This is a genomic window from Paractinoplanes ferrugineus (genome assembly GCF_016862195.1).
Classification (GTDB): domain Bacteria; phylum Actinomycetota; class Actinomycetes; order Mycobacteriales; family Micromonosporaceae; genus Actinoplanes; species Actinoplanes ferrugineus.
Genome location: NZ_BOMM01000008.1, coordinates 226106 through 274573, shown reverse-complemented (window position 1 = coordinate 274573; position 48468 = coordinate 226106). Strand labels below are relative to the sequence as shown.

The following is a 48468-nucleotide window of genomic DNA, read 5'->3' as shown; positions in this document are numbered from 1 at the left end:
GATTGAGAACAACCCGCCAGCCCGAACGAATTGCAGCGTGAGATAGCACAAATACTTCGCGTCATAATGTGGCTCTGACTCACTATGGGCAAGGATGCTTCAAGCTTTTTCCTGCTGCTGCGAGTAGCCCCGATCACGGTTGAGCGCCTCGCATTCCGTGAGTCGGGAACTAGCAATCGAATGCCCGCGGGAGGGCTTTACCGAACGGCTTCCGCTGGGCCACAGCTCGGGCTTCAAGCAAATATACGACGCTGCATCACTGAAGAGAGGTAATTCCGACACCAGGAACTCTTAGCGCGAGTAGCCACTTGAATATAGCGGGACCGTCAGCGACGTCGATATCATATCTCCTTGATTCGATGGTTCGCTGCGCTCCTGGCTCAAGGGAGGATGTAGTAGCGAGCACCCCTCTCTGCGCGCGCTCTTCCTGCATATCAGCCCACAATGCCTTGACCACAACCTTTGGAACCTTTGCCCTCTGCCTCTTGCATTGGACGATTATCAATGGAGGTACGTTCCTATTCCCCTCCTCGGGCCAGGCCCGTATATCAACCCCGTCATCATTGCTTCCAGGACCCAACTCTACTTGGTATCCAGTCCGGTCGAAATATTCAGCGACTAGTCGCTCGAACTGCCTCCAGTGAATTCTCTCTGCGTCATGCCAGTTAGCTGCCAAATAGTTAATGAATCTTTGATCGAAAAACTTCTGAACCTGCGTGGTCGCCTCTCCGCGTTGAAACAAGTGGGCAAGCGACACAGCTTCCGGCCCTTCGGCCCGCCCAACTCTCGACCACGGATCGAGCCGTTGGCTGGCTTTAAGAGCGCGAAGTAGTATCTGGCATATTTCTACCCCTCTGTTTCCCAGGTTGACATTCACGCGACTCAGCAATGAATTCAGATCAAGCGCATCGAGGTTGGCTGAGTCAACGAATGTGTCAGTTGACGCCCAGAAGAATTCATCGTCCCCAATCGTGCAGCCATCCTGCGGACGATGCAGCCAAGAGTATGTCTCGTCAATATGAACTTGCCGATGTATCTCGTCGAGGACCGGCCGGGCGAAATGCAACTCTCCTAGACTTCGCAACTGCAATCAGGCCACAACCAAAGGTTTATAACCGAACTCAGTCCAGGGATCTCCGAAACGCCTTAGCGTCATAAATGCCAGTCCAGCAAATTCGGATGCGGACATCCTCCTACCGAGCTGAAAGTTTGGCATATGTTCGTCTACTATAGGATCAATATCCGCTCTCAGAACCGCGAGTCCAACTCGTACGCCTACGAGGTTACCGAGCTCTTCCAGGAGGGAGGACCTTGTGATACCGAAGCTACCCATGAACCACTCCCTCGTCCGAGGCTTGGCGATGCGCGCCCAGGTACTATATCGCGCTTCCTTGAACAGCGGAGTCGCAAGCCAGTGACGGGGGAGCTCTACAGCCAGAGCGTTCCGTTTGGGTTTTCCCCGCCTCGTAAGGCTTCATAGCCAGCTGGGTGAAGTACGCTATCGAACCGGAGTTATAACGCCTTCGGTTGAAGAAATACTAGTAACCGTTTCTGTCGGGAAGCGGGGGTCAGACTTTGACCATGACAGCGCCAACTCCTTTGCCTAATCAGGACCTGGTCGACGATATATTGCACGCACGAGCGGGCCAGCCAGCAGAGATCCGATTCATTCGCGCCATCGCGCATGGCGCTCCCGAATGGGTTCCAACGGTCACGATCGAGAACCAGCTCGGGATCACGAGTCGTCAGGTGGCAAATGCCCACTCGCAGATACGTAGATGGGTCAACTCAAACCGCGACCGGGACATCCCGTTGCCATGGGGCCACTTTCGGAGCCGGGGCAGCGACCGTCCAGCTTCGTATCTCATGACTACTGAGCTAAGTGTCTTCGTGCTAGAACACCCAGTTGTCACAGCTCTTCCATGAGACTGACTCACACCAGCGGCCCGCTTGCAGATCACGATAGGAGCCGGAATATCGGTCATAGCCAGCAAACGGCGCCCTCTTCCTGAATCCGACAAAGGACCCGGGGGCTGAGCGGTCCTAACTAACGCCGTCGCGCGCAAGAGGATTCGCCAGGGCCCGCGCCCTCAGGACTCGGGCCGCCGGCGCGGAGGCTTAGTCACCCAGATAGTCACTCAGCAACCAGAAGAGGCCATGTCCGTCGATCGGACATGGCCTCTGAACTGGTGGGCGATACTGGGATCGAACCAGTGACCTCTTCCGTGTCAAGGAAGCGCGCTCCCGCTGCGCCAATCGCCCTTGGCTTTCGCCGAGGTGGAGACGGGATTTGAACCCGTGTACACGGCTTTGCAGGCCGTTGCCTCGCCTCTCGGCCACTCCACCGAGTCGGCCCCGCACGTGAACCTGTGAAGGCCTCTCCGAGCGGACGACGGGATTCGAACCCGCGACCCTCACCTTGGCAAGGTGATGCGCTACCAGCTGCGCTACGTCCGCTTGTCCCTCCAGGGCGCTTGCGCTCCCTGGTGACGGATGAAACCTTAGCCTGTTGCCCGGGGCCTTGCCAAACCGGGGGGCCCGGCGCGTCGCGGGACGTACGCGAGCTGGGGTTTCGAAGTTATCCACAGCTCGGAAAACCGGGGCGCGAACCGGGTGTCCTCCGGTGTTGGATGGGTTCATGGAGTTCCGGCAGATCGGCGCGGCGGAGCGCACGACGACGATGTTTCCCCTGGTGGCCTATGCGTTCAAGCCGTCGCCGTGGGCGCCGGAGGATGAGGCCGCCTATGCCGAGCGGATGCGGTTCTACGAGACGACGGTCAGCCTGATCGCCGAGGAGGACGGGCAGACGCTGGCCGGGGTGGCCGCCCTGCGCATGCGGCAGAACGTTCGCGGGGTGGTGCATGACATGGCCGGCGTGGCTTCGGTGGCGACTCATCCGGCGGCGCGGCGGCGGGGGCTGGTTCGGGAGTTGTTGCCGCGGCTGCTTCGGCAGATGCGTGCCGAGGGGTGTGCGGTCAGCGCGCTTTATCCGTTCCGGCCGAGCTTCTACGCCAGGTTCGGGTTCGTGGGCATCCCCGCCCACCGCACGGCGGTTTTCGCCCCGCAGGGGCTGTCTCACCTGGTTCGGGCGGATCTTCCGGGTGAGGTCGAGCGGCTGCCGTTGAGCGAGGGGTGGGCGGCCTACGATTCGGCGATTCAGCGGCGGCTGGCCGGGCGGCATGGTTTCTCGGTGTTCGACGAGGTGCGGGCGGCCGAGTTCCGGGAGCTGAAGTCCTGGGTGGCGGTCGCGAGGGCGGGCGGCGAGGTGGTGGGGGCGGTTCGCTACCGGATCGACGCGCACGGTGGTGAGCTGGTCGCCCAGGATCTGCACTGCTCCGGGCCGTTGGGGCGGGCGCTGCTGTTGCAGTTCTTCGCGCGGCATGTCGACCAGGTGGCTCGGGTGTCGGTTCGGCACGACCCGGCGGACGTGCCGGAGTTGTGGGGCACCGACTTGGAGGTGACCTCGAAGACACGGGTCGACAACCCGACGCACAACGCTCCGATGGTTCGGGTGCTCGACGTGGCGGCGCTGTCCGGGATGCCGGCCGGGCCGGGTGAGGTGACGGTTGAGATCGTCGACGACGAGCTGATCGGCGGTGTCTGGCATCTGGCGTCCGACGGCGGCACCCTGACGGTCACCAAGGGCACCAAGGGCACCAAGAGCACCAGCCCGTCGGTGCGGCTGACGGCGGCGGGTTTCAGCGCTCTGGTTTACGGCGTTCTCGACCCGGTGGAGGTCTTCACCCGCGGCCTGGGCGAGCTCACGGAGGTCGACACGCTGGCGGCGATGTTCCCGCGCGAAATGCCCTACCTGTTCGCGGATTTCTAGGGGAGGCGAGCGGCCTGGGGAGGAGGAGCAGCCAGGGAGACGCGCGCTGCCAGGAGACGCGCGCAGCCAGGAAAGGCGAGCGGCCAGGAAAGGCGCGCAGCCAGGAAAGGAGGCGGGCGGCCTAGACGGCGGCGGGGAGGTTGGCGGAGCTGAAGGCTCGGCCGTCGTCGGTGACGACGGCTGACTCGTAGCCGTCGGTGGACAGCTTGGCCAGCCAGTTCAGGCCGGGCTCGCCCATGGCCAGGGCGGCGGTGGCGTAGGCGTCGGCGAGGGCCAGGCTGGGGCCGACGACGGTGACGGAGCGCAGGCCGCGGGCCGGTTGGCCGGTTCGGGGGTTCAGGACGTGGTCGCCTCGTTCGTAGGTGCCGGAGGTTGCCACGGCGCCGTCGGAGACGGCCAGGACCCAGCTGACCTTGTCGGCCTCCCACGGGTGGCGGATGCCGACCCGCCAGGGGCCGCCCTCGGGGTGCAGACCGCGCATGCGGATGTCGCCGCCCGCGTTGATGTAGTGGTTGGCGCAGCCGGCGGCCAGTAGACGGTCCGAGGCGACCTCGACCGACCAGCCCTTCACGTAACCGGACGGATCCAGCGCACCACCGGCGTACGCGTCGAAGTAGCCGTCGGTGTCCCGCCACAGGTCGGCGCAGGCGGACAGCACGTGGCGCAGGTCGTCGGAGCAGTCGGCGACCGTGAGTAAGCCCCGGCGCATCCGGCTGACCTCGCTGTCCTGTCGGTAGGTGGAGAACCGCGCATCCACCTCGTGCAGCCAGGCGCAGACGTCCTCGACCAGTGCGCCCAGTTCGGGGGCAGGGCGGTCGTCGGCCAGCTCGATGCTCACGGCCGTACCCATCACCTGCTCGACGTGGCGCACGGGAAGTGACCCTACGCCTTGGCCGAGTCCAAGGCCGCCTGCAGCGACTCCTGGTACGACTGGCTGGTGTAGGTCGCCCCGGACACGGCGGCCACGTCGGCGCTCTGCTTACGCAGCGTCTCCTGCTTGAGTTTGGCTACCGCGTTCGGGTTGATCGTGGCGCTGTTGCCGGTGGTCGGATAGGTGGCGTCCGCGGCCGTGATCTTGCCGTCCTGAATCTTGATGGAGACCTGGACGGTGCCATAGGGGTTGGTCGCGCCCTTGCCCTTGAAGACGCCGGTCTTGAGGCCGTTCTGGGCCTCTTCGTCAGCTTTGTCCTTGGACGACGAGTCCTTGGACGAGGGCGGTTTGGCCGACGAGGCGGCGCCCGGTTTCTTCGACGCGGACGCGGACGGGGTGCTGTCCACCAAGTCGACGGCCGGCGGTGCGGCGATCGGCGCCTGCGGCGTCACGCTCAGCCGCACTCCCACGATCAGGGCTGCGCCGGTGAGGGTGCCGATTGCGGCGGCGGTACTGCGTCGCATCGCGAAATCCCTTCAGGAAGAGAACAGGGAGAGAACTAGAACTCGAACGGGTCCAGGTGCAGCTGGCTGTCCGGCACGTCGAGGTCCCGCAGCGTCGTCACCGCGGCTCCGACGAGCCCGGGCGGCCCGCATAGATAGACGTCCCGGCGGCTGACGTCCGGCACCAGCCCGATCAGGCCCTCCGGGGTGAACAGCCGGCGCGGCCCGGGATCGTTGCGCGACCCGACGATGTAGCGGACCCAGGCGTCCCGGCGCTCGGCGAGCTCCTCCAGTTCGCCCCGGAAGACGAGCTCGTCGGGGCGGGAGGCCCGGTAGATCACGATGGTGTCCGGCGGCATGTCCTCGAGCAGGGCGCGGATCGGGGCGATGCCGCTGCCGCCGGCGATCAGCAAGGCCCGACGACGCGTACGGCGTTGCGCGGTGAAGGTCCCGAACGGCCCTTCCGCCCACACCGGCGTGCCCGGCTGCATGTTGCCGAGTCGTGCGGTGTGCCCGCCGACGGCGGTGACCGTGAGGCGCAGCCACTGCGAGTTGGGGGCGGCGGACAGCGAGAACGGGTGCGACTGCCACCAGCCGTTGCGGGTGAGGAACCGCCACCGCATGAACTGGCCGGCCTGGGCGGGCAGCTTGTCGAGGTTCTTGCCGTCGATGTAGATGGAGAACGAGTTGGCGCCCTCCACGACGACCTCGGCGACCTCGAAGCGGTGCCGGACGTTGAGCCACAGCGGTTCGACGAGGCGGCCCCACACCAGGGCGGAGATGGTCAGGGCGGTCAGGCCCGGCCAGAAGATCGAGGCGAACTTGCCGCTGAGGTCGGCACCGGTCGCGACCTGGTGGCCGTACCCGAGGAGAAGCACCAGGTAGGACGTCAGGTGGATGAGGTGCCACAGCTCGTACGGCAGTTTCGACCGGGCGGCGCGGATCGAGATCAACGCGATCACGACGAGGATCGTGGTGGCGGCGACCGCCTTGAGCATGTCGGGGAACGTCGTGACGATCGTCCAGGTCTGGTCGACGACGCCGGTGTCGGCGGTCATCGCGTATCCGTAGACGATGAGGACAATGTGCGCGAGCACGAACATGACCAGCGACGTGCCGAGCCAGCGGTGCCAGCGCAGCAGGTCGCGGGCGCCCACCCACTCCTCGAGCCAGGAGACGCGGCTCATCATGAGCAGCTGGATGAACAGGACGTACCCGGCGATCAGGCCGGTGATCCGCCCGGCCGCCAGCATCAGCGTGGCGGTGTCGTTGATCGCGCCGGCCTGCGTGTCGAACAGCCACAGCGAGACGCTGGTGGCGAGGCCGGCGAAGAAGAGGAGCACGACCAGGAGCCGGTTTCCGCTGACGGCTTCGGCCGGGGGCCGGTCGTCGGGGATGGGCGGCCGGGCCGGGCCGGTGGCTTTCCAGCCGGTCGGGTCGGTGTTCGACTCGACGACGAGGTCGCTGCGGCGGTACGGGTCGTCGACCTCACGGTCGGCGAGGTAGGTGTCCCAGTTCTGCGGGGTCCGCCGGTCGTCGATCTCCGGCACGGCCCGGTGGTCCGAGACGTAGTCGTCCTGGTCGGCGCCGGCCCACGGGTCGGCGGCGGGAGCGCGGTCGACCGGCAGGCGCGGATCCGACATCCGCGTACCGGTCACGTAGGGAGATTTCGGTGCCACGCCCCACGAGTCGTCCTCGTCGGGAGCGGAGCGCAGGTCGGCGAAGAACTGCGCGTCCTCTTCGCCCGAAGCGGGCGTGTAGCGCTGCTCGCGCTGTTCTCGAGAGGTACGGAACACCGGCGGTACTTGCGCCATAGTCCTCACCTGTTCGGCGGTCGTCTTGGTCGCCTCCCCCCTGCGGGCGGCGTGACGACCCGGTCTCGGGGAGCCGTCTGGTTGAAATACGCACTGAGCTCCGGCATCGCTCAACCGGAGGCGGAAATTCTCGGCGCCGCGCCGGGCGCTAACGTCACGCTATGCGCGACGACACCCCCGGCCCGGTCACCGTGGTCGGCATCGGCGCCGGCGGGTGGTCCGATCTGGCGGGTACGGGACGGAGCGCGCTCGAGGCGGCCGAGGTGATCTTCGGTTCGCCGCGACAGCTCGACCTGGTGCCGCCGGAGCTGACCGCGGAGCGGGTTCGGTGGCCGTCCCCCCTGCTGCCGGCACTTCCCGGGCTCTTCGAAGATCGGCGCGACCTGCGGATATGCGTGCTGGCCAGCGGCGACCCGATGTTCCACGGGATCGGGGCGACACTGGTGCGGCTGTTGGGCCCGGCTCGCGTACGCGTGGAACCGCACCCCTCCTCGGCCTCGCTCGCCGCCGCCCGGATGGGCTGGCCGCTGGCCGACACCGAGGTGCTCAGCCTGGTCACCGCCGATCCGGCGGCGTTGCGCAGAGTCATCAACCCGGGCCGGCGGATTCTGCTCCTGTCCCGCGATGCGGGAACCCCGGTCCAGGTGGCGGACACCCTGGTGGCGGCCGGGTTCGGCGCGGCCCGGCTGACCGTGCTGGAGCGGTTGGGCGGCCCCGGCGAACGGCTGGTCTCGGGCACCGCCGACGGGTGGGCGCACGAGGTCGACCCGCTCCACGTGATCGCCGTCGAGTGCGGTGCCGGTCCCGCCCGCTCCGTCGTGCCGGGACTGCCTGATGACGCGTACGAGTCTGATGGCCAACTGACCAAGCGTGAGGTTCGCGCGGTGACCCTGGCGCTGCTCGCGCCGGTGCCCGGCGCCCTGCTCTGGGACGTCGGCGGCGGGTCGGGCAGCATCGGCATCGAGTGGATGCGCAGCCATCCCGCGTGCCGGGCCATCACCGTCGAGTCCGACCCGCGACGCTGTGCGACCATCCGCGCGAACGCCGTCACGCTCGGTGTTCCCGCACTTCAGGTGGTCGAGGGTCGCGCTCCGGAGGCGCTGGCCGAACTGCCCACGCCCGACACGGTGTTCATCGGTGGCGGACTGACCCGCGACGGCGTGCTCGACGCCTGCCTGACCGCCCTGCGCCCGGGCGGCCGGCTGGTCGCCAACGCGGTGACGGTCGAGTCTGAGGCGGTGGTCGCGGCCGCGCACACCAAGCTGGGCGGCGAGCTGACCCGGCTGTCGGTGAGCCGGGGTGCGCCGGTGGGCGGTTTCACGGGATGGCGAACGATGATGCCGGTGACGATCTGGTCGGTGACGCGATGACGGTGCACTTCATCGGAGCCGGCCCCGGCGCCGCCGACCTGATCACCGTGCGCGGCCAGCGGTTGATCGCCGCGTCCCCGGTCTGTCTGTACGCGGGCAGCCTGGTGCCGCCGGAGCTGCTGGAGTTCGGCCCACCCGGGGCCCGCCGGATCGACACCTCGGCGCTGACCCTGGACGAGATCATCGCCGAGCTGGTGTCGGCCACCGCGGCCGGCCAGGACGTGGCCCGCCTGCATTCGGGCGACCCGTCGGTCTTCAGCGCGATCGCCGAGCAGATGCGCCGCCTGGACGCCGCCGGCGTGCCCTACGACGTCACCCCCGGCGTGCCCGCGTTCGCCGCCGCGGCCGCCTCGCTGGGCCGGGAGTTGACCGTCCCGGGCGTCGCCCAGACCGTGATCCTCACCCGCACGGCCGAGCGGGCGACCGCGATGCCCGCCGGCGAGGACCTGGCGACGCTGGCGGCGAGCCGCTCGACGATGGTGCTGCACCTGGCGGTCCAGCGGATCGAGGCGGTGGTGGCCGAACTGCTGCCGGCCTACGGACCCGACTGCCCGGTGGCGGTGGTGGCCAAGGCGAGCCGCCCCGACGAGCAGATCCTGCGGGCCCCGCTGGCCGAGATCGCCGCCGCGGTCAAGGAGGCCGGCATCCGCCGCACCGCGGTGATCGTGGTGGGGCCGGCGCTGACCGCCGCCCACTTCCCGGACAGCCATCTCTATTCGGCCGACCGCTGCCGGGAGCCGGGCCGCTCGTGAGACCCGGCGACCGGCGCGGCGGATGATCAGCCGTAATCCTCCATCACCTGGGCCGCGGGCCCGCCGTTCCAGTAGGCGGTGATCACCGAGGTGTGGCCGAAGGTGGCCAGCCGCACCACCACGATCGTCTCGCTGCGCCGGGTGGCGCCGGCCACGTAACCGGGATCGGGGTCGGCGCTGATCACGTCGACCCGGGTCGACGAGTAGGCCACCACGATGCTGCCGCCGTCGGCCGGCACCCGGTAGCGGGGGCGGCGGTCCGCCGTCGGCGAGGGAGACGGCGTGGCGGAGGCGGGTGGCGCGGCGGCGCTCGTGGCCGGGCGTGCCGCCGGCGTCTTGGTTCGCGTCGGGCTGGGCTTGGCCCTGGAGGCCGAGACCGCCGGGGTCGGTGACGTGGTCGTGCCGGCGACGGTCGGCTCGGCGGCGCCGAAGCGCAGTTCGGTGTACCGGCGGTTGGCGTCGATCGCCACCGGCGGGTCGCCGGTCAGGGTGGGGGCGACCCCGAGGCGCACCCCGAACCAGGTGACAGTGACGGCGGTGATTGTCACGCTGAGCCACGCGGCGATATATTTCCAGCTCCGGCCCATGATTACATTCTGCCTCAGCGATACCGTGGATCGATGTCGCGAGTGCTGGTGATCGAAGATGACGCTGATGTACGGGAAGCTCTCGGACGACTACTGAACGCCACCGGGCATCTGGTCCGGTTGTGCGAGCGGGCCCTCGACGGCCTGCGTGACGCCGCGCAGTGGGATCCCGACGTGGTCGTGCTCGATCTCGGTCTGCCGGATCTGGACGGCACCACCGTGCTGCGCAACATCCGGCTCGTCTCGCAGGTGCCGATCGTGGTGGCGACGGCACGCGAGGGCGAGGCCGAGATGATCCGCCTGCTGCGGGCGGGCGCGGACGACTACGTGGTCAAGCCGTACTCAGCGGAGCAGATCGAGGCGCGGATCGCGGCCGTGCTGCGGCGCGGCACCGCCCCGGCGTCCCGGATTCTCACCGTGGGCGGCCTGACCCTCGATCCCGACGCCCGGTCGGCGTCGCTGGACGGCGAGACGCTGCACCTGTCCCGGCTGGAGTTCGACCTGCTGGCCTATCTGATGCAGCGGCCCGGCAAGGTCGTCGACCGCCGTCAGTTGCTCGCCGACGTGTGGCCGGCGGAGAGCCGGTCGATCGAGACGGTCGACGTGCACGTCACGTGGCTGCGCCGCAAGCTGGGCGAACGCGCGGCGAACCCGCGTTACCTGCACACCGTCCGCGGGGTCGGCATCCAGTTGTCCGCGCCGAAACAGGCCTAGGGCAGCGGGCGGCCGAGGGTCAGGGAGACCCGGGCGCCACCCAGGTCACCGCGGTCGATCCGCAGCTCCCCACCGGTCTCCGCGGCCAGCCGCCGGGCGATGTCCAGGCCGATTCCGGTCGAGTCGGCGCCGCTGACCCCGCGGGTCAGGGCGGCCGCCGGATCGGCGAAACCCGGCCCGGCGTCCTGCACGATCACCTCCGCCGTGGTGTCCGTCGAACGCACCGAGACCCGGCACGCGGCGTCGTCGGGGGTGTGGTGGAAGACGTTGCCGAGCAGCACGTCGAGCGCCTCCCCCACGACCGAGAAGGCGGCCGGCACGGTGATCCCGGCCGGCGGCGGGTCGGCCTGCCAGGGCCGGCCCTGATCCTCGGCCAGCGCGCCCCAGAACGCGGTGCGGTCGGCCACCACCTCGCCGAGGTCGCACTCCAGCCGGGGGCGGGCGACGAGGGGGCGGCTCGCCTCGGTGATCACGGCGTTGATCTCCTGCTCCAGGCGGCCGACCACGCGCAGCTGACGGTCGCGGTCGTCGCCGGCCGGCATCGCCTCGGCGTTCAGGCGCAGGGCGGTCAACGGCACGCGCAGCCGGTGGGACAGGTTGCCGGCCAGCGCGCGTTCGGCCGCCAGCAGCTCGACGAACCGATCGGCCAGCACATTGAGCGCGGTGCCGACCTCCTCGATCTCGCTCGGCCCGCTCGGGCGGGTGCGCGCGTGCAGCCGGCCGGCGCCGAGGTTGGTGGCGGTGCGGGCGACGTCGCGGGTGGCCCGCACGACCTGGGCGGCCAACCGGTCGGCCAGGAAGGCGCACAGGGCGATCAGGACAAAGGCCACCAGCACGAGTACGCCCAGTGCGGTGCCGACGCCGGCGCGCGAGGTGGCCGTCGGCACGTACACCTCGATCACCGCGATCAGGCCGCGGGGCAGGGCCACCGGGCGCAGGTAGACGCGCCCGCCGGGAACGTCGGCGGTGCCGGGGACCTGCGTTGCGCGTACCCCGTCGATCTCGGAATTTCCCGCTCGTGAATTTCCGATCGTGCCCAGTCCGGGGATGTGCGCGGCGACCCGGCCCTCGTGCCCGGCCTCGGTGCTCAGGATGGAGCTGTTGACCAGCTCACGGTCGGTGGCCACGACCACGACCGGGGAGAGACCGAGCGCCTGCCGCTCCGCCTCGCGCAACGCGCGGTCCTGCGCCGCGGTGATGACGAGCATGCCGAGCGGGATGCAGAACGCCAGCGCCACCAGCGTGGTGACGGCGAGGGCGACCAGGACGTAGCTGCGTCTCATAGGGGTTGAGACGATAGCCGCCCGCGGTGCACAGGCGCCATGGTCAGCGCCCGCGCACCGCGGGTTCCGGGGAGGCGGGTCAGAACGTCAGGCCCCACGCGTTGAGCGTGCCGGTGTCGCCCGAGTAGAGGTCACGGACGCGCAGCCGCCAGGTTCCGGTGGACTGCCCGGCCGAGGCGTCGACGGTCGCGGTCAGCTTCACGTCGTCGCCGCCGTCGAAACGGCTCGCCTTCTTGATCGGGAATTCGGTGCCGTCTGGCGCCAGCAGACGAATCTCCAGGTCGCCGCGGTAGCCGTGCTTGATGTCCACGTCCACCTGGAGCTTGCTGGGCGCCGCGCCGGCCCGGTCCACCGTGATCGGTGACTCGATCGCCGACCTGTCGCGGATCAGGAAGTCGGCGGCGTTCTCCACCCGGGTCGAGGCGGCCGGCGTCGCCTTGACCCCGGTCAGGGTCCACGCCGCGTACGCCGCGACGTCGCTGTGCCGGTCGAGCGCGGTGGCGTTGACGTTGGTCCGCACGTCGCACGCCTGGTGGTAGCAGGGGTCGTACGGCTGCCCGGCGGTCCCGCCCCACTTGGCGGCCTGGGCGGCACTCATCGCCGAGGCCAGGCTCAGCGTCGCGGTGCCGCCGGTCGGGATGCCGGCCGCCTTGAACGAGGCGTGGTCGGATCGGTTCTGCACGTCGACGTTCTCGGTGGCGATCTTCTCGGCGGCGAAGCCGGCCTTGAGCGCGGCGCTGATCGCCGAGCCCTTGGCGTCGTCGTTGTAGACGAAGTAACCGGCGTTCGGCGAACCGATCATGTCGAAGTTGAGGTACGCGGTCACCTTCGCCCGCTCGGCGGTGGACAACGAGGCGACGTACGCCTTGGAGCCGACCAGCCCGAGTTCCTCCGCGCCCCACCAGCCGAAGCGGATCCCCTTGTCACCGGCGGCGCCGCTCCTGGCATAGGTCAGGGCCACCTCGAGGATGCCGGCCGAGCCGGTGCCGTTGTCGTCGATGCCGGGGCCGGCCGCGACGCTGTCCAGGTGGGCGCCGAGCATGACGACCTTGGTGGGGTCGCCGCGGCCCGGCAGGTCGGCGATCAGGTTGTAACCGGTCGCGCCGTTGCTGGTGAACTGCTGGATGCGGGTGGTGTAGCCGGCCGCGTCGAGCTTGGCCTTCACATAGTCGAGCGAGGCCTGGTAGCCGGGCTTGCCGTGCGCCCGGTTACCGCCGTTGGCCGTGGCGATCCGGTTGAGCTCGTCGAGGTGCGCCGCCACCTTGGCGCCGTCGATGTCCGGGACCCCGGCCGGCGGCGTGGCGGGCGGGGTGCTGGTGCCTGTCGAGACCGACGGCGAGGGGGCCGACTGCGACGCGGATGCGGATGCGGACGGGGCCGGGGTGGCCGAGGCCGTGCAGCTGGGGTCGCCGGAGGCGGGCACGCTCACCGCGTCCCAGGCCGCCTTGACCGCGTTGAACTCGGTGCAGCTGCCGGCGTGCAGTTCCTTGGTCGCCTCGAGGGTGGCCTTGCGCACCTTGGTGTAGGTCCAGCCGGACGTCTTGCGCAGCAGCGCGTGGTAGAAGACCTCGCCGGCGGCCCACACCCCGATCCCGGTGACCTTGCTGTCGTCGCAGGTCGGACTGGCCGGTCCGGTGGCCGGCGCGGAACCCTGGGCGGCCAGGTAGAACCAGTGGTTCAGCGGGCCCGCCGCGGAGTGCACCTCGGTGCCGGGAATGGCCGAGGAGAAGCAGTTGGGGTCGCCCGCCTTGGACGGGTCGGCCATGTTGCGGATCGGTCCGCGCCCGACCAGGTCGACCTGCTCGCCGACGGTGAAGTCGGTCGGGTCCTTCGGGTTGGCGGCGAAGTGCTCGGCCAGGGTGCCGAAGATGTCACCGGTCGCCTCGTTCAGGCCGCCGGTCTCGTTCGAGGTGCCACCGCTGCCGCCCGGGGTGTGGCAGAAGACGCCGTGGCCGAGTTCGTGCGCCACCACGTCGATCGCGTTGACCTGGCGGGCGCCGTCCTGGGTCTTGCCGTACTTCGACTGGTCCCGGCTCGCGTCGGCGGTGCCCGCGCAGCTGTAGAACGCGTTGACGTCGTTCAGGCCGACGAACATCTGGGCCATACCGCCCTGACCGTCGATGCCGTTGCGGTTGAACTTGGCCTTCAGCATGTCGAACATGACGCTGCCGGCGTACTGCGTGTCGACCGCGCCGGTCGGCAGGTCACTGCCGGAGCCACCGCCCCACTTGTCGTCGGCGTCGGTGAAGACCTGCCCGGTCCGGTCGTTGAAGGTGCGCATGTTGCCGCGCGCCGTGTCCCGCATCTGGAACGATCCGCCGCTGCTCGCGGTGCCGATCGGCACGGTGCCGTTGTAGAAGCCGGTGCCGGTGCCGGCCGTGATCTCGTCCCAGGAGCCGGCGTTCGCCCCGGTCAGCGCGTCCACATAGACGTGCGCCCGGCTCGGCGCGGCACCCGGGCGCGACTCGGTGACGACCTCCCACACCAGCTTGCTGCCGGCGGCGGCGACCACCCCGAGTGACGGTTTGCCCGCGACGGCGCCCGGCCGTCCCTTCAGGGCCAGCGTCCTGGCCCTGGCCTCGCTGATCTTCGGGTCGGTCGGCGCGCTGATCGGCACCAGCCCCGAGGTGCTGCTGCGCACCTTGCCGGCCCGGTCGGTCACGACGACGACGTCGCCACCGACGAACACCGGAAGATTACGGTACGTGCGGGAATAGCTCACGTAGTTCAGGCCCTGGTCGGTCGTCACGACCTTCTGCCGGGTCAGCGTCTCGTCCGGCGACGTGGCGAAGCCGGTGGACTTGCCGGTCACGTACTGGTCGGCGGAGGCCGCGGCACTGGCCGCCCCTCCGTCGGAACTGTCCGGCTCCGGCGCCGCTCCGGTGGCGGTGTACCCCGCCGTGACGGCCGCCCCCGCGAGAAGCGAGACGAGCGTGACGCTGCTGAGCGCGACCACCCGTACGGCGGATCTCCTGGAACGCCTCAAAGGTTCCTCCCCAAGGCCGATGTCGATCTCATGTGTGTGCCGAGGAGTCTCGCCGCGACTTCCTTAAGGGCACCGGAAGCCCTGCTATCGGACCGGTAACAAGCACGACCGGCGTCGATGTCGCGGGGTGGTACGGACCGTGGCCGGGCCGATACCCGGGGTCGATGTCGGGTTCCACACGCGAACGTCTCGCGGCCGGCGCCTCGACGCTGCCGGCGGTCGTCGCCGGCGTGCTGATCAGCTCCGCGCAGCCGGCGGCGCGACCGGGGCGGAAACGTCTGGTTCATATGACCGTAATCCGGGCAGATTCTTGCGAAGACATTGACAGGTTCCTATTCTCACTGAGGAAAGCGCTTTCCTGTGCGCGACCGGACGCGCCATCCCCGACTAGGAGAGTGGGACGAAGATGAAACGATCAGTCGCTGCGCGGCTGTTGGTTGCGGGTGGCACCGCAGCTGTCGCCGGTGCGGTCGCCCTCGCCGCACCGTCGCTGCAGGCCTCCGCGGCCGCGGTCGGCAGTGCCACCGGCTACGCCGGCCAGAACGGCGGGACCACCGGCGGCAACGGCGGGACCACGGTGCGGGCCACCACCGGCACCGCGATTCACCAGGCGTTGTGCGGCCGCGCCAGCAGCAGCACCCCGATCACCATCGAGGTGCAGGGCACGATCAACCACGGGAACACGACGAAGGTCTCCGGCGGCAGCTGCAACACGGCGGCCGACAAGATCGAGCTCAAGGAGATCAGCAACGTCACGATCATCGGAGTGGGCAGCGGCGCGGTCTTCGACCAGCTCGGCATCCACATCCGGGACTCCAGCAACATCATCATCCAGAACGTGACCGTACGGAATGTGAAGAAGTCCGGTTCTCCGACGTCGAACGGCGGGGACGCCATCGGGATGGAGAGCACGGTCCGTAACGTCTGGGTCGATCACGTCAACCTGGAAGCGTCAGGTGGCGAGAGCGCGGGCTACGACGGCCTGTTCGACATGAAGGACAACACCCAGTACGTGACGTTGTCCTACAGCAAGCTGAGCAACTCAGGTCGCGGCGGCCTGATCGGGTCGAGCGAGACCGACACGGGCAACGGTTACGTGACTTTCCATCACAACCTCTACACCAACATCGATTCGCGTACGCCGTTGCTGCGCGGCGGGATCGCGCACATCTACAACAATTCGTACGTGAGCCTCAACGAGTCGGGCATCAACTCGCGGGCCGGCGCGCGGGCGAAGGTCGAGAACAACTACTTCAAGAACTCGATGAACGTGCTCGGCACGTTCTACACCGACGCGGCCGGTTACTGGCAGGCCAGCGGCAACATCCTCGACAACGTGACCTGGTCGGCCAAGAGCAGCGACACCAACCCGGCCGGCCCGAGCATGCCGTCCAACACCACGGTCAGCATCCCGTACGCGTATCAGCTGGACAACGCGGCCTGCGTCCCCGCGCTGGTGGCCGCGACGGCCGGGGCCAACACCGGCAGCAAAACGTCGAACGGCAGCTGCTCCTCGCCGAACCCGACGACGAGCCCGACCACCGGCACCCCGACGACGCCACCCACCACGCCCCCGACCACCGGCCCGACCTCGGCCCCGAGCGGCACCAACTTGAGCATCGGCGCGGGCGCCGACGGTTCGAGCAAGGCCGGCGGTACGAGCTACGGCAACGTGGTCGACGGCAGCACGTCGACGTACTGGTCGCCGAGCAGTTCGACCGGTTACGTCTCGGTCAAGTGGAGTGCCGCCAAGACGGTCGCTAAGGCCACCATCCGCGAGGCGTCCGGCAGCAGCATCGGCAACTGGCAGATCAAGAACGGCGACACCGGCGCGGTCCTCAAGTCCGGCAGCGGCGCGCCGGGCACGCAGACCTTCACCGGTACGGCGCTGAAGAAGCTCACCTTCGAGATCACGTCCTCGTCCGGCACCCCGAGAATCGCCGAGTTCGAGACGTACGCGTCCTGAGCGCCGGCGGGGCCACCGACCGTGGCGGCCCCGCCGGTTCACCGCCCCGCCTTTTCACCGCCCGCCCTTGCCCCGCCCCGCCCTTGCCCCGCCCCGCCCTTGCCCCGCCCCGCCCGCGACCGCCCCGGGCGAGGATCATGTGCACGTGCTCGTGCTGATTCTGGGTGGGACCTCGGAAGCCAGGGCCCTGGCCGGCGTGCTCGACGAGGGGCACACCGTGCTCAGTTCGCTGGCCGGGCGTACCTCGAAACCGCTGCTACCCCCGGGTGAGGTGCGGATCGGCGGATTCGGCGGGGCCGACGGGCTCGCCGCCTTCCTGAGCGAACGCCGCGTGGACGCGGTCGTCGACGCCACCCACCCGTTCGCGGCACGGATCAGTGCCAATGCCGCGCGGGCGGCGGCCACCACCGGGGTTCCGCTGCTTCACCTCCGGCGGCCCGGCTGGGTCGAGCGGCCCGGGGACATCTGGCATCGCGTACGCGATCTGGCGGAAGCCGCAGCCCTCCTCCCGCGGCTGGGGCGGCGGGTTTTCCTGACTACCGGGCGGCAGGAGATCGCGGCGTTCGCCGGTAACGACCAGTGGTTCCTGGCGCGGTCGGTGGAGCCGCCCGAACCGCCGATGCCGACCCGGCTGGCGACCGTTCTCGATCGGGGACCGTTCACTCTCGACGGCGAACGCCGATTGCTCGCCGAGCACGCCATCGACGTCCTGATCAGCAAGGACAGCGGTGGGGTCGCGCCCAAACTGACGGCCGCGCGCGAGCGAGGGATTCCCGTCGTACTCGTCGACCGGCCGCCCCTGCCGCTCGGCGAGGTGGTGCCGAGCGTGGCCGACGCGGTCGATTGGGTCACCCGAAAGCGGTACGGAACGTGATCACGCTGTTGCGCACCGGTGGCACTCTCGGGTCATGTCGCGGCGTCAGCTGTGTGGAGACCTCAACGGCGTTCGAGGGCTGGTAGCGCACGGGCTCGCCCGGTTCGAGAAGATCGGGGCCGGGTCGGCGGACTTCTGGGTGGTGTCGGCCCTGATCCGGGTTCGTGGCCTGGACAGCATGCTGGTCGCGGCGGCCGGCGGTCTCTCCTCCTGGAGCCGCACACTGATCAGCGCGGCGATCGCGTTCCCGCTGCTGTGGTCGGTCGCGTGGACCGCGCACGCCCTCGGGTTCGCCCCGGCCTGGGTGATCGTGACAACCGTACTGGCACTCGGCGTAGCCATGCCGGGTCTACTGTGGGTGACCGGAAGCGCCTCCCGGGCGTTTGACCGCTACCGGATGGGCGCACCGCCGGGCCGCAGGGTGGCGTTCGGCGCGGGCGAGCTGAACGGCGAGGGGGCGGTTTCGCCCGGCGACGGCCCGGCGCCCGGTGACACGGTTGTCGAGGGCGACCTCGACGAGGTGGCGGCGGCGCTGACCCGGGCTCGGGTGCGCCTCGTGTCGGCGGCCCTGCGCCAGGTCGACCCGGAGCGCTGGAACGCGGCACATCTGGCCCGGCTCGCTCGACAGGACCGGGTGCTCAGCCGGATCGCCGACGCGGATCTGCTGCTCTGCCAGGCCATCGATTTCCTCGAGTTGCACGCCGCGGAGCAGGCCGCCCTCCGCCGAAACGGCTCGGAGCAGCGCGAGCCGGCGCGAAGCGGCATGGCGCCTCTCCGATCGCGACCCGGCCGGCCGCCGCAGGTCAGCCCGGAGCGGGTCGGACCGGCCCAGAACGGCCCAACCCAAAACGGCGCGGACCGGAACGGCCCAACCCAAAACGGCGCGGACCGGAACGGCGCGGACCGGAACGGCGCGGACCGGAACGGCGCGGACCGGAACGGCGCGGACCGGAGCGGGACTGAGCGGAGGTCGGTGTGAGTGACGAGGGCGGGCGGGACGAGGACATTTTCGCCGGGGACGTGGAGAGTCGGCTGGAGAGGGCCGACCGGCGGGTGATGGCGGCCGTGCTCGATGCGCAGTGTCGTGACTGGATTGCGGAGCGGCCCGATCGGGTGAGTTTTGCCCGGCTTGGGCAGGCGCACCACGAGTTACGGGCGGCGATCCACCGTTACAACCCGATGCGGAAGCCCGATGACTGGCTGTGGCCAGTGCTGAGCACCGCCACGTGGCTGGTGACCTCGCTGATCATCCTGCTGGTCGTCGACGAGCCGGCGGATCCGCTGACGCTCGCGTTCGCCCTGGTGGCCGGTCTGATCGTGGCACAGGTGGCGCTCTTTCTCCCCGGCCGCCGGAGAAAGCACGAAATCCTCGAGATCGAGGACCCGCTCCTGTACGCCGACCTCACCAACCGCATCGAGGCATGCGCGGCAACGGCGCGGTCGGACCCGAGGGCCGAGCTCCGCGCCGCCGCCGACGATCTCGGGCGGGCCCTGGACTGGGTGTCGGCGACCCGCGACGAGATCAGCCGTGGGTCTTCGCCAGCAGCTCGATGATCTCGGCGGTGGTGCCGGTTTCGCCGAGCCGCGGAAAGATCTTCTCGATGCTGTTGCGGTGGGTGAGCTCGTCCAGGTCACTCATAGCGTCGGTGGCCAGCGTGACGTGATAGTTGTGCTCGTGCGCGGCGCGTGCCGTCGACTCGACCCCGATGCTGGTCGCGATGCCGGTCAGGACGATCTGGGTGACTCCCCGACGGCGGAGCTGGGTGTCGAGGTCAGTGCCGTGGAAGGCACCCCAGTTGCGCTTGGTGATCACGATGTCGTCCGGCCCGGTGATCTCCTCGACGAGCACGTCCCATCCCTCGGGTCGGGGCCGCGACGGGCGCGGACCACCGTCGATGCGCCCGGCAACCGCGTCGGAGCCGTCGGGCCGGCCGCTGACCCGCACCAGCACCACCGGCAGGCCGTGCGCCCGGAAAGCGCCGGCGAGCTCAGCGGTGCGGGCGACCACGTCGGTGGCCGGATAGGGAACAGTGCTCGCGGCGACGATCCCGGCCTGCAGATCGATGACTACGAGGGCGGTCTTGGGGTCGAGCGTGGTGACCGGCATGAGTCAGGGCCTTTCGCAAAAGTGAGGTTTCCGGCGGGGGCGGTGCCCAGGCGGCGTAGCGAGCGGTCGGCCAGGACGACGAGCAGGAGCAGGGAAGCGACGACGATCAGGAAGACGGCAAGGTGGTGCAGGCCGGGGGTGTCGGCACCGTGATCGAAGAAGGCCCCGGTGGCCGCCGACGAGACCATCGCGCCGAGGTAGGCGAAGGTGCGCAGCAGGCCGGCGGCGGCACCCATCCGGTCGGGGTCGGCCTGGAAATAGACGGCGTTCTGGTTGGCGAGGCTGTTCAGGCCCTGGGGCACGCCGCAGATCAGCGAGATCAGCACCGGGATCCAGATGGCGCTCGTCGAGTCGAGCAGCAGGATCAGGGCGCACGCGAGAAGTTGGCCGACCGCGCCGACAAGCAGTTTGCCGCGGAACTCGGCACGGCGGCCGGTGATCGAGGAGACCGCGATGGCGACCAGCGACATCGGCAGGAGGATCAGGCCGGCGTGGGACGGGCTCAGGCCGCGGCCGGCTTCCAGCCATTGGGTGAAGCCGTAGAGGTACGCGTACGAGATGGTCATCGCCAGCAGGGTGCGCAGGTAGGTCACGATCAGCGGGCCGTTGCCGCCGAACACGCGCAGGTCGAGGAAGGGGTCGGCGAGGCGGAGTTCACGCCTGGCGAAACCGGCGGCCAGCACCACGCAGAGCGCGAGCAGCCAGAGGTGGCCGACGGTCGGGCCCAGCAGGAAGAGCATGAGCGTGGTGAGGGTGCCAGCGAAGAGGCCGATGCCCAGGTAGTCGAGGCGCCCGAGGTTTTCGGCCGGGGCCGATCGGGGCAGGATCAGCCCGCCCAGGACGAGGCAGAGCAGCGCCAGCGGGATGTTCACCGCGAACAGCGTCCGCCAGCCCGCCGCCCCGATGAGCAGGCCGCCGACGGTCGGGCCGATGACGACGACGGTCTGCGCCGAGACCGACAGGGCGGTGAGGACGCCGCCCGGTTTCGCCACCCCGGAGCGGCGGATCAGGTACATCGCCGCCGGGTAGCCCGCGCAGGTGCCGAAGCCGAGCAGCACCCGGGCCGCGACGAGCATCCCGAGGGAGGACGCGAACGTGCCGATGAGCCCGGCGATGCCGACCAGGGCGGCCCCGGCCAGGTAGAGCGTGCGGGCGCCGTAACGGTCGACCAGCCGGCCGGCGACCGGTTGGCCGGTGGCGGTGGCCAGGTAGAGGCCGGAGACGAGCCACGCGGTCTCGGCCGGCCGGGCGTGGAAGGTGGCGGCGATCGGGACGAGCGCGACCGCGAGCATCGACGAGTTGACCGGGTTGAGGATCGCGCCGAGGACCAGCGGGGTGATCAGCTTGCGATCGAACGAGCGCGCCGGGGCGGGGGAAAGTGCGGCCGCGGCGGACATCAGGCCAGCCGATCGAGCAGCGCCATGGCCGCGATGATGGTCTGCCGGTCGTCCTCGGTGAAGTTGTGGGCGAGCTCGGTGGCCAGCCATTCCTCGCGTTCGCGGCGGTAGCCCTCGATCAGCTCCTGACCGGCCTCGGTGAGCGAGATCCGCTGTCGGCGGCCGTCGGCCGGGTCGGGGGTGCGGGCGATCAGGCCGCGGCCCGCGATGGCCGCGACAAGCGCGGCCATCGACTGCGGGCGGATGCGTTCGAGGGCGGCCAGGGTGCTTGCGGTGGCCGGACCGTCCTTGGCCAGCCGGCTCAGCACCGAGGTCTGGGAGGGGGTCAGATCGCCCAGGTTGGCGACCTCGCGCAGGCGTCGGCGCAGCCGGCCGAAGACCGTGCGCACCTGATGGGCCGCGATGATCGCCGAGGCCGGGGGCTCTGTCATGCCTCCAAGCTAGAACTAGTCAGTCCAGACTGACAAGTTTTAGCTGCCTTTTGTCACTGACCGAGGAGCCAGCGATGCGGGGCGGCCAGCTTGCGGGCCTTGGCCGGCCCCCAGGAACCCGTCGCATAGGTGACCGGGCGGGGTGGCGAGTCGAGCAGCGGCCGGACCGCCTTCCAGGCGGCGGCCAGGCCGTCCGGGCGGGTGAAGAGCGCGCGGTCCCCCTCGAGCACGTCGTGGATCAAGCGGGAGTACGGCGGGAGCGGGTCGGCGTCCGGCACGGCGGTCAACGGCAGCGCGACCTTGGCCGGCTCCAGCTCGTCGGCGATGCCCGGCCGCTTGGCGAGCAGCGACAGGTCCACCTCACCGGAACCGGCGAGCGAGAACGACAGCACGTTCGACTGCGGCGGCAGCTTGCGGAACGGGCCCGCCGGGGTCCGCAGCACCAGACTCACGCGCTGCTCGCCGGCCGCCATCTTCTTGCCCGTACGCAGCAGGAACGGGACGCCTTTCCAGCGCGGGCCGTCGATCCAGAGCTTGGCCGCCACGTACGTATCGGTGCGAGATTTGGGGTTGATGCCTTTGATGTCCTTGTAACCGGCATATTGCCCGAGCACCGCCTCAGCGGGATCGATCGGCCGGAACTTGGCGATCACCTTCTCCCGGGCCGCCTGCAGGGAGTCCGCGGTCAGCGCCGCCGGCGGTTCCATCGCGACCTCGGCCGCCACCTGGAACAGGTGCGTGACCAGCATGTCGAGCGTGGCGCCGGTGGCGTCGTAGAACTCCGCGCGATTCTCCACGCCGAGCGTCTCCGGCACGTCGATCTGCACGCTCTCGACGTGCTCGCGGTTCCAGAGCGCGGCCAGCGCGGTGTTGGCGAACCGCATCGCGTGCAGCTGCTGGGTGGCCTCCTTGCCCAGGAAGTGGTCGATCCGGTAGACCTGCGACTCGTCGAGCACGCCGTGGACCTGACGGTTGAGCTTGCGGAAGCCTTCGGCCGAGGTGCCGAACGGCTTCTCGTAGACGACCCGCGAGCCGGCGGCGAGCCCGTGCGCACCGAGCGCCTTGGTGAGCTCGGGGAAGGCCACCGGCGGCACCGCCAGATAGTGCACGAGCTGCGCGTCCGTTCCGAGTTCCGCGCGCGCGTCGGCGATCACGTCGAGCAGGCTGCCGGGCGAGTCGGTGTTGAAGCCGCCGCCCGCGAACCGCAGCCGCTTCGCGAACTCACGCCACGGACCCTTGCCGGGGGCCGGGCCGAATTCCTCGAGGGCCTCGCGTACGCGCTCGCGGAAGTTCTCGTGCGAGACGTCGCCGCGGCCGTTGCCGACCAGGATCCACTTCTCCGGCAGCAGACCCTCGATCGCGAGGGTGTAGAACGCCGGGAGAACCATCCGCCGGGCCAGGTCACCGGTGGCTCCGAACAGCACGAAAACCGTCATGACCGGCTGCTTTCCCGCAGCCGGGGCGGCTCACACCGGCTGTGACCGGAACGTCCCGCGGTAGGCCTGCGGGGTGGTGGACAGCCGCTGGGCGAAGTGGTGACGCAGTGTGGCGGCGCTGCCGAAACCGGTGCGCCCGGCGATCGCCTCGACGCCGAGGTCGGAGTCCTCGAGCAGGCGGCGGGCGAGGAGCAGGCGCTGGCCGGTGAGCCAGTCGTGCGGGGTGGCCCCGGTCTCGCCACGGAATTTCCGGGCGAACGTCCGCGGTGCCATGTGCGCCAGGTCGGCCATCGTCTCGACGGTGTGCGGCTGGTCGAGCGAGCCGAGCACCTGGGTGAGCACCGGCTGGAGTGTCTCGCACTGGATCGGCTGCAGCGGGGTCTCGATGTATTGCGCCTGGCCGCCCTCCCGATGCGGCGGCACCACCATGCGCCGGGCCAGCATGGTGGCGACCGCGGAGCCGTGCTCCTGGCGCACCAGGTGCAGGCCGGCGTCGACGCTCGCGGCCGTGCCGGCACTGGTGAGGATCTTGCCGTCCTGCACGTACAGCACGTCGGGGTCGATCTTGGCGGTGGGAAAACGCTCGGCCAGGCGCGCGGTGTGCAGCCAGTGGGTGGTGCAGCGGCGGCCGTCGAGCAGGCCGGCCGCGCCGAGGGCGAACGCGCCGGTGCAGACGCTCATCACCCACGCGCCGCGCTCGTGCGCGCGCCGCAGGGCGCCGATCACCTCGGGCGCCGGCTGCCACTCGCGGAAGCCGTAGGGCCCGATCGCGATCAGGTCGGCCTCGTCGAGGCGGGACAGGTCGTGGTGGACCGCGATGTCGAAGCCGGCGTGCGTGGTGACCGGGTCGCCGTCGGCCGAGCAGACCGCGAAGTCGTAACCCGGCAGGCCTTCGGCGGTGCGGTCGTAACCGAACAGCTCGCAGAGCACGCCGAGCTCGAAGACCGCCACGTCGGGCAGCGCCAGAACGGCGACGTTGCGAAGCATGTGACGGAGCATACGGCCGGTTGGCAGGATTTTGTAGAGGTGTGGCATCACTGCCACTGTCGACCATGGACGAGAGCGCGAATGCTCTTCGGCATGACACTCGGACTCGTAGTCTTTTTCCTGCTCATCACCCTCGCCTCGATGACCGGCCGGGTCTGCGACTCGCGCGACAGCGCCGACTGGAAACCGACGGACGGAGGCTTCCGAGCACCCTGAGAAGGTCAGATCCCGGCCATCGAAAGGTTGCGGGTGGTGATCGAGGCACGCCAGTGGCCGTGGGTGAACTCCCGGACCGGCTGGGGCTCCCTGCGCAAGAAGAGGATGGTGCACACGGTCAGCGTGCTGAGCAGCCCGGCCGTGGCCGACGTGGCCACCCCCAGCTGACCGGTGAGCAGCCCGTAGGCGAACCAGGACGCGCTCGCCGCGGCACCCAGCCGCCAGCGCAACGCGGAGAGGCCGGACAGGTCCTGACGCCGGTCGCGCAGCAGGGCCAGCGGCTGCGGAACGGCCGAGAGCACCGACACGATCGCCAGCACCAGACCGAGAACCGGGGCGACCTGCGTCCCGCGTACGGCCGGAAGAGCCGCCGCCAGACCGCTCAGCGCAAGCATCAGCACGACGCCGCCGAAGGCACCCAGGCTCACCCGCAGGGACCGCACCGAGCGCAGCGCGGGCTGGGTGGCGAGCAGCGCCACCACGATCAGCAGGCCCGCCGTGCCGGTGACGGTGTTGGTGATGATCTGGATCCGTTCACCGCTCAGCAGTCCGTAGGTGATCCACCCGAGGGGCATCGCCACCCCGAGCGCGCCGGCCGTCGGCGAGAGACCGCCGGTGCGACGCTGTACGCAGGACTTGTAGACCTGGGGCCAGGACAGGGACATGGAAAGCGCGGCGCCGAGGCAGCCGAGGGCGTGGGTAAGCATGATCCGTTTCCGGTCGGGTTCAGGGGGCCGGTTGTCCCATCGCCCGCCCACCCGGTCGGCTTACCAAGGTCAGGTCGTTACCACCGTCCTGCAACCGGCATGCTCCATGGCACAGTGGACGGATGCTCACCGACGTGGACCTCCCCGCGCCCGGCTTGCTCTGGACCCGATGGGCGACGATTGCCGCCGCGCTCACCGGGATCGGTTACGCGGACGTCTGGTTCGTCGACGACCGGGGCGCCCACCACGACGACCACGGGGGCAGCTGGGCCCGGCTCGCGCTGCTCGACGGCGCCCGGGCGGTGCTGTTCGGCTATGACCGCGAACACAGTGCGACGAAAAGCGCCGACCCGCCGATCGACGTGCTCCACGGCTCGCCCGACTGGCTGCCGTGGGACGAGCTGACCGAGCTCGACGATCTCGGCTTCGTCGTCTGGCACGCCGAGGGGCGCTGGTCCCGCGCTCGATATTCGGATCGGATCGGCGACGGCCTGGTGCCGACGGTCGGCGCCGTGCTCAGCACCGAGAACACCCTGCGCGAGCTCGCCGACATCATCACCGACTGGGGGCGGCACGAGCTGCCCACCCCGGCCGAGCGCGACGAGGTGCGCGACGCCTCCGAGAAACTGCTGTCCGCGGCGGTCCGCGGCGAGGTCTCGGCGGGAGCCTTCGAGCGGCTCCTGGGCCGCGTCGAGTCGCTCGACCTGGCCAAGGCGCTGTTCGCGGCCGGGCGGGGCGGCATCACGGCGGGCACCCGCCCGCCGCGCATCCAGCCGGGCGAGCGGCCGGCGATGCGGCGGGTGCGGCGGCTCAGCGAGGGCGAGCACGACCGCCTCGTCTGGACGGCCCTGCGCGACGCGACCGAGCTGCGGCGACCCGCTCCGCCGGTCACCGACGCGCTGGACGCCCTGGTCGACTGGATGCGCACGCGCAACCCCGAACGGTGCACCGTGCTCGTCTACGCCGACGCCACCAGCCTCAGCGCGCAACCCGGCGACCATCCACCGGCCGAGCGCGCCGACGAGCCGCGCTGGCAGTCGTTCCGCGAGCTCACCGACCTGGCGCGGGCGCTGCGGCGGGCGGAGGCCGATCCACGGTACGGGCGATGGCTGTGGCTGCGGGTGGAGACGACCACCAGTGAGGTACGCGTGGAGCGGCGCTACGACTCGTGGCCCTGGTGGTGGGAGGACGACGGCGTGTCCGGCCCGTGGCGCACCAACCTGGCGGAGGAGGTCAACGCGCGGGCCCCGCAGTGGATCCCGTCGTGGGCGCGCCTGCTCGACCCCTCGGTCGCCTACAAGCCCTAGCTCTCCGCCTCCGCCTCCGCCTCGTCCACGGCAAGGCCGTCGCGGTCGGCCCACTCCAGCAGCGGCTTGAGATCGTGGGCGACGTCGTCGATCCTGGCGTGCAGGTCACCCAACCGGGCGAAGCGCGCCGGGACGGTCTGGATGGTGAAGTCCCGCGGGTCGGCGTCGGCGATCTCGGCCCAGTCGATCGGGGTGGAGACCGTCGCGGCCGGGACGCCCCGGACCGAGTAGGCACTCGCGATCGTGTGGTCGCGGGCGTTCTGGTTGTAGTCGACGAACAGCTTCGCCGGGTCGCGGTCCTTGCGCCACCAGGTCGTCGTCACCTCGTCGGGGGCGCGGCGCTCCACCTCGCGGGCGAACGCCAGGGCCGCCCGGCGCACCTCGCCGAACTCCCACTCCGGCTTGATCCGCACATAGATGTGCAGGCCACGACCGCCGGACGTCTTCGGATAGCCGGTGATGCCGAGCTCGTCGAGAACCTCACGGGCCACCCCGGCGACCCGGCGCACCCGGTCGTAGGAGCACCCCGGCATCGGGTCGAGGTCGATGCGCCACTCGTCGGGTTTCTCGGTGTCGGCGCGGCGCGAGTTCCACGGGTGGAACTCGACGGTCGACATCTGCACCGCCCAGATGACGTCGGCCAGCTTGGTCACGCACAGCTCGTCGGCGTGCCGGTGATAGCGCGGGAACGTCACCCGCACCGTCTCGAGCCAGGGCGGCGCACCGTTCGGCACGCGCTTCTGGTGCACCTTGTCGCCGGCCAGGCCGGCCGGGAAACGGTGCATCATGCACGGCCGCTCACGCAGCGCCCGCACGATGCCGTCGCCGACCGCCAGGTAGTAGTTGACCAGGTCGAGCTTGGTCAGCCCGAGATCCGGGAAATAGATCCGGTCCGGGTTGGAGACGCGGACCTCGAGGTCACCGGCCTCGACCGTGGTCGAAGTGCTCACAACGTGGCCGGGTCGAGGTCGGCCAGCAGGGTGTCGCGCGAGTCGAGCAGGTCGAGCAGCGGGCCGGTGCGGGGTAGCTCGTGGGTGATGAAATAGCGGGCGGCGAGGCGTTTGCCCGCATAGAAATCGCCGGTCTTGTCCCCGACGGCTTCGAGCTGCGACAGCCACATCCAGGCGATCACGAGGTGGCCGACGGCGTCGAGGTAGGCGGTCGAGTTGGCGAGGGCCACCGTCGGGTTCCCGTCGGCCCACAGCTTGGCGGTGGTGGTGGCGACCCGGTCGGCGACCTCGACGACCCGCTCGCCCAGCTCACTGCGCCGGGCGACGTCCCGGATGCGGTCCAGGAGCAGGGCCAGCCCCGCCCCGTCCTTCATGAGCACCTTGCGGCCGAGCAGGTCGAGACCCTGGATGCCGTCGGTGCCCTCGTGGATCGAGTTCAGCCGGTTGTCCCGGTAGAACTGCTCCACCGGATATTCGCGGGTGTATCCGTAACCGCCGTGGATCTGGATCGCGTGATCGTTGGCGAGCCGGCACCACTGCGACGGCCACGCCTTGACGATCGGGGTCAGCACATCGAGCAGCAGGTCGTTCTCGGCCGACGACTCGTCCAGCAGCTTCGCCGCATAGAGCACCAGGGCGAGACCCCCCTCGACGTACGCCTTGGAGGCGAGCAACATGCGGCGTACGTCCGGATGCTCGACGATCGGCACCGGTGGCGCCGCCGGGTCCTTGGCCGCCACCGGCCGCCCCTGCAGACGCTCGCGCGCGTAGTCGAGGGCGTGCAGGTAACCGGTGTAGCCGAGGGCCACCGCGCCCGCGCCCACCCCGATCCGCGCCTCGTTCATCATGTGGAACATGTAGGCGAGGCCGTGTCCCTCCTGCCCCACCAGGTAACCTGTGGCGTCCTCGAACGAGAGCACCGCGTTGGTCGTACCCCGATAGCCCATCTTGTGGTTGAGCCCGGACAGCGCCACGCCGTTGCGCTCGCCGACCGTGCCGTCCGCCGCCACGTGGTGCTTGGGCACGACGAACAGCGACAGGCTCTTCACCCCGGGCGGGGCGCCGGCCACCCGAGCGAGCACCAGATGCACGATCGTCTCGCTCAGCTCGTGGTCCCCGCCGGAGATCCACATCTTGCTGCCGGTCACCCGGTAGCTGCCGTCCGGGGACGGGGTGGCCCGGGTCGTCACGTCGCTCAGCGACGAGCCGGCCTGCGGCTCGGACAGGCACATCGTGCCGGTGAAACGGCCGTCGAGGATCGGCTTGGCGTAGGTCTCGATCTGCTCCGGCGTGCCGTGCGCGAGGAGCAGGCTCGCGTTGCCGATGGACAGCATCGGATAGGACGCCGTGGCGATGTTGGCCGCCTGGAACCACATGAAGCAGGCGCGGGCCACGACGTGGGGCAGCTGCAGGCCGCCCACCTCGGCGTCCAGGCCGGCCGACAGCAGGCCGGACTCGTTGAACACGGCCAGCGCCGCCGCGACCTCCGGGATGATCGTCACCCGCTCGCCGTCGAAGGTCGGCTCGACCAGGTCGGCTCGCCGGTTGTGCGGGGCGAAGTCGCGCTCGGCGATCCGGGCCGACACGTCGAGGAACGCGTCGAACGTCTCCCGCGAGTGCTCGGCGAAGCGCTCCCGCGAGGTCAGCGCCTCGACGCCGAGCCACTCGTAGAGCAGGAAGTCGAGGTCACGCCGAGAGAGGATCCGGGACACCGGGGGCCACCTTTCGTCATCAGACCCCCAGTGTGCCCTCTCACGGCTCGGCGCGGTGCCTCCCGCTGACCCCCGCGACCACCGGCTCACCCAGCGCTCGACCGCCGCCGGCCTTCTTGATCGTGTACATCGCGTGGTCGGCCGCCCGCAGCGCCTCGTCGGGGTCGCAGGCGAGCGGAGCCAGGTGCACGCCGACGCTCGCGCCGATCCGCACCTCGTTGCCGTCGATCACGAACGGGGCCTCGATCGCCGAGCGGATCCGGGAGCTGGTCGCCTCGACGGCGCCGGGGTCGAGCACGCCCGGCATCAGCACGACGAACTCGTCGCCGCCGACCCGGGAGAGCACGTCGCCCTCCCGTACACAAGAACTCAGCCGGGCCGCCACCTGGCGCAGGAGTTCGTCGCCGGCCTCGTGGCCGTGCGCGTCGTTCACCGGCTTGAAGCCGTCGAGGTCGACGAAGAGCACCGCCACCGAGTCGTACCGCAGGCTGGCCCCGAGCACGTCCTGCATGCGCCGGCGGTTCGGCAGGCCGGTGAGCGCGTCGTGCTGCGCCTCGAACTCGAGCCGCTCCTGGAACGCCCGGTTCTCCGAGATGTCACGGGCGTTGATGACGATGCCGGCCAGCGACGGATTGTCCATCTGGTTGGAGGCGGTGAACTCGAACCAGCGGTATTCGCCGGTCGCCGGCCGCACCCGGCACTGCAGCCGCAGCACGCCGTTCTTCTCCTTCATCAGCTCGGCGAACTGCTGAACCATGTAGGAGCGATCGTCCGGGTGCACGATGTCGAAGACGCTCGTGCCGACCAGCCGGCCGGTCGGGAAGCCCAGGATCGCGCCGGCGCTCGGGCTCGAGTACGCGATCCGGCCGCCCAGGTCGAGCACCGACACCATGTCGGGGGCGTGCTGGAAGAGGGCCTGGAACCGCTCGTCGGCCCGGCGGCGCTGCACAGTCGTGCGGTAACCGAGCATCAACACCGCGGCCACGCCGATCAGCAGCATCGCGAGCAGCGTCATGTTCAGGGTCTGGCTCTTGGCGTGCACGGCGCCGTCGAACGACACCTTGGTCTGGGTCCGCACATAGGCGTAGCCGCCCGGCAGCTGCCCGACCACGATCGCGACCATGCCGGTCCCACCGGCCTCGTATTCGACGAACGTGCCGGTGGTCGGGGCGCCGGAGATCGCCTGGCGGATCCGATCGGCCACCTTCGAACCGACCGCGCCGGCGTCGTCGGTGGCGGCGATCGTGCCTGTCGAGTCGGCCACCACCGTCGTGTGGGTGTCGTCCTTGAGCGTTTCCAGGTACTGCTGAAGGGAGGTCGACGCGACCGCGTTCAGGCCGATGAGCAGGCCCGCCGGGGCCTCGCCGACCACGATCGGCACCGCCACCGCCTCCAGGTAGGTGTCGCCCACCTTCATGATCGAGGAGAACCCGGGCTGCCCGGCCAGCAGGGCCGCCCGCAGCGGCTTCCAGGCCTCGTCGGTCGGCGCCGGCAGGCCACTGGCCCGGCTCGCGGTGAGTACGTCGCCACTCAGGTCGGTGATCAGCGCGCCGTACGCGAACGTGGAGCTCTTGGCGACCAGCGTCGCCAGGGTCTGCCTGTCGGCGGCACTGTTGCGGCCCAGGTGCAGCACATGATCGGCGAGGAAGGACGAGAGTTCCTTGGCCGAGAGAAGCTGCAACTGCTTGGTCAGCAGGCCGTTGTTGACCGCCAGCGCCTGGGAGTCGGACCGGTGCACCGAATCGGCCGCGCGCAACGCGGACCGGTTCACCAGAAAGCCGACCGTGCCGGCCGCGGCCAGCAGCAGAACCGAGATCACAACCGTGATCCAGTTTCGCAAGCGCATGGTGAACACCTCCTCGCAGCGTGTAATCGGCTGCCCGCCGCGCGGCTGAACCCTTTCCGCAACCGAATTCGGCGCTCCGCGGCAACTCATCCAGATGCTGCGAAATGTCGGCCCGCCCGGTGGCCGGCCCACCCGATCACGGGCATCGGTGGTCGAAGATGTGGGGACGAGCGGCGAGGGGGACGCCTATGCGGAAGCTGGTGGTGAGCGATCCGCCGGACCAGGGCACGGCCCGGAAGAGCCGGATACCGGCGCCGCGGCGCAGTCCCGAGAACACCGTCGTGCGCCGCCGGGTGGTCCGCTGCGGTCTCAGCGTCACCGGCTTCGGCCTCTCCGCACTCTTCTACTGCCTGTCCTTCACGCCGTCGCTGCTCCCCCGCCCCTGGTTCCTGCAGGGCGTGGTGGCCGGGCTCACCGGCGCCATCGGGTACGCGGCCGGCACCGCCGTCGGGGCCCTCGTGCGACTGCGCTGGTGGCCGTCCCGGCGGGTCGAACGGATCGCCTGGTCCCTGCTGTTCGCGCTGGTCCCGATCCTGATCCTGGTCTGCCTCTGGCTCGGCACCCGCTGGCAGCGCGAACTGCGGCTACGCCTCGGCATGGAACCCCAGCAGGAGTACGACGCGCTGCGCACCGTCGGGATCAGCCTGCTCACCTTCGGCCTGCTGCTGCTGATCGCCCGCCTGCTGCGGCTCGGCGCGCACGGCATCGCCCGGCTGCTCGGCCACCTCGTGCCCGACTACGCCGCCTACTGCGCCGGTTTCGTGGTCGTCACCATGCTCAGCTACGGCGCGTTCGACGGCCTGGTCGTCGACAACCTCTACACCACGGCCGACCGCTCGGCCGCCCTCACCGACAGCGGAACCGGCCACGGCGTGGTGCGGCCCGCCTCCGCCCTGCGGTCCGGCGGTCCGGGATCGCTCGTCGACTGGGACTCGCTCGGCCGGCAGGGCCGCAACTTCGTCACCCGGGCCCCCCGCGTCGCCGAACTGGCCGCGTTCACCCGGCAGGCCGCCCGGGAACCGATCCGGCTCTACGCCGGGTTGGCCTCGGCCGAGGACGTCAGCGCCCGGGCCGGGCTGATCGTGCGCGAGATGGACCGCACCGGCGCGTTCGACCGGTCGGTCGTCGCGGTCTTCACCCCGACCGGCACCGGCTGGGTGGACAACGACGTCACCAGTTCCCTGGAATTCATGTACGGCGGGGACACCGCGCTCGTGTCGATGCAGTATTCGTACCTGCCCAGCTCGATCTCGTTCGCGGTCGACCGCAGCAAGGTGACCGAGGCGGCGGCCGCGCTGATCGGCGCGGTCCACGACCGGTGGGCGGCCATGCCGGTCACCGGCCGGCCGAAGTTGCTGATCTTCGGCGAGAGCCTCGGCACGTACGGGACCGAGAAGACGTTCGGCACCGCGGAGAAGATGGTGCGGGGAGCGGACGGCATCCTGCTCGAGGGTCCCACCTTCGCCAACCCGATCCACCAGGAACTCACCGCCGGCCGGGAGGCGGGCAGCACGGTGTGGGATCCGCGCTATCCGGCGCTGCCCGTGGAGTTCGCCTCGCAGGCTCCCGAGTTGCGCTCGCTGACCGGGCCCCGGCCCAAGGTCGTCTACATGCAGAACTCGTCCGACCCGGTGGTCTGGTGGAGCCCGACCCTGCTCTGGCACCGCCCCGGCTGGCTGCGCGGCGAACGCGGCCCCGACGTCACACCCGACATGCACTGGTACCCGGTGGTCACGTTCTGGCAGACCACGGTCGATCTGATCTTCGCGAACAAGGTGCCGGTCGGGCACGGCCACGTCTACAAGTCGGCGGCCGTCGACGGCTGGGCCGCCCTCGCCTCCCCACCTGGCTGGACGGTCGACGACACGCTCCGGCTGCGTGCCTTGCTCGATCGATAGCGGTAACTTCCGAGCATGACGTTGCAGCGGAAGTTGTCGATCCTCGTCGCCGGCGTGGCCCTGCTGGGTGCGGCCGGTTTCAGCCACGGGCGGCCGGAGTGGCAGCTCGGTGACACCGGGACGACCGCCCGGTTCCGGGGGTTGGCGCCGGTCGACGACCGGGTGGCGTGGGTGGCCGGCACCGAGGGCACGATCCTGCGGACCACCGACGGCGGCCGGCACTGGGCCTCGGTCGGGCCGGCCGACGCCGCCGCTCTGCAGTTCCGCGACATCGAGGCGTTCGACGCCCGCAGCGCGGTGGCGCTGACCATCGGCAACGGCACCGACTCGCGCCTCTATGCGACCTCCGACGGCGGCCGCAGCTGGACCGAGACCTTCCGCAACGAGGACCCGAACGCGTTCTACGACTGCGTGACCTTCCTCGACCGCCGCCACGGCCTGGCGTTGTCCGACCCGGTCGACGGCAAGTTCCGCATCCTGGCGACCGCGGACGGCGGACGGACGTGGGCGGTGCGCTCCCCCGCCGGGATGCCGGCCGCCCTCGACGGTGAGTTCGCTTTCGCGGCCGGCGGGACCTGCCTGGTCGCCGCGTCCGGCCGGGCGTGGTTCGCCACCGGCGGCGGTGCCGCGGCGCGCGTCTTCTCCTCCGCCGACGGCGGCCGCTCCTGGTCGGTCAGCTCGACCCCGGTGCCGAGCGGCGCCAGCGCCGGCATCTACAGCCTGGCGTTCCGCGACCGCACGCACGGCCTGGCGGTCGGCGGCGACTACGCGACTCCGGCAACGGCACCGGCCGGTGCCGCATATCTGCGCGGCCGCACCTGGACGGTTGCCCGAACGGTCCCCGGCGAGTACCGCTCGGGCGTCACCTGGATCGGCCGGGGACCGGGGGCCCTGGCGGTCGGCCCGACGGGAAGCGACCTGACTCTCGACGGCGGCCGGACCTGGAAACGCTTCGACACGGGAAGCTTCGACGCGGTCTCGTGCACCGGCGCCGGCGCCTGCTGGGCCTCCGGTGAACAGGGCCGGGTGGCGAAGCTGCGCTGGCGCTGACGGCCGCCGGGCGCCGCTAGGCCGTCTGGGTCCTGGGCAGGTGCGCGTCGCTCAGCAGCAGCGAGTGCAGTTCGGCCGAGATGTTCGCGACCTGGTCCAGGTGGGCGTTGTGGCCGAAGGAGCGCGGGCGCGGGATCGGGATCTCGACCAGGCGGCGCAGTTGGCCGGGGCGGGAGCTCAGGACCGCGACCCGGTCGGCCAGCAGGACGGCCTCCTGGATCGAGTGGGTCACGAATATCATGGTGGTCCCCAGCTCCATGTGGATCCGCTGGAGCTCGACCGCCAGTTCCTCGCGGGTCAGCGCGTCGAGGGCGGAGAACGGCTCGTCCAGGAGCATGACCTTCGGGTTCTGGATCAGCGCCCGGCAGAGCGAGACCCGCTGCTGCATGCCGCCGGAAAGCTCGTGCGGCAGGCGCTTGCGGAACGCCGTCAGACCGGTCATCTCCAGCAGGCGGTCGGCGTTGGCCCGGTGCTCGGACTTCCGCCAGCCGAAGATCTCGACCGGGAGCATGACGTTGTCCTCGACCGAGCGCCACGGCAGCAGCGCCGGTTTCTGGAAGACCATCGCCACGTCCCGCCGGGGGCCGCGCACCGTCTCGCCGGCCACCTGGACCGCACCGGCCGTGGGTTTCAGCAGGCCGGCGACCATGCGCAGCAGCGTGGACTTGCCGCAGCCGGAGCGGCCGATCACGGTGAGGAACTCGCCCTCGCCGACCGTCAGGTTGATGTCCCGGATCGCCTCGACCGGGCCGGACCTGCCCTTGAACGTCTGCGATACGCCGTCGATGGTGATCATCTGTTACCTCAGGAGTTGATGGTCCGGGCCCAGGGGACGAGCACCCGCTCGATCCCGGCTACCAGGTAGAAGAGGACTACGCCGAGGAGCGCCAGCAGGACCAGGGCGGCGAAGGCGAGCGGGGTGTCGTTGGACGCGCCCGAGCCCGCGATCACCGAGCCGAGGCCGTGGTCGGGGTTGACCACCTCACCGATCACCGCGCCGATGATGGCGAGCGGGGTGGCCACCTTGAGGCCGACGAAGACCTGCGGGAGCGCCCAGGTGAGCCGCACTTTGACGAACGTCTGCCACCACGACGCCTTCAGCGAGCGGGCCAGTTCGCGCAGGTCGGCGGGGGTGGAGGTGAGCCCCGCCATGGTCGAGACGATCACCGGGAAGAAGCTGAGCAGCACCACCATGACGATCTTGGGGCTGTCCCCGAAGCCCATCCAGACGAGCAGCAGCGGAGCGAGTGCCACCTTCGGGATCGCGTTCACCGCGGCCAGGACCGGCATCGCCATCCGCTCGACGACGCTCGACGCGGCGAGGGTCACCGCGATCGCGAGGCCGCCGGCCACGGCGATCACGAAGCCGATCAGCACGCGCTGCAGGGTGGTCCAGGTTTCCTGCAGAAGATATTGCGGGGTACGCATGAACGAGTCGATGACGTCGACCGGGGACGGCAGGTAGAACGGGTCGATGTGGAACGCCGCAGTGGCACCCCACCACGCCCCGATCGTGATGACCGCGCCCAGAATCGGCAACGCGGCATTGACCCACACCCGCGATCCCCGCGAGCCGGCCACGATGTCCGTCATTTTTGGAGCTCCTGTGTAGAGCGATGCGCGGGGCGGGAGCCTACCCGCCCCGCGCCGCGCGTCAGCTTGCCGGGATGAAGCTGAAGTCGACGATCTTGTCCGGGGTCAGGCCGGCCGGCATCAGGCCGTTGCCCTGGAGCACGGCGATGCTACGCGCCACCCGCTCCTGGTCGATGTGGCCGAGCTTGGCGCCGTTGGGCGACGACACGTACGGCTTCATCGCGTTGATCTCACCGATCGCGGCCGGCACCGCGGCCGTCGGCTCGGCCTTGTTCAGGATCGCGGCCGCCTCGTCCGGGTGGTCGAGGGTGTACTGCAGGCCCTTCATGGCGGCGTCGGTGAACTTCTGCACCAGAGCCTTGTCGCTGGTGATCGTCTCCTCGCGGGCGATGATCGCGTTGCCGAACAGGTCGGACAGGTACTCCGAGTACGGCATCACCGTCACGGTCTTCTTCGAGACCGTCTCCAGGGCCTTCTTGGACAGCAGGAAGGTCGACAGCGCGTCCACCCGGTTCTGTGCCATCAGGCCGTTGAGCGCGGTGGTCGGCGAGCCCTGCATCGTCACGGTCTTGGCGTCGAGACCGGCCTGCTTCGCGTACGCCGGGAACAGCAGCTCGCTGACCGAACCCTTACCGGTGGCCACGGTCTTGCCGGCCAGGTCGGTCGGCTTGGTGATGGCCGGGTTGGTCGTCATGATCGAGACGAGGGTCTGCTGGTGGATCGCGGCCACGGCGCGCCAGTTGGTGAACTCGCCCTTGCCGGCCTGGATCTCCGCACCGGTGAAGTCGAGGGCCGCGAACTGCGCCTGGCCCGTCTTGATCGCCGTCAGGTTCTGGACGTTGCCCGCGCCCTTCTCGATCGTGATGTCGATGCCGGCGTCCTTGAAGTAGCCCTTCTCCTTCGCCACCCAGATGAAGGAGTCCCGGCCGACGGCGCCGAACGCCGTCTCGTAGGTGACCTTCTTCAGCTCACCGGACGAGCCGGCCGCGGTGCCGCCGCCGGCGGTGCTGTCGTCGTCCTTGGAACAAGCACTCGCCGTCACAAGCACCGTGGCGAGCAACGTCACCGCCAGCACCCGAGAGCGTTTGAACATCCTGAAAGCCTCCTGAGAATCCGGCGGTCCGATCGGCGCCGATGACTGTTCGTCTGACCTGCGTGGACGGTGCGTCGATTGACGCTCGTCCGTCTGGGCCCGCGTCCGGTCGAGATCGTAGAGCAGGGGATCTCACCTGTCATGGCTCCCTTATCCGTCCAAATCGACCGTCATATACTGGCCACCGCCTTCCGAAATGGACATTGACGCAGGTCAGCCGACGGTTGACAGTGATCCGGCGGGTTGTGATGCTGTGCACAAGATTGTTTGCAATTCGATGCCGGTTTCTTGGGGGGACATCTTTCGTGACGTCGCCTGCTGTCGACGACGCCTACGAGCGGCTGCGGTCCCTCATCTTCAGCGGCGAACTGATGCCGAACGAACGCCTCGTCGAGACCGACCTGGCCGAGCGATTACAGGTCACCCGGGCCGTGGTGCGGACCGCTCTGGTCCGCCTCGGGCAGGACGGCATCGTCGTGCTCACCCCGCACCGGGGCGCCCGGGTGCGGGTCGTCACCGACGCCGAGGCGGTGGAGATCCTGCAGGCGCGGGCAGTGCTCGAGGCGCTGGCCGCCCGGCAGGCCGCCGTGCTGGCCACCGCCCGCGAGGTGACCACCATCCGCCGGATCCTGTCCGGGATGGCGCACAAGATCGCCGACGGTGATCTGCTCGGCTACTCCGAGGGCAACGCCACCCTGCACGCCGCAATCATCGCCGCCGCCCGACACGAGACGGCCGCCCGGCTCATCGCCGGGTTGCGGGCGCAGATGGTGCGGTTCCAGTTCCGGACCATCCTCGTTCCCGGCCGGTCCGCGCACTCGCTGGCCGAACACACCGCGGTCGTGGACGCCATCGCGAGGCGCGACCCGGACGCCGCCGAGATGGCCATGCGGCATCACCTGAGTCATGTCGAGGCGGCGTTGTCCCACGTCGCCCGTCGTCGTTCTTAGTTTTGGAGTTTCATGTCCGAGCACCCTGCCCCGTCCTCCGCCGCCCGCGAACTGGTCGCCGGGGCCTATGACACCCACGTGCACGTCGCGCCCGACGTGATGGAGCGCCGGATCGACGATCTGTCGCTGGCCGCCCGGTTCGCCGCCGTCGGGCTCGCCGGTTTCGTGCTCAAGTCGCACTACGTGACGACGGCCGAACGGGCCTCGGTCGTCCGGGCGGCCGCCCCCGGGGTCGACGCCCTCGGCGCGATCACGCTGAACGGCTCGATGGGCGGCATGAACCCGGCCGCCGTCGAGATCGCCGGTCGCCTCGGCGCGCGGGTCGTCTGGATGCCCACCGTGGACTCGCGCAACCAGCGCAGCTCCACCGCCACCGACCTGCCCGGCAGCAAGCCGGCGATGTGGGGGGCGCTGCAGGCCGACCTGCACGCTCAGGGCATCGTGCCGGACGTGGTGGAGGTCGTCGGGGCCGACGGCCTCGTCCTCGACCAGGTGCGCAAGGTGCTGCGGGTGATCGCCCGGCACGACATGGTGCTGGCCACCGGCCACCTCTCGGCGCCGGAGATCCTCGCGGTGGTGCGGGCGGCGAAACAGGAGGGGGTACGCCGGGTGGTCGTGACCCACCCGGAGTTCACCTCGCAGCGTCTGTCCGTCGCCCAACAGCAGGAGCTGGCCGCGGCGGGCGCGTTGCTGGAGCGCTGCTTCACGACGCCGTTCACCGGCAAGGTCTCGTGGGAGGACCTGTTCGCCAACATCCGGGCGGTCGGCGTCACGCACTCCGTCCTCTCCAGCGACCTGGGCCAGCCGTTCAACCCGCCGGTCGAGGACGGCCTGGCCCTGTTCGCGGATCGCTTGCTGGCGGCCGGTTTCGCCGCCGAGGAGATCCGCACGATGGCCGTGGCGAACTCCCGCTTCCTCGCCGCCGCACCCGCCCCCGCCTGACCCAGCCGGCTGACCCGGCCGGCTGGTCCGGTCAGGCGTTGAGGTAGGCGAGGACGGCCCGGACCCGGCGGTTGTCGTCGTCCGACGGCGGCAGGGACAGCTTGGTGAAGATTCCGTTGATGTGCTTGCTCACCGCCTTCTCCGACACGAACAGCTTGGCCGCTATGGCGGCGTTCGACCGGCCCGCCGCCATCTCGGCAAGCACCTCGCGCTCCCGGGCCGTGAGGACATCCAGGGGCCGGCTGCGGTCGAGGAGACGGGCCACCACCTCGGGATCCATCACCGTGCCGCCGTCGGCGACCTGGCGGACCGCGTCGACGAACTCGGCCACGTCGCAGACGCGGTCCTTCAGCAGGTAGCCGACAGCACCCCGGCGGTCGCCCAGCAACTCGCGGGCGTAGAGCGGCTCGACGTGCTGCGACAGCACCAGGATCGGCATGCCGGGGACGACGCCGCGGGCCGCGATCGCCGCCTGCAACCCCTCGTCGGTGAACGTCGGCGGCAACCGCACGTCGACCACCGCCACGTCGGGCTTGTGTTCGCGCAGTGTCGGCAGCAGCTCGGGGCCGTTGTCGACGGTGGCGACGACCTCGAACTCGAACGCCTCGAGCAGACGGGTCAGGCCGTCACGGAGGAGAGCGTGGTCCTCGGCGATGACGACACGCACGGCAGCTCCATGGTCACGACGGTCGGGCCGCCCGGCGGACTGGACAACGTCATCGTGCCATCGAAGGCGCCCAACCGTCGGGTGATGCCGGCCAGGCCGGTGCCCCGACCCGGGTCGGCGCCGCCCCGGCCGTCATCGCCCACCTCCATGCGGAGCCGGTCGTCGTCGCGGTGAATGCGCACGTAGGCGACGGTGGCCCCGCTGTGCACGGTGGCGTTGGACAGCGCCTCGGCGATCGCGAAATAGGCTGCCGACTCGACAGGCGTGTCGAGCCGCTCGGTCACGTCGGACTCGACGGCGGTGGGCAGGCGCATGGTGAGCGCGAGCGCCCGCACCGCGCCGTCGAGCCCCCGCTCGGCCAGCACCGGCGGATGAATGCCGCGCACCAGGTGGCGCAGCTCGACCAGAGCGGTCGTGCTGACCTCGCGGGCCTCGGCGAGCAGCTTGCGGGCCGACTCCGGGTCGCGGCCGATCAGCTCCTCGGCCAGGCCGATGGTCATGCCGAGCGAGACGAGCCGCGCCTGCGCCCCGTCGTGCAGATCGCGCTCGATCCGGCGCAGCTCGGCGGCCTGGGCATCGACCGTGTCGGCACGGCTGAAGGAGAGCTCGACGACCCGGGCCCGCAGCCGGGCGTTGCCGGTGGGCGAGAGCAACAGGGCGGCGAACAGGGCGTCGCACCGGCGGACGTAGGGCGCCGCGGCCAGACCGATGGCCAGGAACAGGGCGCCTTGCGGCAACGACAGCAGACCCTCGCTGACGGTGTGGATCGGCCAGATGAAGCCGTAGCCGTACGACCCGGTGCCGAGCCAGATCCACAATGGCAGGAGCAGGATGCCCTGGACGCCGTAGAGCGGGATGGCGAGTGTCGCCAGGCCGAGGCCGAGGCCGACCACCGCGCCGGGCACCAGCCAGGCCAGATCACGCCAGGTCGCCGGGTCGGTGAGGATCCACCGGCAGGCCTGCCACCCGATCGGGCCGGCCTCCGCCGGACGCACCCGATAAGGCCGCTCGATCGGCACGCCGTGCCGGGCGGCGATGCGGCGGGCGGCGTCGGCCCGGAGTCGGACCAGCGCGGTCACCGCCGGCACCAGGACCAGGCCGAGGCCCAGCACCGGGGTCGACACAAGCGCGACGAGGAAGAGGACGAACAGCGCGAAGTTGGCGATCGAGAGGGCGATCGTGAGCACGCTGCCACCCACCGCTCGCAAGCCGTCGCGAATCCAGTCCGTCGTTTCCATGGACTCCATCCTCGCGCTTCGGGACCGGAAACTCAGTAGTGCTAGCACTACTGCGGGAGAGGTGCTGGCACTGCTGACTTGTCCGCCCTCAAGCGGTTGGCTCTATCGGCATGACAGCGACGACCGAACGCACTCGCACCGATTTCGCGGAGCTGGCCGGCCGCATCAACGCGGCCGGCCTGCTCGACCGGCAACCCGCCTATTACGCCGTCCGGCTCGGTGCGGTCGCCGCCGCACTGGTCGGCGGCTGGGTCGCCTTCTTCCTGATCGGGGCCTCGTGGTGGACCCTGGCCGTGGCGGTGTTCCTGGCCGTGGTGTTCGCCCAGGTCGCCCTCGTGGCCCACGACCTGGCCCACCGGCAGGTGTTCCGCACCAACGCGCCGAGCCGGCGGGCCGGCCTGATCGCGGGCAACCTGGCGATCGGCATGTCCTACGGCTACTGGATGGACAAGCACACCAAGCACCATGCCAACCCCAACCACGACGACCTCGATCCCGACGTCGGGCCGGGGGTGCTGGTGTGGAGCCGGGAGGCGGCCCAGGACAACCGGTTCCTCGTCCGCTACCAGGCCTTTTTCTTCTTCCCGCTGCTCACCCTGCTCGGCCTGTCGTTGCACCGGGACAGCATCCGGGCGCTGCGGAACGGCACCGTCAGCAAGCGCGGCGTCGAGAGCGCGCTGCTCGCCGCCCACTTCGTCTTCTACGCCTCGGCGCTGCTGCTGGTGCTTTCGCCGGTGCAGGCACTGGTCTTCCTCGTGGTGCACCAGGGGTTGTTCGGGGTCTACCTGGGGCTGACGTTCGCACCCAACCACAAGGGCATGCCGCACCCCGACGGCTCCGAGGACTTCTTCCGCAAGCAGGTGCTGACCTCGCGCAACGTACGGGGTGGGCGGCTGACCGACGCGGCGCTGGGCGGGCTCAACTACCAGATCGAGCACCACCTGTTCCCGGCCATGCCGACGCCCAATCTGCGCAAGGCACAGCCGATCGTCCAGCGCTACTGCGCGGAGATCGGCGTGCCCTACGAGATGACGTCGCTGTTCGATTCGTACGCTCAGGCCCTGCGCCACCTGCACGACGTGGGCGCCGAGCTACGTGCGCGCTAGATGTTGCGCAGGTTGGTCCGGGCCAGGTGAACCATCTGACCCACCCCGCCGGCGAGCACGGTGCGGCCGGCCGCGAGCGCGAAACCGCCCGCCTCGGCCTTGGTGATGTGCGGCGGCAACTCCAGCGCGTCCGGGTCGGTCACGACGTCGAGCAGCGCCGGGCCGTCGTGGTCGAGCACCTCGCGCATGGCGGCCCGCAGATCCGCCGGCTTCTCCACGCGTACGGTGTGCAGGCCGGCCGCCCGGGCGATCGCGGCGAAGTCGACGCTCTCGTGGTCGGTCTCGAACGGCGGGTCACCGGCCACCAGCATCTCGAGGCGCACCATGCCGAGGCTCGAGTTGTTGAAGACGACCACCTTCACCGGCAGCCGGTGGGTGCGGGCCGTGAGCAGTTCGCCGAGCAGCATGGCCAGGCCGCCGTCGCCCGACATCGACACGACCTGACGACCACGGTCGAGCATCTGGGCACCGAGAGCCTGCGGGAGCGCGTTCGCCATCGTGCCGTGCACCCACGAGCCGAGCAGCCGGCGGCGACCGTTCGGGGTGATGTAACGGGCGATCCACGAGCAGCACATGCCGGTGTCGGCGGTGAAGATCGCGTCGTCGGCGGCCTCCTCGTCGAGCACCCGGGCGACATATTCCGGGTGGATCGGAGTCAGGTGGTCGATGTCGTGGGTGTAGGCGTCGACGACCCGGTCCAGCTCCTTCGAGTGCTTGCCGAGCATGCTGTCCAGGAAGTCCCGCTTCTTCGGCGAGAGCTTCGGCAGCAGCGCCCGGATGGTCGCGCCCACGTCGCCGGCCACCCCCATCTCCAGGGCGGTCCGCCGGCCCAGCCGGGACGGGTCGATGTCGATCTGCACGGTGTTCTTCTGCGGCAGGAACTGCCGGTAGGGGAAGTCGGTGCCGAGCAGCAGGAGCAGGTCGGCCTCGTGGCACGCCTCGTAACAGGCGCCGTACCCGAGAAGGCCGGACATGCCCACGTCGTACGGGTTGTCGTACTGCAACGACTCCTTGCCCCGCAGGCTGTGCCCGACCGGCGCGTTCAGGACCGAGGCGAGCTGAAGCACCTCGTCGCGGGCACCCGCGCAGCCGATCCCGCCGAAGATGGCGACACGCGAGGCGGAGTTGATCCGCTCGGCCAGCGCGTCGATGACGTCGGCCGGCGGCGCGCCGAGCACCCGGCCGGCGATCGGATGACCCACGCCGGTCTCGTTCTCCGCCTCGGCCTCGAGCACGTCGCCGGGCACGACCAGCACCGCGGCGCCCTGCTTGCCGACCGCCGCCTGGATGCCGACCCGGGCCATCCGCGGCATCTGGCCGGGCGAGGACACCAGCTCGGTCCAGTGGCTGGCCTGTTCGAAGAGGCGCTTCGGATCGGTCTCCTGGAAGAAGCCGGTGCCGATCTCGGTGGAGACGATGTGCGACGCGATCGCCAGCACCGGCGCACCGGACCGGTGGGCGTCGAAGATCCCCTGGATGAGGTGGGTGTTGCCGGGCCCGCAGCTGCCGGCACAGACCGCCAGCTCGCCGGTGAGCTGCGCCTCCGCCGAAGCCGCGAAGGCCGCCGCCTCCTCGTTGTGCACGTGGACCCATTCGATGGCGTCGTTGCGCCGGATGGCGTCACTCAGCGAGTTGAGGCTGTCCCCCACCAGGCCGTAGATCCGGCGGACCCCCGCCTGCACCAGCACCTCGACCAATTGGTCAGCAACCGTCTGCTTCTTCCCGAACACGTCGAGCCTCCTGCCCTCATGGAAACGTAGGGGGATTACCCCCGCCGCCCATCGCTGAACGGAGAACTCGATGAATCCGCGTCTCACCGGCGAGATCACCGTGCTCAATGCCGAGCATCCGGGCCCGGGCCGGGCGACTACTGTTGCGTCATGACCTCGACGAGCGTCGCGCCCGTCGGACGAGCTGCCTCGACCGTCGCGGCCCGCAGCGCCGGCCCGCTCGGGCTGCCCCACCCGCGGGCGGGGAGCCCCCGATGAGGACCGGAGCCGCCGCCGGCCACCTCGGCTATTACCACGAGGCCGCCTGCTACGAGTCCGACGAAGAGCTGCTGGCGGTGGCCGTGCCGTTCCTGACCGGGGGCGTCGAAGCCGGTGAACCGACAGTGGTGGCGCTGGGCGAACGCACCACCGACCTGGTGCGGTCCGCGCTGCCGGCCGGGCTGGACGTGACCTTCCTGACCGGCGGTTCGGTCTATGCTCGCCCGGCCGCGGCCATCCGGTCGTACCGGAAGCTGCTCGCCGACCTGGTGGCCGGCGGCGCCTCGCAGATCCGGATCATCGGTGAGCTCTCGCCCGTCGACCTCGGCGTGACCTGGGACTGGTGGGCGCGCTACGAGTCGGCCATCAACCACGCCTACGACGAGTTCCCGCTGTGGGGCATGTGCGCCTACGACACCGCTGACATCCCGGCCGACGCCCTCGCCGACGTGCTGCGTACGCACCCACGCACGGCCATGCCGGACGGTTCGCACATGCCGAACGAGGCGTACACCGAGCCCGGGCATTTTCTGGCCGAACCCCGGCCGCCGATCGTCGACCCGGTGCAGCACACCGAGCCGCTCGCCGACCTGATCGAGCCGAGCCTGGCCGACGCCCGCTGGGTCGTGCGCGCCGCCGACCGCGGCCACCTGCCCCCGGACGACATCGACGACCTGCTGGTGGCGGTCAGCGAGGCGGTGGCGAACGCGTACAAGCACGGGCGCGGCCCGGTCCGCATGCGGCTGTGGTGCGGCCCCGACCGCATCGTCGCCTCGGTCACCGACGCGGGCGCCGGCCCCAAGGACCCGTTCGTCGGCCTGTTGCCGGCGGGCGACGGCGCCAACGGCGGCCTGGGCCTGTGGATCACCCACCAGTCGTGCAACCACGTGGCGATGCACCGCGACGCCGACGGCTTCACGATCCGCCTGATCGCCGGCAACCCCCGGTGACGGACAGGTTCGCCCTCGACCCGCGCGCCCGAGCCGCGATCCGCCACGTCGACCAGATCCGCCGGCCCTACCACCACGTGCTTCCGAGGAGTACGTCTACGTCCTGGCCCGCGGTGTCGTACTGACGATGCGATGGCTGGACCGGTACGCCCGGCGCCGCCCGTGCCGCCACGAACGCCTGGCGACCTACCAGTTCTTCGGCGAACCGGGCCGCCGCCACCTTCGAACGGGTCACCCGGGAACGGATGCTCAACGGGTCCCGCGCCCACTGGCCCCGCTCGGCAACGCCCTGGTGAGCGCGACCCCGGGCTGGCCGGTCCGCCTGGCCGGGCACGCGACTTTGCCGGCCGGAGCGGCCGCGGGTCACGGGTTCACCGGCGGTAGATGCGGATCGAGTAGCCGACGTTGTCGATTTCGGTGCTTGTGTCGATCAGCTGTTTCAGCTGGCCCTTGGCGAGCGCGACCCGGGAGTCCGAGACGACGAGGAGGCCGTGCACCTCGTCGCTGGGGGTGCCGAGCGGATTCCTGCCCTGGATGCCGTAGTAGCCGGGCACACCGGCTCCCTTGTAGACCAGCCAGACCGGCTCGTTCGGGTAGCGCTCTCGCAGCCGGGTGCCGAGCCGGGCCAGGTCCTGGCCCCAGTCGACGTTCGAGTCGTGCAGGTTGAGATGGGTGTGCGAGGTCCCGCCGAAGGCCTCGTTCGAATAGGGCAGGTAGTAGGGGAAGGTCAGCATGGAACTGACCGCCACGTAAGCCACCAGCACGCCGGCCCCGATGCGCGCGAAACGGAAACGGAGCAGCACGACGGTGCCGGCGACGACGGCCAGGAAGATCGGCACGAAGACGACATAGCGGGTGCCGTAGTCGCGGGCCCCGGTCATCGCGATCAGCATCAGCGCGGTGGCCGGCAGCAGGAGGTAGAGCAGGGCGATCCGCAGGGCGGGCTTGACCACCATCGTCACGATTCCGGCCAGCCACATCGCGAGCATGCCGAGCGGCGTCTTGATGAGCAGCGCGACCGGCAGGTAATACCAGAGCGAGCCGCGGTAGGCGCGGCCGAGCAGGAAGCCGTTGAAGCTCCGCGACTCGAACCGGAATTGGATCAGCACACCGTCCCGGTAGGCCTTGGGGAACGGCAGCAGGTCGACCGCGAGCCCTTTCAGCCCGCCCGGGTTCGGCACCGGCGTGGTCCACCGCAGGCGGGGGTCGACGGCCAGGTAGACGAGCCAGACGACGGCGACGGCGAGCAGTCCGACCCCGATCGCCGCGGCGGCGCGCGACAGCAGGGAGCGCCACCAGGTGGCCGGCCGGCCGAGGACGGCGGGCGACAAAGCGGCCAGAGCGACCACTATGGGTACGGCGGGGAGCGCGCTCATCCGGGTCGCGAGGGCGGCGCCCAGTGCCAGCCCGGCCAGCGGCAGATAAAGACGTGGTCGTTCCCGGGACCGCCACAGCATCCAGAAGCTGGTGAGCAACATCCCGGCGGCCGGCACGTCAAGCGTGGCGAGCGAGCCGTGCGCGATCACGTCGGGTGAGAACGCGTAGAGCGCGAGCGCCACCAGTCCGCCCCGGGGGCCCGCCAGGTCCCGGGCGAACCCGAGCACGACGAGTCCGATCGCCAGGGTCAGCAGGATCATCGGGAGGCGGGCCAGCAGCATCAGCCGGAACGGGTTGTGGCCGGTCTCGTAGAGCAGGTGCCGGCCGAGCCGGGTCTGGTCGCCCGGGTAGGACGGGTCGAGCCGGACGTCGTCGAACGCCAGGCCGGTCGCCATCAGCAGTTTGCCGAGCGGCGGGTGTTCCGGGTTGTAGCGCAGGCTGTGCTGCTGGGTGAGCACCTCGGCGGTGGCCACGTAGACCGGCTCGTCGATGGTCGGCGCCTGTTGCAGCGCCGTGGTCACCATCGCGAACGCCATGCCGCCCAGTAGTGCTACGACAGTAAGGAGGTAGGCGAGGCGTCGGCGCGGCACCGCGCAAACCTACCCGGCGTATTCCCCCGCCGGTGCCACCGAGGCGTCGGCGTGCTTCGCCAGCTCGGCCTCGCGCAACTCGACGCGACGGATCTTGCCGGAGATCGTTTTCGGGAGCGCCGAGAACTCCAGGCGACGGATCCGGGCGTACGGCGGCATGTGCTCCTTCGCGTACGCGAAAATGGCCGCCGCCGTCGAAGCCGAGGCCTCCCAACCCTTCGCGAGCACGACGTAGGCCTTCGGCACCGCCAGCCGCAGCGGGTCGGGCGACGGCACCACGGCCGCCTCCACCACCGCTTCGTGCTCGATGAGCACGCTCTCCAGCTCGAACGGCGAGATGCGGTAGTCGGATGCCTTGAACACGTCGTCGGTGCGCCCCACGTAGGTGATGTAGCCGTCGTCGTCGCGGCCGGCCACGTCGCCGGTGTGGTAATAGCCGCCGGTCGTCCGCTCGACGGTGAGCTCCTCGTCGCCGTGGTAACCGACCATCAGCCCGAGCGGCCGCGGGTCGAGCGCCACGCAGATCTCCCCCTCCGCCGCCGGCTCCTGGGTGACCGGGTCGATCAGCTCGATGCGGTAACCGGGGACGGGGCGGCCCATCGAGCCCGGCTTGACCGGCTGACCGGGGGTGTTGGCGATCTGCACGGTGGTCTCGGTCTGCCCGAAGCCGTCCCGGATGGTCCGCCCCCACGCCTTGCGCACCTGGTCGATGACCTCAGGGTTGAGCGGCTCGCCGGCCCCGACGACCACCCGCGGCGGGGTACGCAGCGCGGACAGGTCGGCCTGGATGAGCATGCGCCACACGGTCGGCGGCGCGCAGAAGCTGGTCACGCCGCACCGTTGCATCTCGGCCAGCAGCCGGCCGGCGTCGAAGCGGGTGTAGTTGTAGATGAAGACGCAGGCCTCGGCGTTCCACGGGGCGAAGACGTTGCTCCACGCGTGCTTGGCCCAGCCCGGCGAGGAGATGTTGAGGTGCACGTCACCGGGCCGCAGGCCGATCCAGTACATCGTCGAGAGATGTCCGACGGGATAGGACTGGTGGGTGTGCTCGACGAGCTTGGGACGCGCGGTCGTGCCGGAGGTGAAATAGAGCAGCAGGGTGTCGGTCGCCCGGGTCGCCCCGTCCGGGACGAACCGGTCATCGGCCGCATAGGCGTCGTGGAAGGCCGCCCAGCCCGGCCGGACCGGCCCGACCGCGATCCGGGTGACGTCGAGGTCGTCGAACTTCGCCGCGGACGTGGACGCGACGATCACGTGCCGGGCCCCGCCCCGGGCCACCCGCCCGGCCGAGTCGGCCACCCCGAGCAGCGGCGTCGCCGGGATCAGGATCGCGCCGAGCTTCATCGCGGCCAGGATCGTCTCCCAGAGCTCGGCCTGGTTGCCGAGCATCACCACGATCCGGTCGCCGCGCCGGATGCCCTGCGCGCGCAGCCAGTTGGCCACCTGGTTGGAGCGGCGGGACATCTCGGCGAAGGAGAACTTCCGCTCGGAGCCGTCCTCTTCGACGATCCACAACGCCGGCGCCTCGTTGCCGTCGGCGATCACGTCGAACCAGTCGAGCGCCCAGTTGAACTCGTCGAGCTCCGGCCAGCGGAACCCGGCCGCGGCCTTCTCGTACTCCTCGGCGTACGCCACCAGGAAGTCCCGTGCCTGCCGAAATACCTCCGTGCCCGTCATGGGTGACAGACTGCGCCGGGCGCCGCGCCGAACGGTACCCCCGAACGGGGGTGGTGATGATCTCAGATACTCAGCGTACGGGTGGCCACCAAGCCTCTGCGCAGATCTCCGGTCATGCACGCCATCTCCGGCGGGAGCGTGCGGGCGGCCGGGCCGGGGAGCCCGATCTGCCCGCCGTGCAGCCGGTCCCGGCCGGCCAGGCTGGCGTAGATCTCGTAGTTGAGGTGCGGGAGGCGCCCCTCGGGCGAGCCCGGGAGGATGCTGGTGAACCGCACCCAGCCGGCCGTGTCCGCGGTCTGCACGCCCCGCAGGTAGTTCTCCCGCTCCAGCCCGTCGCCGTACAGCGAGTAGTTGCCGTCGCGGTCGCAGTGCCACACGTACACCGCGTAACCGGTGAGCGGGCGGCCGGAATTGGCGCTGGTGAGCCGCAACCGGATGTCCAGCGGGACGCCCCGGGCCACCCCGGTCGCGGTGCCGAAGCCGCGGCGGATGTCGCCGCGCACGATGCCGGAGCGCACGAGCGGGGTCGTCGCGCGCCCGGTCGCGACCGCGGCCACCGTCGTGCCGCCGGCCAGGCCCATCATCCGGCGCCGGCGCACCAGCGTGAAGTCGCGGTCGAGTCCACTGTCCGGCAACGTCTCCAGCTCGATCATGCCGGTAATTCCACCCGCGGCGGGTTGCGGCGGCGGTCCGGTCCCGGTGCG

General features: G+C 70.2%; 42 protein-coding genes and 3 tRNA genes. 17 read left to right on the top strand and 28 right to left on the bottom strand.

All coding sequences use genetic code 11. From position 1 onward, the window contains the following. Positions 1–256 precede the first annotated feature (256 nt). The 4 genes from Afe05nite_RS06430 to Afe05nite_RS06415 form a co-directional block, all read right to left on the bottom strand. Positions 257–877: a restriction endonuclease gene (locus Afe05nite_RS06430; protein ID WP_203816022.1), complete on the bottom strand. Its 621-nt coding sequence runs from the start codon at positions 875–877 to the stop codon at positions 257–259. 1310 nt (positions 878–2187) lie between these two features. Continuing rightward, a tRNA-Val gene (locus Afe05nite_RS06425) sits at positions 2188–2262 on the bottom strand. Between the two features lie 13 nt (positions 2263–2275). Continuing rightward, positions 2276–2346 (bottom strand) — tRNA-Cys (locus Afe05nite_RS06420). A gap of 38 nt (positions 2347–2384) precedes the next feature. Further along, positions 2385–2457, bottom strand: a tRNA-Gly gene (locus tag Afe05nite_RS06415). 181 nt (positions 2458–2638) lie between these two features. Between Afe05nite_RS06415 and Afe05nite_RS06410 the strand changes: the two genes are divergently transcribed. Beyond that, the gene (locus Afe05nite_RS06410) at positions 2639–3829 is read left to right on the top strand and encodes a GNAT family N-acetyltransferase (RefSeq protein WP_203816021.1); all 1191 of its coding nucleotides are present in this window, start codon (positions 2639–2641) and stop codon (positions 3827–3829) included. Between the two features lie 121 nt (positions 3830–3950). Here Afe05nite_RS06410 and Afe05nite_RS06405 read toward each other — a convergent pair whose 3' ends face one another. Genes Afe05nite_RS06405 through Afe05nite_RS06395 form a run of 3 tightly spaced genes read right to left on the bottom strand, consistent with a single transcriptional unit; the run spans position 3951 to position 7017 of the window. After that, complete coding sequence (locus Afe05nite_RS06405; protein ID WP_203816048.1) at positions 3951–4679, bottom strand: FAD:protein FMN transferase; 729 nt, start codon at positions 4677–4679, stop codon at positions 3951–3953. A 32-nt stretch (positions 4680–4711) separates the two neighbouring features. Then, a complete protein-coding gene (locus tag Afe05nite_RS06400; protein ID WP_203816020.1) occupies positions 4712–5224 on the bottom strand; it encodes an FMN-binding protein in 513 nt (170 codons plus the stop codon). 35 nt (positions 5225–5259) lie between these two features. After that, on the bottom strand, positions 5260–7017 hold the full coding sequence (locus Afe05nite_RS06395) for a ferredoxin reductase family protein (protein WP_239117593.1): 1758 nt from the start codon (positions 7015–7017) through the stop codon (positions 5260–5262). A gap of 161 nt (positions 7018–7178) precedes the next feature. Between Afe05nite_RS06395 and cbiE the strand changes: the two genes are divergently transcribed. Together cbiE and cobM are read left to right on the top strand one after the other, a co-directional pair. Continuing rightward, a complete protein-coding gene (gene cbiE, locus Afe05nite_RS06390) occupies positions 7179–8387 on the top strand; it encodes a precorrin-6y C5,15-methyltransferase (decarboxylating) subunit CbiE (protein WP_203816019.1) in 1209 nt (402 codons plus the stop codon). Continuing rightward, positions 8342–9139 (top strand): precorrin-4 C(11)-methyltransferase, encoded by a 798-nt coding sequence (cobM, locus tag Afe05nite_RS06385; protein ID WP_239117592.1) that lies wholly within the window; start codon positions 8342–8344, stop codon positions 9137–9139. The genes cbiE and cobM overlap by 46 nt, the downstream gene beginning before the upstream one ends. Positions 9140–9165: 26 nt before the next feature. Here the strand turns inward: cobM and Afe05nite_RS06380 are convergent, their stop codons facing one another. Then, positions 9166–9726 carry a hypothetical protein gene (locus Afe05nite_RS06380; protein ID WP_203816018.1) on the bottom strand — a complete coding sequence of 187 codons (561 nt, stop codon included), beginning with the start codon at positions 9724–9726 and terminating at the stop codon, positions 9166–9168. 42 nt (positions 9727–9768) lie between these two features. On the opposite strand from Afe05nite_RS06380, the gene Afe05nite_RS06375 reads away from it, so the two are divergent. After that, positions 9769–10440: a response regulator transcription factor gene (locus Afe05nite_RS06375; RefSeq protein WP_203816045.1), complete on the top strand. Its 672-nt coding sequence runs from the start codon at positions 9769–9771 to the stop codon at positions 10438–10440. Here the strand turns inward: Afe05nite_RS06375 and Afe05nite_RS06370 are convergent. Together Afe05nite_RS06370 and Afe05nite_RS06365 are read right to left on the bottom strand one after the other, a co-directional pair. After that, positions 10437–11723 carry a HAMP domain-containing sensor histidine kinase gene (locus Afe05nite_RS06370; protein ID WP_203816017.1) on the bottom strand — a complete coding sequence of 429 codons (1287 nt, stop codon included), beginning with the start codon at positions 11721–11723 and terminating at the stop codon, positions 10437–10439. The two genes, Afe05nite_RS06375 and Afe05nite_RS06370, sit on opposite strands and share 4 nt — an antisense overlap. Before the next feature lie 79 nt (positions 11724–11802). Continuing rightward, entirely contained in the window at positions 11803–14679 is a 2877-nt protein-coding gene (locus Afe05nite_RS06365) for a M28 family peptidase (RefSeq protein WP_203816044.1), read from the bottom strand. A gap of 436 nt (positions 14680–15115) precedes the next feature. Here Afe05nite_RS06365 and Afe05nite_RS06360 point away from each other — a divergent pair, with 436 nt between their 5' ends. From Afe05nite_RS06360 to Afe05nite_RS06345, 4 genes are all read left to right on the top strand, one after another. Then, on the top strand, positions 15116–16675 hold the full coding sequence (locus Afe05nite_RS06360; RefSeq protein ID WP_203816016.1) for a pectate lyase family protein: 1560 nt from the start codon (positions 15116–15118) through the stop codon (positions 16673–16675). A 145-nt stretch (positions 16676–16820) separates the two neighbouring features. Continuing rightward, positions 16821–17549 (top strand): cobalt-precorrin-6A reductase, encoded by a 729-nt coding sequence (locus tag Afe05nite_RS06355; protein WP_203816015.1) that lies wholly within the window; start codon positions 16821–16823, stop codon positions 17547–17549. A 34-nt stretch (positions 17550–17583) separates the two neighbouring features. Continuing rightward, complete coding sequence (locus Afe05nite_RS06350) at positions 17584–18528, top strand: hypothetical protein (protein WP_203816014.1); 945 nt, start codon at positions 17584–17586, stop codon at positions 18526–18528. Continuing rightward, positions 18525–19103: a hypothetical protein gene (locus Afe05nite_RS06345; protein WP_203816013.1), complete on the top strand. Its 579-nt coding sequence runs from the start codon at positions 18525–18527 to the stop codon at positions 19101–19103. The genes Afe05nite_RS06350 and Afe05nite_RS06345 overlap by 4 nt, the downstream gene beginning before the upstream one ends. Here the strand turns inward: Afe05nite_RS06345 and Afe05nite_RS06340 are convergent. Genes Afe05nite_RS06340 through Afe05nite_RS06320 form a run of 5 tightly spaced genes read right to left on the bottom strand, consistent with a single transcriptional unit; the run spans position 19072 to position 23907 of the window. Then, positions 19072–19656: an isochorismatase family protein gene (locus Afe05nite_RS06340; RefSeq protein WP_203816012.1), complete on the bottom strand. Its 585-nt coding sequence runs from the start codon at positions 19654–19656 to the stop codon at positions 19072–19074. The two genes, Afe05nite_RS06345 and Afe05nite_RS06340, sit on opposite strands and share 32 nt — an antisense overlap. Continuing rightward, positions 19617–21053 (bottom strand): MFS transporter, encoded by a 1437-nt coding sequence (locus Afe05nite_RS06335; RefSeq protein ID WP_203816011.1) that lies wholly within the window; start codon positions 21051–21053, stop codon positions 19617–19619. Before Afe05nite_RS06335 ends, Afe05nite_RS06340 begins: the two co-directional genes overlap by 40 nt. Then, complete coding sequence (locus Afe05nite_RS06330) at positions 21053–21484, bottom strand: MarR family winged helix-turn-helix transcriptional regulator (protein ID WP_203816010.1); 432 nt, start codon at positions 21482–21484, stop codon at positions 21053–21055. Before Afe05nite_RS06330 ends, Afe05nite_RS06335 begins: the two co-directional genes overlap by 1 nt. Before the next feature lie 53 nt (positions 21485–21537). Then, on the bottom strand, positions 21538–22920 hold the full coding sequence (locus Afe05nite_RS06325; protein WP_203816009.1) for a glucose-6-phosphate dehydrogenase: 1383 nt from the start codon (positions 22918–22920) through the stop codon (positions 21538–21540). Positions 22921–22950: 30 nt separating this feature from the next. After that, positions 22951–23907: a GlxA family transcriptional regulator gene (locus tag Afe05nite_RS06320; RefSeq protein ID WP_203816008.1), complete on the bottom strand. Its 957-nt coding sequence runs from the start codon at positions 23905–23907 to the stop codon at positions 22951–22953. A 93-nt stretch (positions 23908–24000) separates the two neighbouring features. Here Afe05nite_RS06320 and Afe05nite_RS44475 point away from each other — a divergent pair, with 93 nt between their 5' ends. After that, positions 24001–24123: a hypothetical protein gene (locus Afe05nite_RS44475; protein ID WP_275407448.1), complete on the top strand. Its 123-nt coding sequence runs from the start codon at positions 24001–24003 to the stop codon at positions 24121–24123. Between the two features lie 5 nt (positions 24124–24128). Here the strand turns inward: Afe05nite_RS44475 and Afe05nite_RS06315 are convergent, their stop codons facing one another. Then, positions 24129–24830, bottom strand: coding sequence for a SemiSWEET transporter (locus Afe05nite_RS06315; RefSeq protein ID WP_203816007.1), 702 nt, complete (start codon positions 24828–24830; stop codon positions 24129–24131). 122 nt (positions 24831–24952) lie between these two features. On the opposite strand from Afe05nite_RS06315, the gene Afe05nite_RS06310 reads away from it, so the two are divergent. Continuing rightward, positions 24953–26137, top strand: coding sequence for a hypothetical protein (locus tag Afe05nite_RS06310; protein ID WP_203816006.1), 1185 nt, complete (start codon positions 24953–24955; stop codon positions 26135–26137). Here Afe05nite_RS06310 and ligD read toward each other — a convergent pair. From ligD to Afe05nite_RS06295, 3 genes are read right to left on the bottom strand one after another with little or no spacing between them, the layout of a single operon-like run. Continuing rightward, positions 26134–27087 carry a non-homologous end-joining DNA ligase gene (ligD, locus tag Afe05nite_RS06305; RefSeq protein ID WP_203816005.1) on the bottom strand — a complete coding sequence of 318 codons (954 nt, stop codon included), beginning with the start codon at positions 27085–27087 and terminating at the stop codon, positions 26134–26136. The genes Afe05nite_RS06310 and ligD overlap by 4 nt on opposite strands. Further along, on the bottom strand, positions 27084–28799 hold the full coding sequence (locus Afe05nite_RS06300; protein WP_203816004.1) for an acyl-CoA dehydrogenase: 1716 nt from the start codon (positions 28797–28799) through the stop codon (positions 27084–27086). The genes ligD and Afe05nite_RS06300 overlap by 4 nt, the downstream gene beginning before the upstream one ends. A gap of 40 nt (positions 28800–28839) precedes the next feature. Further along, positions 28840–30645: a diguanylate cyclase domain-containing protein gene (locus Afe05nite_RS06295; RefSeq protein WP_203816003.1), complete on the bottom strand. Its 1806-nt coding sequence runs from the start codon at positions 30643–30645 to the stop codon at positions 28840–28842. A 188-nt stretch (positions 30646–30833) separates the two neighbouring features. Here Afe05nite_RS06295 and Afe05nite_RS06290 point away from each other — a divergent pair, with 188 nt between their 5' ends. Together Afe05nite_RS06290 and Afe05nite_RS06285 are read left to right on the top strand one after the other, a co-directional pair. Beyond that, a complete protein-coding gene (locus Afe05nite_RS06290) occupies positions 30834–32543 on the top strand; it encodes an alpha/beta hydrolase (protein WP_203816002.1) in 1710 nt (569 codons plus the stop codon). 15 nt (positions 32544–32558) lie between these two features. Further along, complete coding sequence (locus Afe05nite_RS06285; protein ID WP_203816001.1) at positions 32559–33593, top strand: beta propeller repeat protein; 1035 nt, start codon at positions 32559–32561, stop codon at positions 33591–33593. A 16-nt stretch (positions 33594–33609) separates the two neighbouring features. Here the strand turns inward: Afe05nite_RS06285 and Afe05nite_RS06280 are convergent, their stop codons facing one another. The 3 genes from Afe05nite_RS06280 to Afe05nite_RS06270 form a co-directional block, all read right to left on the bottom strand. After that, a complete protein-coding gene (locus Afe05nite_RS06280) occupies positions 33610–34389 on the bottom strand; it encodes an ABC transporter ATP-binding protein (protein ID WP_203816000.1) in 780 nt (259 codons plus the stop codon). Positions 34390–34397: 8 nt separating this feature from the next. After that, positions 34398–35186 (bottom strand): ABC transporter permease, encoded by a 789-nt coding sequence (locus Afe05nite_RS06275; RefSeq protein WP_203815999.1) that lies wholly within the window; start codon positions 35184–35186, stop codon positions 34398–34400. 61 nt (positions 35187–35247) lie between these two features. Next, positions 35248–36279 (bottom strand): ABC transporter substrate-binding protein, encoded by a 1032-nt coding sequence (locus Afe05nite_RS06270; RefSeq protein ID WP_203815998.1) that lies wholly within the window; start codon positions 36277–36279, stop codon positions 35248–35250. 305 nt (positions 36280–36584) lie between these two features. On the opposite strand from Afe05nite_RS06270, the gene Afe05nite_RS06265 reads away from it, so the two are divergent. Together Afe05nite_RS06265 and Afe05nite_RS06260 are read left to right on the top strand one after the other, a co-directional pair. Continuing rightward, entirely contained in the window at positions 36585–37229 is a 645-nt protein-coding gene (locus tag Afe05nite_RS06265; RefSeq protein ID WP_239117590.1) for a GntR family transcriptional regulator, read from the top strand. A gap of 12 nt (positions 37230–37241) precedes the next feature. Continuing rightward, positions 37242–38171, top strand: a complete 930-nt coding sequence (locus Afe05nite_RS06260) for a DUF6282 family protein (protein WP_203815996.1) — start codon at positions 37242–37244, stop codon at positions 38169–38171. A gap of 31 nt (positions 38172–38202) precedes the next feature. Here the strand turns inward: Afe05nite_RS06260 and Afe05nite_RS06255 are convergent, their stop codons facing one another. Together Afe05nite_RS06255 and Afe05nite_RS06250 are read right to left on the bottom strand one after the other, a co-directional pair. Next, positions 38203–38838, bottom strand: coding sequence for a response regulator transcription factor (locus Afe05nite_RS06255; protein ID WP_203815995.1), 636 nt, complete (start codon positions 38836–38838; stop codon positions 38203–38205). Further along, positions 38790–40076 carry a sensor histidine kinase gene (locus tag Afe05nite_RS06250; RefSeq protein ID WP_203815994.1) on the bottom strand — a complete coding sequence of 429 codons (1287 nt, stop codon included), beginning with the start codon at positions 40074–40076 and terminating at the stop codon, positions 38790–38792. The genes Afe05nite_RS06255 and Afe05nite_RS06250 overlap by 49 nt, the downstream gene beginning before the upstream one ends. 110 nt (positions 40077–40186) lie before the next feature. On the opposite strand from Afe05nite_RS06250, the gene Afe05nite_RS06245 reads away from it, so the two are divergent. Beyond that, complete coding sequence (locus tag Afe05nite_RS06245; RefSeq protein WP_203815993.1) at positions 40187–41182, top strand: fatty acid desaturase family protein; 996 nt, start codon at positions 40187–40189, stop codon at positions 41180–41182. Here the strand turns inward: Afe05nite_RS06245 and Afe05nite_RS06240 are convergent. After that, the gene (locus Afe05nite_RS06240; RefSeq protein ID WP_203815992.1) at positions 41179–42912 is read right to left on the bottom strand and encodes a pyruvate dehydrogenase; all 1734 of its coding nucleotides are present in this window, start codon (positions 42910–42912) and stop codon (positions 41179–41181) included. The genes Afe05nite_RS06245 and Afe05nite_RS06240 overlap by 4 nt on opposite strands. A 254-nt stretch (positions 42913–43166) precedes the next feature. On the opposite strand from Afe05nite_RS06240, the gene Afe05nite_RS06235 reads away from it, so the two are divergent. Together Afe05nite_RS06235 and Afe05nite_RS44470 are read left to right on the top strand one after the other, a co-directional pair. Continuing rightward, positions 43167–44120 (top strand): sensor histidine kinase, encoded by a 954-nt coding sequence (locus Afe05nite_RS06235; RefSeq protein WP_203815991.1) that lies wholly within the window; start codon positions 43167–43169, stop codon positions 44118–44120. Further along, a complete protein-coding gene (locus Afe05nite_RS44470; protein WP_275407447.1) occupies positions 44117–44245 on the top strand; it encodes a hypothetical protein in 129 nt (42 codons plus the stop codon). Before Afe05nite_RS06235 ends, Afe05nite_RS44470 begins: the two co-directional genes overlap by 4 nt. A gap of 246 nt (positions 44246–44491) precedes the next feature. Here Afe05nite_RS44470 and Afe05nite_RS06230 read toward each other — a convergent pair whose 3' ends face one another. The 3 genes from Afe05nite_RS06230 to Afe05nite_RS06220 form a co-directional block, all read right to left on the bottom strand. Then, positions 44492–46087, bottom strand: coding sequence for a glycosyltransferase family 39 protein (locus Afe05nite_RS06230; RefSeq protein ID WP_239117589.1), 1596 nt, complete (start codon positions 46085–46087; stop codon positions 44492–44494). 9 nt (positions 46088–46096) lie between these two features. Then, positions 46097–47764, bottom strand: coding sequence for an AMP-binding protein (locus Afe05nite_RS06225; RefSeq protein WP_203815990.1), 1668 nt, complete (start codon positions 47762–47764; stop codon positions 46097–46099). Positions 47765–47826: 62 nt separating this feature from the next. Then, positions 47827–48417 (bottom strand): dioxygenase family protein, encoded by a 591-nt coding sequence (locus Afe05nite_RS06220; RefSeq protein WP_203815989.1) that lies wholly within the window; start codon positions 48415–48417, stop codon positions 47827–47829. Positions 48418–48468: the final 51 nt, after the last annotated feature.

Excerpts from the sequence above, each read along its gene's own strand:
- Afe05nite_RS06275 (WP_203815999.1), bottom strand. The coding sequence starts at position 35,186 with ATGACGGACATCGTGGCCGGCTCGCGGGGATCGCGGGTGTGGGTCAAT.
- Afe05nite_RS06405 (WP_203816048.1), bottom strand. The coding sequence starts at position 4,679 with ATGGGTACGGCCGTGAGCATCGAGCTGGCCGACGACCGCCCTGCCCCC.
- Afe05nite_RS06335 (WP_203816011.1), bottom strand. The coding sequence starts at position 21,053 with ATGTCCGCCGCGGCCGCACTTTCCCCCGCCCCGGCGCGCTCGTTCGAT.
- Afe05nite_RS06220 (WP_203815989.1), bottom strand. The coding sequence starts at position 48,417 with ATGATCGAGCTGGAGACGTTGCCGGACAGTGGACTCGACCGCGACTTC.
- Afe05nite_RS06295 (WP_203816003.1), bottom strand. The coding sequence starts at position 30,645 with ATGCGCTTGCGAAACTGGATCACGGTTGTGATCTCGGTTCTGCTGCTG.
- Afe05nite_RS06410 (WP_203816021.1), top strand. The coding sequence starts at position 2,639 with ATGGAGTTCCGGCAGATCGGCGCGGCGGAGCGCACGACGACGATGTTT.
- Afe05nite_RS06360 (WP_203816016.1), top strand. The coding sequence starts at position 15,116 with ATGAAACGATCAGTCGCTGCGCGGCTGTTGGTTGCGGGTGGCACCGCA.
- Afe05nite_RS06250 (WP_203815994.1), bottom strand. The coding sequence starts at position 40,076 with ATGGAAACGACGGACTGGATTCGCGACGGCTTGCGAGCGGTGGGTGGC.
- Afe05nite_RS06340 (WP_203816012.1), bottom strand. The coding sequence starts at position 19,656 with ATGCCGGTCACCACGCTCGACCCCAAGACCGCCCTCGTAGTCATCGAT.
- Afe05nite_RS06395 (WP_239117593.1), bottom strand. The coding sequence starts at position 7,017 with ATGGCGCAAGTACCGCCGGTGTTCCGTACCTCTCGAGAACAGCGCGAG.
- Afe05nite_RS06270 (WP_203815998.1), bottom strand. The coding sequence starts at position 36,279 with ATGTTCAAACGCTCTCGGGTGCTGGCGGTGACGTTGCTCGCCACGGTG.
- Afe05nite_RS06370 (WP_203816017.1), bottom strand. The coding sequence starts at position 11,723 with ATGAGACGCAGCTACGTCCTGGTCGCCCTCGCCGTCACCACGCTGGTG.
- Afe05nite_RS06315 (WP_203816007.1), bottom strand. The coding sequence starts at position 24,830 with ATGCTTACCCACGCCCTCGGCTGCCTCGGCGCCGCGCTTTCCATGTCC.
- Afe05nite_RS06350 (WP_203816014.1), top strand. The coding sequence starts at position 17,584 with ATGTCGCGGCGTCAGCTGTGTGGAGACCTCAACGGCGTTCGAGGGCTG.
- Afe05nite_RS06380 (WP_203816018.1), bottom strand. The coding sequence starts at position 9,726 with ATGGGCCGGAGCTGGAAATATATCGCCGCGTGGCTCAGCGTGACAATC.
- cobM (WP_239117592.1), top strand. The coding sequence starts at position 8,342 with ATGGCGAACGATGATGCCGGTGACGATCTGGTCGGTGACGCGATGACG.
- Afe05nite_RS06320 (WP_203816008.1), bottom strand. The coding sequence starts at position 23,907 with ATGCTTCGCAACGTCGCCGTTCTGGCGCTGCCCGACGTGGCGGTCTTC.
- Afe05nite_RS06285 (WP_203816001.1), top strand. The coding sequence starts at position 32,559 with ATGACGTTGCAGCGGAAGTTGTCGATCCTCGTCGCCGGCGTGGCCCTG.
- Afe05nite_RS06400 (WP_203816020.1), bottom strand. The coding sequence starts at position 5,224 with ATGCGACGCAGTACCGCCGCCGCAATCGGCACCCTCACCGGCGCAGCC.
- Afe05nite_RS06310 (WP_203816006.1), top strand. The coding sequence starts at position 24,953 with ATGCTCACCGACGTGGACCTCCCCGCGCCCGGCTTGCTCTGGACCCGA.
- Afe05nite_RS06280 (WP_203816000.1), bottom strand. The coding sequence starts at position 34,389 with ATGATCACCATCGACGGCGTATCGCAGACGTTCAAGGGCAGGTCCGGC.
- Afe05nite_RS44475 (WP_275407448.1), top strand. The coding sequence starts at position 24,001 with ATGACACTCGGACTCGTAGTCTTTTTCCTGCTCATCACCCTCGCCTCG.
- Afe05nite_RS06235 (WP_203815991.1), top strand. The coding sequence starts at position 43,167 with ATGAGGACCGGAGCCGCCGCCGGCCACCTCGGCTATTACCACGAGGCC.
- Afe05nite_RS06330 (WP_203816010.1), bottom strand. The coding sequence starts at position 21,484 with ATGACAGAGCCCCCGGCCTCGGCGATCATCGCGGCCCATCAGGTGCGC.
- Afe05nite_RS06290 (WP_203816002.1), top strand. The coding sequence starts at position 30,834 with ATGCGGAAGCTGGTGGTGAGCGATCCGCCGGACCAGGGCACGGCCCGG.
- Afe05nite_RS06260 (WP_203815996.1), top strand. The coding sequence starts at position 37,242 with ATGTCCGAGCACCCTGCCCCGTCCTCCGCCGCCCGCGAACTGGTCGCC.
- Afe05nite_RS06225 (WP_203815990.1), bottom strand. The coding sequence starts at position 47,764 with ATGACGGGCACGGAGGTATTTCGGCAGGCACGGGACTTCCTGGTGGCG.
- Afe05nite_RS06245 (WP_203815993.1), top strand. The coding sequence starts at position 40,187 with ATGACAGCGACGACCGAACGCACTCGCACCGATTTCGCGGAGCTGGCC.
- cbiE (WP_203816019.1), top strand. The coding sequence starts at position 7,179 with ATGCGCGACGACACCCCCGGCCCGGTCACCGTGGTCGGCATCGGCGCC.
- Afe05nite_RS06325 (WP_203816009.1), bottom strand. The coding sequence starts at position 22,920 with ATGACGGTTTTCGTGCTGTTCGGAGCCACCGGTGACCTGGCCCGGCGG.